This window comes from Escherichia sp. E14V7, assembly GCF_004212225.1.
GTDB lineage: Bacteria > Pseudomonadota > Gammaproteobacteria > Enterobacterales > Enterobacteriaceae > Escherichia.
In genome coordinates, this window is the sequence record NZ_RHJJ01000015.1 from 53,306 (window position 1) to 109,915 (window position 56,610).

Sequence of the window (56,610 nt, forward strand, 5' to 3'; positions counted from 1 at the left end):
CAACGGTCTATACTTAAGAAATGCCTGGCTGACATGACGTGTCGGCAGCAACATATAAGCAACGGTTGCGAGGATAGATGATGAAAACCGCAAAAGAGTACAGCGATACCGCAAAACGTGAGGTCAGCGTCGATGTCGATGCCCTGCTGGCGGCGATCAATGAAATTAGCGAAAGCGAAGTTCATCGCAGCCAGAACGATTCAGAACACGTCAGCGTCGATGGCCGTGAATATCATACATGGCGTGAATTAGCCGATGCCTTTGAACTTGATATTCATGACTTTAGCGTCTCTGAAGTGAATCGCTAAATGCGTGATAAAAAAATCCCGGCCCTTGTTGGGGTCGGGATCAAACTTGCTTAAGCAAGAAGCACTTAAAAAATTCGTTACACCAGGAAATCTGATGCGTTCATCACCTTATCCGCAATTTTTTAGGCTGACAAGAAAATATTCTTGATATGAATGATTAACGTCACTAATGAATGGAAGTGTGATCCGCGTCACCCCCTGGAGGCTCTGGCGTTCACGTGATCGCTCCCAAAAAACGATTTTTTATAATTCGTGCTGTTTTAAGAAATATCCGGCAAAGGGAGTACTGCGCGATCATGCTTTCAATTCATCAACCGCTGCTGATTTTCACCGATCTTGATGGCACCCTGTTGGACAGTCATAGCTATGACTGGCAACCTGCCGCCTCCTGGTTAATCCGCCTGCGGGAAGCGGAGATCCCCGTGATCCTGTGTAGTAGTAAAACCTCGGCTGAAATGCTGTACCTGCAAAAGATGTTAGGTCTGCAAGGGTTGTCACTCATTGCGGAGAACGGCGCGGTGATCCAACTGGATCAACAATGGCAGGATTTGGCCGGCTTTCCGCGCATCATCTCGGGGATTGCTCATAGTGAAATCAGCCTGGTATTAAATACGCTGCGTGAGAAAGAACACTTCAAATTCACCACCTTTGATGACGTCGATGATACAACCATCGCTGAATGGACTGGCTTAAGCCGCAGCCAGGCCGCACTGACGCAGTTGCATGAGGCTTCGGTCACGCTTATCTGGCGCGACAGTGACGAGCGGATGGCACAATTTACCGCTCGCCTGAATGAACTGGGCTTGCAGTTTGTGCAAGGTGCGCGTTTCTGGCATGTGCTGGATGTCTCAGCCGGGAAAGATCAGGCAGCCAACTGGATCATTGCGGCATATCAGCAATCGCGTGGAAAACGTCCGACCACGCTTGGCTTAGGCGACGGCCCAAATGACGCACCATTACTGGAAGTGATGGATTATGCGGTGATCGTAAAAGGGCTAAACCGGGAAGGCGTGCATTTGCAAAATGAGGATCCGGCCCGTGTCTTGCGGACACAGCGAGAAGGACCGGAAGGCTGGCGCGAAGGACTGGATCACTTTTTCACGGCCAGTTAAGGGCTATCGCTGGCGCAAACCTGATTGCGCCCCGCTTGTTTTGCAAGATACAACCGTCGGTCGGCCAGAGACTGTAATTGTTCAAAATCATAATCGCCGGTTTCCTCACTGCTACTCACCCCCAGCGAAGCACTGATGCGTAGGGTCGTGCTCTTGGCGATCAACATCTCTTTTTCATTCAGCTTCAGGCGAATACGTTCGGCCACTTCCGTTGCCTGCGCCAGGTTAGCGCCAGGCAGAATCACACAAAACTCCTCGCCGCCCACGCGGCCGGCAACGTCCTGTGAACGCAATGAACGACTGATTAATCCGGCAGCATGCGACAGCACACGATCGCCTGCCTGATGACCAAAGCGGTCATTAATCGCTTTAAAATGGTCAAGGTCGACCTGGATGACAGAAAACGGATGTTTGTGTATCTGACACAACTCTGCAAGCGGACGCGCTTTTTCGAACAATGCGCCACGGTTATACAAGCGCGTTAAGGTGTCATGCCACGCCTGCCACTGCAACGAGCTTTGCAGGACAAACATATTGCTGACCATCTGGCGAATCACATACCAGGAGATAAGTAACATCGTCGTAAAAAGCGCCCACAGAAGGGTTAACGCAATGCTGATGCTGCCGAAATCACCACGCACACCTTCACTGAGCGAATGAATGCGCACCAATGCGCCGTCAAAATGGTCCAGTCGCTCCCAGCTAACATAGCGACTGCTCATCCTGATGCCACCGCGCGTATCGTGTTCCATAGCCTGCGCCAGAGATGCCAGCTCTCGAGGATCAAAGAGATCCTCCGCCAAGTGTTCCGGGTTAGAGGAAGTTAATAATTTCAGTTTACTGTCGTAGAGCTGATATTCGCCATCCAGGTTTTTATCAATAGCGTTTTTTAGAAATTGCTGCATTGAGCGCACAGGGATACTCATCCCCAACACGCCATACCAGTAATTATTACTGTCGACCGGCACGCTTACGGTGACCTGCGGTTCAGTAACATTGTTATGGTCATGCTGAGAGGTAAACCAACGTACGCCACGTTGACGATTTTCTCGTTCTGATTGGCCGATAAACCAGGGTTGTGTGACAAATTCGTAGTAACGCGTAGGGATATTTCGGGTAAACAACGTCGGCTGCGTCGAAACGTAGAATCCGGCGCGCGAGACATACATCGCCTGTTCAACCATCGAAGAAGAGTTGTGCGCCAGTCGCAGTAAGTAGCCGACTTCCAGTGCGGCGGTAATTTCATTGTCGAGTAATTCATTTTCGCGAGAAAGCTGATTTCCCTCGCTCACTAACGCATCCGAGACACCGTTTACTGACAGAGTGCGTCGTCTGTTGAGTTCGATTTGCCAGGCGTGCTCGTCGCGATGTTGTTCAAACTCGATAACAGCGTTTCGCATAGAGGTGAAATCCAGCGGCGCAACAAGGGCTTCACGCATTCCATTACGCAAAAAAATCAGTTTATCGACGTTATATTGCAATTGCTTATCGAGCGCGTTGGCAACGTTTTCCAGATGATTACGCTGGCTTGAGATATAGGCGTCTTCCAGCACCACGACTTCACGCCAGGTGAGCAAAGTGGAGAAGATCAACACCACGATAAAACACAGATTAACGACATGACCTGGCCCCAGGCGGCGCGCGAGTTTTTTTAGCCAGCTCTGGTTTTCCATTTTTGTCTCGTGCTGCACCCTGACGACTCCCAACCTGCTTTTTAATGATTCTGGCATAACCTGGCGATAGCGTACCGCCAAACAACGATAATTTTATAATGTTGGCATGATACGAGGCATCAGGCCTTCGATATTGACGCTGGCAGGACTGCCGGATGCGGCGTGAACGCCTTATCCGGCATACTTTTGATTCTATCGCCAGATATCGATTATTTGTATAACCCAGGCATGATAAGACGCGACAGCGTCGCATCAGGCATTCCATGCAGACGCTGGTACAACTGCCGGATGCGGCGTGAACGCCACATCCGACCTGGTGTTAATTGCACACTTTCAAACTTCTTCCGACGAACAACTCCTCTCCCCCGGAACAAGCTCGGTTTCATGAAAAGCTTCCCGCTTGACCCCATAACCGTCATACCACCGGCACTCAACCATACCGCTGGAATACCCGGTGACAATCATCCGCGGGCCGCCCTCTTTTACCGTGACTTCCTCACTAACCATAAAGCTCATACTCGCCTCCTTTTTTCGAGTGAAACTTGTTCACCTTAGTCGAGGATGGCGAATTTTGCATAACAGCCAGTGTGAATTTTAATGTGCCTGGCCGCGCATTTTCGCTACCACTTTCACTCCCAGCACCACGATGCCACCGATGATAAATCCAAGAATCAGATTTAAAACAGTCGGTAATATCATCGCCACCAGCGCGTTCTGCTGTCCGGCAAAATGTTCAATGGCATGATGCAGCGGCGCGATGCCATGCACCACAATGCCGCCACCCACCAGGAACATCGCCAGCGTGCCGACAACCGATAATGCTTTCATCAGCCAGGGCGCGATAATCAACAGCCCCTTACCCAATGCCTGCATCAACGTACTGGACTTTTCTGCCAGCCAGTAGCCCAGGTCATCAATCTTAACGATAATCCCCACCAGGCCATACACGCCAATCGTTACCACCAGAGCTATCCCTGAGAGCACCAGCACCTGATTAATCAGCGGCGCTTCCGCCACAATGCCCAGCGTTATGGCGACAATTTCCGCAGACAAAATAAAATCGGTGCGAATGGCCCCTTTTATTTTGTCCTTTTCAAACTTGAGCGGGTCTTGCTCCGCCAGTTTTTCCAGACGCTGCTGACTCTGCGCCGGATCCTCTTTGTGTTTACGCGCCTCCAGCATATGTAGCACTTTCTCTACCCCTTCAAAGCAGAGAAACGCACCACCAATCATCAACAGTGGCGTAATTGCCCACGGGATAAATGCACTGATGATCAGCGCCAGCGGCACCAGAATCACTTTGTTGATTAGCGATCCCTTCGCCACGCCCCAGACCACAGGAAGTTCCCGGTTGGCACGCACACCTGAAACTTGTTGCGCATTAAGCGACAAGTCATCCCCTAATACACCGGCGGTTTTCTTCGCCGCCAGCTTGCCCATCACGGAGATATCGTCCAGCAAAGTGGCGATATCATCGAGCAACGTCAATAAACTACTCCCGGCCAAAAGCATTCCCTCTCATTTTTATCGTTGACGCGCTAAGTATGAAGCAAAATCGGCTTGCCTGATACTTGCTTCACAGGTCAACATTTTTTTAACAATCAAGCTCAATTATATCTCTCGCCAGCAGAATGATTTTCACGTTTACTATGAAGCACCTTTTTATTTCCACCGTGAGGGATTATGCGTTTCCGCCAGTTGTTACCGCTTTTTGGCGCGCTGTTTGCGTTGTATATCATTTGGGGCTCGACCTATTTTGTCATTCGGATTGGCGTTGAAAGCTGGCCACCGTTAATGATGGCGGGGGTGCGATTTTTGGCAGCAGGTATTTTATTGATGGCGTTTTTACTGCTGCGTGGGCACAAATTGCCGCCGCTACGTCCCCTGCTCAACGCCGCGCTTATTGGCCTGTTACTGCTGGCTGTCGGTAACGGTATGGTGACGGTTGCCGAACATCAAAACGTCCCTTCCGGCATTGCCGCCGTGGTGGTGGCAACGGTGCCACTCTTTACTCTTTGCTTCAGCCGCCTGTTTGGCATTAAAACGCGCAAACTGGAATGGGTGGGTATCGCCATTGGGCTTGCCGGGATCATCATGCTCAATAGTGGCGGTAATTTAAGCGGTAACCCGTGGGGTGCAATGCTGATTTTAATCGGCTCAATTAGCTGGGCGTTTGGGTCGGTTTATGGCTCGCGCATTACCTTACCGGTAGGGATGATGGCAGGTGCCATTGAGATGCTGGCGGCAGGCGTAGTGTTAATGATTGCGTCGATGATTGCGGGTGAAAAACTGACAGCAGTCCCTTCGCTTTCTGGTTTCCTTGCAGTCGGCTATCTGACGCTGTTTGGCTCGATTATCGCCATCAACGCTTATATGTATTTAATCCGCAATGTCAGTCCGGCTCTGGCCACCAGCTACGCCTATGTTAATCCCGTGGTCGCGGTATTGCTGGGTACGGGTCTGGGCGGCGAAACGCTGTCGAAGATTGAATGGCTGGCGCTAGGAGTGATTGTTTTCGCCGTGGTGCTGGTCACGTTGGGGAAATATCTCTTCCCGGCAAAACCCGTTGTCGCTCCCGTCATTCAGGATGCATCAAGCGAGTAAATGAATCCCCAGAGTGTCGATCTGCGCGCTGGCGCCCTCGCCGCAGATCCACTCTTCCAGACGCTCGGTAAGTGCCGCGTCCGTTAATTTCTCCCGCCCGCGTAACGCACATTCCCAGACAATCAACACGCGCCAGCCGAGTTCCTGCAAACGACTGATATCGCGCCGATCGCGCTCGACATTTTTACCTATCTTCTCCAGCCAAAAATCTGTTCGCGAGGCGGGGACTTTAAACAGATAACAATGGTGATGGTGCCAGAAGCAACCGTGGGCAAATATCACACAGCGAAATTCATCAAGGACAAAATCCGGACGTCCGGGAAGATTGGCCTCCTGAACACGAAACGCCAGCCCCTGCTCAGTTAACAGGCTGGCGAGACGTTTCTCGATTGCCGTATCGCGCGTGGAAATCGCGCGCATATTTTTGCTACGCGTGGCCTTATCGTGAACATCGGCCATGTTGTGTTTCTCGCTGACGCAACGCCACCGCTTGTCTGATTTTTGGCTCGAGCAGTTTTGCCACCGCGGCAAAGACCGGTACTACCACCGAATTACCGAACTGACGATAGGCTTGCGTATCAGAAACCGGTATACGGAATTTCGCTTCTCCCGGCGCTTCAAAGCCCATCAGACGCGCGCATTCGCGAGGCGTTAATCTTCGTGGGCGATGTTGCTGATTCTGCGGATCGTCAAAGTCTTTCTCACCTGTCGCCATATCCCAGCCGCGATCGATTAAGATTTCCGCGCCGTCTTTATAATAACGGGCAGAAAGCGTGCGCGTGACACTTTGCGGATTGTTCGGATAAACCATCCCATAACCAAAGCCGTTACCGCGCGCCTGATGCTTTTTCGCATAGCGATAGAGATACTTCCATAGCACCGGCGTCAGGATATATTTCGCTTCGACCATCGGGTCCAGCAACTGCGCCAGCGTCACTCGCTGCACCGGGAAACAATCGCTAATGTCACGCAGGGTGAAATCTTCTTTCAGATTAAGGTCGCGACGAAAGCCCACCAGCACGATGCGCTCACGGTGCTGTGGTAGAAAATGTTTGCCATCGATGATTTTCGGATCGTCCGGGCCGTTATCTTCTGCGTCGGCAACGTCATAGCCCAGTTCGTCCAGCGTCTGCATGATGATGCGGAACGTTTTACCCTGGTCGTGGCTTTTCAGGTTCTTAACGTTTTCGAGCACAAAAATCGCCGGACGACGAGCGTCGATAATGCGCACCACATCAAAGAACAGCGTACCCTGGGTATCGCAGGCAAAACCGTGCGCCCGCCCAAGCGAGTTCTTTTTCGATACGCCAGCCAGTGAAAACGGCTGGCAAGGAAAACCGGCCAGTAAAACATCGTGTTCAGGAATGTGCTGACGAATATGTTCCGCCGCCGCGTCATCACTTACACCCTCTTTATGACTCAGGGTGATGTCACGGATATCTTCATTAAAATGATGAGTTGCCGGATCGCAATAATGGTTGGCTTTATAGGTGCGCACCGCATGTTTATTCCATTCACTGGTAAATACGCACTGACCGCCAATTGACTCAAAACCGCGACGGATGCCACCAATCCCGGCAAAGAGATCGATAAAGCGAAACGCATAATGCGGATGATGTGCTGGCGGTTTGGGTAGCAACGTTTGCAGGTGGGCGAACTCATTTCCACTTAAACGGTGCCATACCGAATCATTCGCCAGCGCACGTTTTAAAATCGCCGCGCTCCAGTGGTTCTCACCCACACCATTAAGTTGCGCTACCAGCGTTTTAACATCATAAATTTGCAGCAGTTTCTCCAGCATTGCCTGTGCGGCATTCCCGGTGCTGTATGAATCGGTTACTGAAATATTTTCCTGCATAGATTTAACCGGCCATATGAGATGGCCGACAGGTTAACATAATTACATCGGTTTAGGGCCACGCGCGCAGTCAGCTGACGAAAACGCATCAATCACGTTGTGATCGATACCTTCATTCTCCCCCGCCAGTTCAGCACTAAGTTTGGTCATAAACTCCACCAGAAAACGGGCGTTGTGTTGCGCCAGTTGTTTACCTTTTGTGGTCTGCATCGTTTGCGGTAGTTTTAGCAGCTTGGTCTGAAAATGGTCCAGCGCGTAGCGTTTATCATCGAGCGGCCGATGCTGCGCGAACGGATCTTCGCCATCAAACAGCGCCACACCCAACGCGCCTGAAACCGCAAACACACGCGCCAGGCCAATTGCGCCTAAGGCTTCCAGCCGGTCCGCATCCTGCACGATTTTAGCTTCCGCCGTTAGGGGCGTAATTTGCGCACTGAAACTGTGTGCTGCAATGGCATGACAAACGGCCTCGATTTTCTCCGCTGGAAATTGCGCGAACTCTTCGCATAGCAGGCGACGCGTCTCTTCTGCTGCCAGTATTGAAGATTGCTGTCGTTGCGGATGATTTTTCGCCAGGCTCACGATATCGTGAAAATAACAGGCGGTTAAAATCACCAGCATGTCCACGTCTTCATCTACCGCCAGTTTTTGTGCCGTCGCCCAGACGCGGCGAAAATGACACAGGTCATGGGCCGCGTCCTGATACTGATGATGGCTCTTCAACCAGTTCTCGAATTGTGCCTGCCAGTGTTGTAAGTCCATATGCGCTCCGCTGCCAAAGAGTCGCAACCTTAGCAGTTTTTACTCATAGCGTCTGTTACGTACGGGTCGAGGTCGCGTGTACCAGGCAATGCCGCCTAACAACGCACCGACCATGGCCATAAACAAAAATCCCACTAACGCACCTAACCACTTACCCGCAGTTGAACCTAAATCACTTTCAAATCCAGACACGGGGGCATCGGGGATGCGGCTCATTACCCAGATGTAACGCGCCATTACCCAGACAAAATAACCACACCAGGTATAGAAAGCCCATAAAGCCAGTTTGCCGCCAGGGCTGCGAGAGAGTCTTTCTTCCATTGCTGTCGAACCATACTCCATTTTGAGATAACCCGGAAAATTCAGACTTATACTGTTATGTGATAAAAGTCACATTTTTCCACATCGGTCGAGCCAGTCAAGTCTCATTCATTTTTTGAACAAATATATGAATCTTAACCAGTGACATTATTTGCAGTAAAAACAAGTCGGAAGGCATTTGTTTTTCGTTTGAGCATAATTAATTAATTCATATTTTGAATATATTAACACTGAATGCAATTATACCTTTTTTGTTTTCTGTGTCATGATAACTGCGTTATTAGCCTTTTATCGTCTTGTTTATATTTTTGGGCCGGCATGATGCCGGCTTTTTTTATGCGTTTATTTATGTGCAGTAGATCACACTAAGTCTTTAGCTCAACAACCATTGATGCAACCTATCCTTCCAAAAGAACAATAAATCATTGATATAGAAATATAAAAATGATGAATGCTTATGTCTACAATTCATAATTTTGAATTATATTAAATAGAATAGAAACATTTTGAAATCTTTTAAATACATTTGTTACATGTAATCTTTAAAATAAAATGAACTTCATAGAATAGTATCCAAATGTGCTTTTTTTTGGATAACGGCACTTATTGATATATTCATGAAGATTATAATCACAAGGGAATACATAATGAAAAGAAAAGTTCTGGCAATGCTGGTCCCGGCGTTATTAGTTGCTGGCGCAGCAAATGCGGCTGAAGTCTATAATAAAGATGGTAATAAACTGGATTTATACGGAAAAGTAGCGGGTCTGCACTACTTCTCTGATGACTCTGGCAGTGATGGCGACATGTCATATGCCCGTATCGGTTTCAAAGGTGAAACCCAGATCGCTGACCAGTTCACTGGCTATGGTCAGTGGGAATTTAACATTGGTGCAAACGGCCCGGAAAGTGACAAGGGTAATACCGCAACGCGTCTGGCATTTGCAGGCTTTGGTTTCGGTCAGAACGGCACTTTCGACTATGGTCGTAACTACGGTGTCGTATATGACGTAGAAGCATGGACCGATATGCTGCCAGAATTTGGTGGAGATACCTATGCTGGCGCCGACAACTTCATGAACGGTCGTGCTAACAGCGTTGCAACCTACCGTAACAATGGCTTCTTTGGCCAGGTTGATGGTCTGAACTTTGCTCTGCAATACCAGGGTAATAACGAAAAAAGCGGATTATTTGATCAAGAAGGTTCCGGTAACGGTAATGGCCGTAAATTGGCCAAAGAGAACGGCGATGGTTACGGTATGTCAACTTCCTATGACTTTGACTTCGGTTTAAGTCTGGGTGCTGCATATTCTAACTCTGACCGTACCGATAACCAGGTTCACAAAGGTACTCATAACACTCGTTATGGAGATCGCTTCGATGCAACAGCTGGCGGTGAAACAGCAGAAGCATGGACCGTTGGTGCTAAATACGACGCTAATAACGTTTACTTAGCAGCCATGTATGCTGAAACCCGTAACATGACTGGTTACGGTGATGCTGATGCTATCGCTAACAAAACCCAAAACTTCGAAGTTGTTGCTCAGTATCAGTTCGACTTCGGTCTGCGTCCGTCCATCGCTTACCTGCAATCAAAAGGTAAGGATTTAGGCGGTGTAAATAGTGATAACTTTGACAGCCAGGGTAATCATCATTACACCAACAAAGACCTGGTTAAATATGTTGATATCGGTATGACCTACTATTTCAACAAAAACATGTCCACCTATGTTGATTATAAAATCAACCTGCTGGACAACGGCGACGACTTCTACAAAGAAAACGGCATCGCGACCGACGATATCGTTGCTGTGGGCTTAGTCTACCAGTTCTAATCAGCCAACGCGCCGCGGCTCGTAACTGTAAAACATAATATCGGCCTGAGTTCGTCCCTCATCGAATTCAGGCTTTTTTATATCCCACATCAAATCACCAACAGCGGCACGCTAAACTGCCGTAGCATGTCGATAAACCCTAATTCCTGCGTAGCTCCCAGCACAATAACATCAGCCAGTTGTTGTTCAGCAAGTTCCTTTATCCCTTCCGGAAGAGTGCCGAAATGAACATATGTATGAATAAATCCTTCAGGCAAAACCAGTTGTTCTGCTATATGAGCTAAACGGCACACAGCCTGCCCACGTAGAGCTTCTTTAAAACGATGCATATCAGAAATATACCCACGCTCGAGAACTCTTAAATATTCCGGTATAAAGCCAAGTAAGTGAACATGCCCAGAAGAAACATTGGCGAAAAATTGCGCATGGAAAAACGCTTGCTCTCTATCATCCCGAGAAAAAACATTCACCGGAATAACAATATTTCGGTACATAGGTATTCCCTGAAAAAATTCAATATTAATCAACTGCGCTTGAATGATTAGTGCATATTTTTAATGCTATATTTATGTCATTATCTTTAGAAAAGTTATCGTTGCTGCCCCACTTTAGTCTCCAGCCCATTCCCTCTGGCAAATTGCGCAAAGAGTACATCTGATGACAAGTAATTAATCATATCTGTCATCAGTTAAACCTTAATCTGGATCATCATTCTTTCGCGATAATCTTTCGTGCCAGACAGTTTTACGATTATTTTTTGCTAATAATCTCATTTTCTTAACTTACACTCTCATCGCATGTTCCGGGGAGATTCTTTGCTCCAGCATTTACCTATCTTAAGCAGGCCTCAGGCAAATCACTCGGTTGTCAGCCCCCCCCGGCGCCGCTCTAAGCATCACGTGAGCACAAAAAATCCCCACAATTAAAAATTGTGCTACCAGGGTGTCAATATCATGATTTCTGAAAAATAGACTAAAATAAATTAACACCAGTTCCAACCACTTTACGCAATAAGGAGAAAATTGGCATGACTAATATCCTACACAAGTGCAGCATAGTCATCGCACACTCCCCCTTGCATACCGCTTTCGATATATTGACTCCAATTTCCTATCTGGTTAAAAATAGCAACCAGCTCAGTCGCGAATATAGTGACTAACCTACATAAGTAACAACAAGGAATACACTATGACTGTTCAACAAAGTAAGAATCCGCAAATCGATATGGCTGAAGATAATGCTTTCTTCCCGTCAGAATATTCGTTAGGCCAATATACCAGCCCGATTTCTGATCTTGATGGGGTAGACTATCCAAAACCGTATAGCGGAAAGCAAAAAATCCTGGTAATCGCCGCCGATGAACGCTATTTGCCAACCGATAATGGTAAGCTCTTCTCAACAGGAAACCATCCGATTGAAACGTTGCTGCCGTTATATCATCTGCATGCTGCTGGTTTCGAGTTCGAAGTTGCGACGCTTTCTGGCCTGATGACAAAATTTGAATATTGGGCTATGCCGCGGAAAGATGAAAAAATTATGCCATTCTTTGAGCAGCACAAATCTCTGTTCCGCAATCCGAAAAAATTGGCAGATGTTGTCGCCAGCCTCAACGCAGACAGCGAATATGCAGCAATCTTTGTTCCTGGCGGTCACGGTGCTCTCATTGGTTTACCAGAAAGCAAAGACGTGGCTGCCGCTCTGCAGTGGGCAATCGAAAATGACCGTTTTGTTATCTCCCTTTGCCACGGTCCAGCAGCCTTTCTGGCGCTTCGACACGGCGATAACCCATTAAATGGTTATTCAATTTGCGCATTCCCTGACGCTGCAGACAAACAAACGCCAGAGATTGGCTACATGCCGGGTCATCTGACCTGGTACTTTGGTGAAGAACTGAAGAAAATGGGCATGAACATCGTCAATGATGATATTACCGGCCGGGTACACAAAGATCGTAAACTTTTAACCGGTGACAGTCCTTTCGCAGCAAATGCGTTAGGCAAACTGGCAGCACAGGAGATGCTGGCCGCATACGTAGGTTAATCGGCTGACACTTACTGTGGAATAAAAGTGGGGGTCACTCTCCCCCACTTAACAAACATGAAAACGACCACCTCCAATTGCTGACGTTTTAACGCTTCCCTTCACTTTACGCCCCTCAGACTGAAGAATGCGACACAAGCTGTTTTTAAACAGAATGATAATTCTCGAAAATGATTAACACATAAACCATAAATATATAGTATATTCCACGTTATTATTTATCGATTTTAGAAATCAATCATTTCTGATAAACTTCACCACGTTTTAACCAGAATGGAAGCGAGGTTGGAAATGTCATTTGTATCATTTTTCAGACGTATTGCATTTGCGTATTATGATTATCGCTGCAAAGATACTAATATTGCAAAAAGTGAATTTGTAGTTATTCACATCCCCGATCAAATTGGGGATGCAATGGCTATTTATCCAATAATCCGATCGCTTGAAATGCATAAAATAAAACACTTATTGATTGTCACATCAACAATTAATAAATCTGTTTTTGATGCACTTCATCTGGAACAAACAAAATTAACATTGGTCAGTATGACAATGCAGGATCATGCCAGTATTAAAGAAATAAAAAAATTAGCAAAAAACATCAATGAACAATATGGAACTCCTGATCTTTGTATTGAAGCAATGCGCAAGAAAAACCTGAAGACGATGCTATTTATTAGTCACTTACGAGCCAATGCAAATTTACAGGTTGTGGGTTTAACGATGAAATGTTATTCACCGATATGTAAGTCAGCGTCGAAAATGGATCAGTCACTACGCGCCCCAGTACCGCTGACCTGGGCCTTCATGATGCGAGAAGTAGGATTTCCGGCGCCCCCGCCCAGATTTGAATTGCCCCTCAGCGAAATAGTGCTAAACGAAGTACGTTGTGAGATGCATTCATTAGGTTCATATATTGCTCTTAATTTAGAAGGTAGCGTGCAAGCGAGAACATTTTCACTAACAATGGCACAAAAAATCATCGGGATGATTAAAATACAATCAGACATGCCAATTGTCATTGTTCATGGTCCGAAAGGTTCGGAAACAGCCCTGGAACTAACCCGGCATTTTGATAACGTTTATCATTTGTCGTTATCACCTTCAATAATGCGGTCTGCAGCAATCATAAGAGATGCCTTCCTTGCAATAACGCCAGACACATCTATTTTACACATGGCAAGTGCTTATAATGTTCCTGTCATCGCCGTGTATGCTGATTATAAGACTCGCTGGCCTGCCATGGCCGATATTTCAGAGACGATTGTGGTAGGAAAGGCTATTGATCATCTAAATTTGGATGAATTCAGCAATACGCTGAAAAGGATTATCGCGAAAATTTCAGTCACAGCGTAATGAAAGCTCTAACAAAAATTCAAACACTAAAGCACGTTTGCAGAAAAGCAAAAAGCCTGCTCGAAAGCAGGCTTTTTTGAATTTGGCTCCTCTGACTGGACTCGAACCAGTGACATACGGATTAACAGTCCGCCGTTCTACCGACTGAACTACAGAGGAATCGTGAGAACGAGGCGAATATTACTTAGCAGCGCAGCGAGTGTCAACACTAAAATTCGCAAGCCATTTCAATCGGTTAATTAAGCAACAAAATTTATATTTAATGAACATTTGGTACTGGATAGGTGTCTCGCCCACTGGCATTTCGTAGCCGTTGTAATGGATCCTGCTTATAAAATTGGCAGAAACGTTGCCACAGCGAGGGGAAGCGTGGCGCAAAAAGTTCCGGCGCACTAAAAAAGTATTCGGAAAGCACGGCAAAACATTCTGCAGGGTCACTGGCAGCATAAGCATCGATGCTGGAGGCATTTTCGCCCACTAACTCAATTTCTTCCTGAATGTTATCCATCGCCGCATGAAGATCGTGTTCCCATCCTGCGACCTCACGTAAAGAAATAAAGGGAACCCCACTGGCGCGATCGCCATTTCGCGTATCCAGTTTATGTGCAACTTCGTGGATAATCAGATTAAAGCCCGAGGCATCGAAAGAATCTTGTATATCGAGCCAGTTCAGCACGATTGGGCCTTGCTGCCAGCTTTGTCCTGATTGAACGATACGTTGATTATGTACCAGTCCTATATCGTCTTCCCATTCATCGTCCACCACAAATGGCGCAGGGTAAATTAGCACTTCATGAAAACCATCCAGCCATTCCAGTCCAAGCTCCAGAACAGGCAAGCAGAAAAGTAAGGCGATGCGACTACTTTTCAATGCATCAAGTTCAAATCCTTGTAGCGGGACCAGTCTTTTTTGCTGTAAAAAACGTTCGGCAAGAGTGACTAGTTTGCTTTGCTCCTGCTCTGTCAGACATGTCAAAAGAGGTATCGCCAGAGCTTCCTTCCATGGCAGCGTATCTTCATGATCTGTTTCTTGTACTTTCCAGGGCCACTTAATCATCGTTTTGCTCGCAAACTCGTCACTTGAACAAAATTGCACGGACAGGGACTGTTAAAATGCCAAATTTCCTGGCATCATGGCAACCATCTGAACGGAGAGATGCCGGAGCGGCTGAACGGACCGGTCTCGAAAACCGGAGTAGGGGCAACTCTACCGGGGGTTCAAATCCCCCTCTCTCCGCCAATCATTCAAGCAATTAGCTCGCCTGGTGTCAGTGACACAAATCCCATTAGGAAAATTCAAAAAAACCCATCAGAGAAAAATAGCATCAGCCGAGCATGCGTTGCGGCTTTAGCGTTCACATTTTTCTGTTCAACGCGGTTGTAATATGTAACTGCCCCCTCCCGGCCCTTCATCCTCAGTTCCTGGCATAAAAACATTTGCAGATGCTTTCTGTCGCGTTAGTCTCATAAGGTTCGTTTATAGATCGACGGCAATGTGAGTTACCTTTTCCATACTAATTATAAAAAGACAGTACAAACAGGATCACTATGGACTCCACGCTCATCTCCACGCGTCCCGATGAAGGAACGCTTTCGTTAAGTCGCGCCCGACGCGCTGCATTAGGCAGTTTCGCGGGTGCCGTCGTCGACTGGTATGATTTTTTACTCTATGGCATTACCGCCGCATTGGTGTTTAATCGCGAGTTTTTCCCGCAGGTAAGCCCGGCAATGGGAACGCTCGCTGCATTTGCTACCTTTGGTGTCGGTTTCCTTTTTCGTCCGCTCGGTGGCGTCATTTTCGGCCATTTCGGCGACCGACTGGGGCGTAAGCGCATGTTGATGCTTACCGTCTGGATGATGGGCATCGCCACAGCATTGATCGGCATTCTCCCTTCGTTCTCAACTATTGGCTGGTGGGCACCAATTTTACTGGTGATGCTGCGAGCTATTCAGGGATTTGCTGTTGGCGGCGAATGGGGAGGCGCTGCGTTGCTGTCCGTTGAGAGCGCGCCCAAAAACAAAAAAGCCTTTTACAGTAGCGGCGTACAAGTTGGTTACGGTGTAGGGTTACTCCTTTCAACCGGACTGGTGTCACTGATCAGTATGATGACAACTGACGAGCAATTTTTGAGCTGGGGTTGGCGCATTCCTTTCCTGTTTAGCATCGTACTGGTGCTGGGTGCATTGTGGGTGCGCAATGGCATGGAGGAGTCCGCTGAATTTGAACAACAGCAGCATAATCAAGCGGTAGTGCAAAAACGCATCCCGGTTATCGAAGCTCTGTTACGACATCCCGGTGCTTTCCTTAAGATTATTGCGCTGCGACTGTGCGAGTTGCTAACAATGTATATCGTTACCGCCTTTGCACTTAACTATTCGACCCAGAATATGGGGCTGCCGCGCGAATTGTTCCTCAATATTGGTTTGCTGGTGGGTGGATTAAGCTGCCTGACAATTCCCTGTTTTGCCTGGCTTGCCGATCGTTTTGGTCGCCGTAGGGTTTATATCACCGGCGCAATAATCGGTACGTTAAGCGCATTTCCTTTTTTTATAGCGCTTGAGGCACAGTCCATTTTCTGGATCGTTTTCTTCTCCATTATGCTGGCGAACATTGCGCATGACATGGTGGTTTGCGTGCAACAGCCGATGTTCACCGAGATGTTTGGTGCCAGTTATCGCTACAGCGGCGCTGGCGTCGGATATCAGGTTGCCAGCGTGGTAGGCGGTGGATTTACACCTTTTATTGCTGCTGCTCTGATTACTTATTTTGCTGGAGACTGGCATAGCGTCGCCATTTATTTGCTGGCTGGCTGCCTGATTTCCGCAATAACCGCTTTGTTGATGAAAGACAATCAACGCGCCTGAGGCTGTGGCGAAGATCGTCCGATCTTCGCCTTACACTTTTGTTTCACATTCCTGTGACATACTATCGGAAAAGCGGTAATTGTATGGAACAGGAGACACACATGAATAATAAGGGCTCCGGTCTGACCCCAGCTCAGGCACTGGATAAACTTGACGCGCTATATGAAAAATCTGTAGTCGCTTTACGCAACGCCATTGGCAAATATATTAAAAGTGGCGAACTGCCTGATGAAAACGCCCGAAAACACGGTCTTTTTGTCTATCCATCGCTGACCGTGACCTGGGACGGTAGCGCAACAAACCCTCCCAAAACACGCGCGTTTGGTCGTTTTACTCACGCTGGCAGCTACACGACCACCATCACCCGCCCTGCCCTCTTTCGTTCATATCTTAATGAACAATTAACTCTGCTGTACCAGGATTATGGTGCACATATTTCCGTGCAACCGTCAGAGCATGAAATTCCTTATCCCTATGTCATCGACGGCTCAGAGCTGACGCTTGATCGCTCAATGAGCGCCGGATTAACTCGTTATTTCCCGACAACCGAACTGGCACAAATTGGCGATGAAACGGCAGACGGCATTTATCATCCAACGGAATTCTCCCCGCTATCGCATTTTGATGCACGCCGGGTAGATTTTTCCCTCGCACGGTTACGCCATTATACGGGTACGCCAGTTGAACATTTTCAGCCGTTCGTCTTGTTTACCAACTACACACGTTATGTGGATGAATTCGTACGTTGGGGGTGCAGCCAGATCCTTGATCCTCATAGCCCCTACATTGCCCTTTCTTGTGCTGGCGGGAACTGGATCACCGCTGAAACCGAAGCACCGGAAGAAGCAATTTCCGACCTCGCATGGAAAAAACACCAGATGCCCGCATGGCATTTAATCACTACCGATGGTCAGGGTATTACTCTGGTTAATATTGGCGTGGGGCCGTCAAATGCCAAAACTATCTGCGATCATCTGGCGGTGCTGCGCCCGGATGTCTGGTTGATGATTGGTCACTGCGGAGGATTACGTGAAAGCCAGGCTATTGGAGATTACGTACTTGCGCATGCTTATTTACGCGATGACCACGTTCTTGATGCGGTTCTGCCCCCCGATATTCCTATTCCGAGCATTGCTGAAGTACAACGTGCACTTTATGACGCCACCAAACTCGTCAGCGGCAGGCCGGGTGAGGAAGTTAAACAGCGGCTACGCACTGGAACTGTAGTAACCACTGATGACAGGAACTGGGAGCTACGCTACTCAGCTTCTGCACTGCGTTTTAATTTAAGTCGGGCCGTGGCAATTGATATGGAAAGTGCCACCATTGCAGCACAAGGATATCGTTTCCGCGTGCCATACGGGACACTACTGTGTGTTTCAGATAAACCGTTGCATGGTGAGATTAAACTTCCCGGTCAGGCTAACCGTTTTTATGAAGGCGCAATTTCCGAGCACCTGCAAATTGGCATTCGGGCGATAGACTTGCTGCGCGCAGAAGGCGACCGACTGCATTCGCGTAAACTGCGGACCTTTAATGAACCACCGTTCCGATAATGAGTTCAGATCCTTTGCGTCAGGAAAAGATGTGAAGGATTTGATTAAGTAACAAAGCAAAAAGCCCGCTATAAAAGCGGGCTTTTCAGAAATTTGGCTCCTCTGACTGGACTCGAACCAGTGACATACGGATTAACAGTCCGCCGTTCTACCGACTGAACTACAGAGGAATCGCGAGAACGGGGCGAATATTAACGATGCCCATCCACAATGTCAAAGCCTGTTTTTTAATTTTGAATTCGTTTGCTGAAATAATCTGCGCTTTGTCGTTTATTCCGACACACCTGGCTTTTTTTCATACTATTCATGCTCAGAACGAGGGTATTTCCATAGCCATCGCCCTGTCACCATTCGCCAGTAAAACAGCACAGCCCGCACGGCCCAGTCGGCAAACATCCCCATCCAGACGCCAACCACACCCCAGCCAAGCATGATTCCCAACATATAACCGACTACTACCCGGCATCCCCACATGCTCAGCATAGAAACCCACATGGCGTAGCGAGCATCTCGGGCACCTTTAAAACCAGCAGGTAGTACCCAAGAGGCGGACCAAATCGGCATAAATAAAGCATTCAACCAAATCAGAATCACAACGACATGTTTAACCTGCGGATCCTGGGTATAAAACGACGCCATAATCCCGGCAAAGGGGGCTGTTAACCAGGCTATTGCCGTTAACCCAATAGTGGACAGCCAAAACACATGCCTCAATTGAATTTCTGCTTGCGCTCTTTGCCCTACCCCCAACCTTCGACCCGTAATGATTGTAGAAGCAGAACCAAGTGCACTTCCTGGTAAATTGATAAGAGCCGCAATCGAAAAAGCGATAAAATTCCCGGCGATAACACTCGTCCCCATCCCGGCAACGAACATTTGTGTTAATAACCGGCCACTGGTAAATAATACGGATTCCACACTTGCCGGAATACCAATCCCCATTACTTCCCAGATAATGCTGAAATTCAATGGTTTAAAATAGCTCTTTAACGAGATCCGTAACGCAGGATTAAAACCAATCGCCAGAACCCACAAAATGGCGACTGCGCCAATATAACGGGAAATAGTTAATCCCAGTCCTGCCCCGACAAACCCTAACCCCTGCCAGGAGAAAAGACCGTAAATCAATATGCCGCTAATGATGATATTAAGGATATTCAAACTACCATTTATAAGAAGCGGTATTTTCGTATTCCCTGCGCCGCGAAGTGCTCCGCTGCCAATCAAGGTGATTGCCGCCGCAGGATAACTGATGACTGTCAGCTCCAGATAAGTCAGCGCCAGTGCTTTTACCTCCGGTGTGGCCTCACCTGCAACAAAATCGATAATTTGCTCACCAAAATGATGAATAAGCGCTGCCAACAGTACGGCAAACAATGTCATGATCACTAATGACTGCCGTGTCGCTACCCTCGCTCGCCGTCGATCACGCTTACCGAGACTAAATGCCACAACGACTGTAGTACCAAGGTCGATAGCTGCAAAAAAAGCCATAATGACCATATTAAAACTGTCCGCCAACCCAACGCCTGCCATCGCATCTTTTCCCAGCCAACTGACCAGAAACGTGCTCAGTACGCCCATCAACAGGACACAGGCATTCTCCATAAAGATAGGAACAGCAAGCGGGGTTATCTCACGCCAGAACAACACCTTGTAGCTCTTACGTTTTGCGTGCCAGCGAGTGCCATGAACAATCTGGCGTAAAGCTGAGGAGATATTCAAAACTGACCTTAATTGCAGAAAGTGAAACCACATTTCAAATAATGAGGGAGAATCAGCAAAGCTGCAAAGATTTTCGCCAGCAAATTGTCTGCAAATGCAACAAACTGTTGATAGAAACGGCAAACGGTTGAGAAATTTAAAAATCAGGTTTGACAAAAGATTTTTCGCCGTTAAGATGTGCCTCAACAGCGATTCCTCTGTAGTTCAGTCGGTAGAACGGCGGACTGTTAATCCGTATGTCACTGGTTCGAGTCCAGTCAGAGGAGCCAAATTTCTGAAAAGCCCGCTTTATAGCGGGCTTTTTGCTATATCTGATAATCAATTTCCTCTTCACTATTTTCCATCACCTGTCGCTTAATATCCTCAACCGACAGTCCTGCATTGCACAGTTCCAGAAAACGCCAGACATAGTTACGCTGTAATTGTCCTCGTTTTAGTCCCAACCAGACGGTATTAGCATCGAAAAGATGGCGCGTTTCCAGACGAATTAAATTCTCTTCCTCTCGTTCGCCACTGGATTGTTCTGCTACTAATCCAATCCCCAGGCCAAGGGCTACGTAGGTTTTGATAACATCAGAATCCTGTGCACTCAATACAATATCTGCCAACAAACCTTTGCGGGCAAATGCGTCATCAATCCGCGAGCGACCAGTAATCCCCTGTCGGTAAGTGATCAACGGCCACTTCGCTATTGATTCCAGCGTCAATGGCGTAATTTTTGTTAAGGGATGATTATCTGGAACGAGCAAACTATGATGCCAACGAAACCATGGGAAGGCGACGAGTTGCGGATCATTGCTCAGACGCTCACTGGCGATGCCAATATCGGCCCCGCCATTTTGCAGCAACGTCGCAATTTCCTGTGGTGTTCCCTGGATAAGCTCAAGCCGCACTTCCGGGAAAAGTTCGCGAAAGGCTTTAATGACCTTTGGCAAGCTGTAGCGTGCCTGAGTATGCGTCGTTGCGATAGTGAGAACGCCAGATGTATCGTTGGTAAAGAGATCGGCAAGTCGACGAACATTACTGGCTTCATTCAGAATGCGTTCTGCAATTACCAGCAATGCTTTGCCCGGTTCAGTCATACCAAGCAGTCGTTTGCCCCGACGAACGAATATTTCTATACCAAGCTCATCCTCCAGCTCTCGAATATGACGGCTGACACCTGACTGTGAGGTAAAAAGCATATTCGCAACCTCTGTCAGGTTGTAATCCTGACGTGCAGCCTCGCGGATTATCTTTAGTTGTTGGAAATTCACGGTAAACTCCGGGCAGATCAGACATTCCGCTATTGTTAAAGTCTAACGCCCGGCATAACAAATAATAAAAACCCGCATCTTATTCCATCCAGATATAACGTTTAGCTAACCAATTGCCATTGTCTTTTTTCCATGACTGGAGGACTGATCACTGACAATAAAAGCTCTTTCACTGCTTGTGCCTGTGGCGACAGTTTTGCTCTGGCTGGTAAATTTAATGACAAGGAGAGACTCATTGACGGTGTGGTAATACGTGACATCCATCCGTTAACTGCGTCACATAACGAGCGCGCGGCTGATTCGGGTAACACTGCAACCCCCATGCCGCTGGCAATCGCTGCGGTAAGCGTGGCGATAGACTCAATTTCACCGATGACTTTTGCCGTGAGTCGCCGTAAAGAAAAAGCCTCATCAACGCGGAGTCTTACGGCACTGTAATCGCCGGGAAGAAAGAGATTCATTTGTGCTATAGCATTAACATCAACGCTTTGCCCTGGAAAATCCTGAGTTCCGACAAGAAAAAGATCTTCTTTTAACAAAGCCTGGCTGGATACGCCTGCCACAGGGGAATGCTCGTAAATTACCGCCATATCAAGCTGGCTATTTATAAGTTTATCGTTAAGAACAGCGCCGCTGTTTTCATGTAGATAGATAATCACTTCCGGAAATTCGGCACGTACCGCCTGTAATAAGGGCATGGTGATAGACGACGCGGCGGTTCCTGGCGCAAAGCCAATTGAGACTTGACCCGATAATGTCTGACCTACGTTATGAACTGCCAGTTGGGCCTGTTCACACTGACGTAAAATTGCCCGCGCATGGGTATAGAGAATTTTTCCGGCGTCTGTTGGAGTAACGCCACGTTTAGTGCGAATCAAAAGTTGTTGATCCAGCTCGCCTTCCAGTGTGGCGACCTGCTGACTGAGCGCAGGCTGCGCGATATGCAACACTTCAGCAGCCTGGGTCAGGCTACCAATGTCTACAATTTTTACGAAGTATTTCAGGCGTCTGAAGTTCATGTTGCCTCCGGTTTTTAAGAATCGGCCCAAGTGCCGGTATTACTCACAACCAGATTGCAAGATGCTTGCCAGTTTAAGTTTGGCGCTAATGCGAAAGCTAATCACGTGTCAAATAAGAGATTATGAATGTTTTGTCCTTTCATCCAGGTCACAGAACGAGCGTTCATTGCCCCATAAAAGGATGGCATGCACTACAATGGAACATTACAAAAAAGCTTGAATGTTCATCGCTTTGTTGAAATTGCCAGCAAACGAACAAAAAAATGCATTTCCCCCTTTGACATCGCGGAACGCTGCCATTAATATGCGCCCCGTTCACACGATTCCTCTGTAGTTCAGTCGGTAGAACGGCGGACTGTTAATCCGTATGTCACTGGTTCGAGTCCAGTCAGAGGAGCCAAATTCAAAAAAAACCTGCTTTCGAGCAGGTTTTTTGCTTTCTACGTAACAACTATTTTAAAACATCTGCCTGGAACCAGAATTAACTTGCACAGGCATTCCCGATCGACGTTGCAACGCAGCATTTGCCCGATTTACATCAACCTCTTGTCCATTGATAAATGCCTGCAATGAAGGCGTTACCGGCAATGGCACTTTTCTGTCGGACTCATATTCCGCCCGATTGCGCGATAACGGTTCATGAACTTCCAGCCACTTTGAGCCATCCAGTTCCGTTGTGTATTTCACCGGCTGATCGATAATTTGCACGCGCGTCCCGACTGGAACATTATCGAACAAATACTTTATGTCATCATTGCGCAGACGAATACAGCCCTGACTCACCCGCAAGCCAATGCCAAAATTGGCATTAGTTCCGTGGATGGCATAAAGCCGACCAATATAGATGGCATAAAGCCCCATAGGATTATCGGGCCCCGCAGGGACAAATGCTGGCAGGCTCTCCCCTCGTTTTGCATATTCACGGCGAGTATTAGGGGTTGGTGTCCAGGTTGGTGCTTCTTGTTTACGTTCAACGGCAGTCACCCAATTGCGCGGCGTTTCACGCCCGGCCTGACCAATGCCGATAGGAAACACTTCCACAGTATTACTGTCCGGCGGGTAGTAATAAAGACGCATCTCAGCGACGTTAACCACAATCCCTTTACGAACAGTGGCGGGCAAAATCAGTTGCTGCGGAATGGTGAGTTGCGAGCCAGACTTCGGCAAGAAAACATCAGCACCCGGATTCGCTTCCAGCATATTACTCAGACCTTGCCCGTACTGTGCAGCAAAGGTTTCCAGCGGCTGGGTATTGTGATCAGGAACCGTTATTGTCAGTGGTTGCCCTACTAAACGGCTACCCTCTGGAGGGAGTGGATAAGTTACCGCCAGACTATTATGGCTGGCAAAAAGCAGAACAAATGAACAAAGAATATTTACACGACGCATCATGTCCCTTTCCTAAGTCGCGAAAGCTATCCGATAAGTATAGCTTTTATCTGACTTTTCGTTTTTAACTGTTTAATTCAGAAGTCGTCTTCCCCGGTAGAACAATATTACTGGCGGCAAGTTCACCCATGTTGCTGTATATCGCGCAGGCGGCTTCGATGATGGGCATCGCCAGCGCTGCGCCACTCCCCTCACCTAAACGCATTTCCATATTGAGATAAGGCTCCAGCCCCAAATGTGACAGCGCTATACGCGCCCCTTTTTCTGCCGACAGGTGAGAAGGAATGAGATACGGTTTGATTGCAGGACATATCCGGCAGGCGGCAAGTGCAGCGGCGTAAGAAAGAAATCCATCCAGCAACACGGGTAAACCGCAGGAAGCGGCACCTAACATTACGCCAGCCATTCCGACCAAATCAAACCCACCGACTTTGGCCAGCACATCAATACCATCCTGTGGATTCGGTTGATTCAATGTTATTGCCCGACGAACAACATCAACTTTATGAGCCAGTTTATCTGTCGGCAGGTTTGCGCCAATACCGACTACTTCTTCAGGATCGCGTCCAGTAATCGCACTGACTATCGCCGCTGCCGGTGTGGTATTTGCCACCCCCAGTTCACCCACACCAAACAGCGTGACGCCATTTCTCGCTAACTCGCGCGTATATTGTATGACGTCCAGAAGTAACGCTTCAGCCTGACAGGGGCTCATTGCCGGACCCGAGGCAATATTACCGCTACCTCGTGCGACACGCATGTTAATAAGCCCAGGGATAGGCTCAACGGTATCAATCCCAACATCAATCACGTGAACTTTAGCGCCCGCTTGTGCTGCCAGCACACACACACCAGTTGTTCCACGTGTCATATTTTCAGCCTGGATGGCTGTCACTGCTTTCGGAGAAATAGCGACACCTTCATCCCAGACGCCGTGATCGGCACACATAACCAGCACTGCTTTTTGGCCCACATGAGGCACACCATTCAGTCCCGGCATTCCTGCCAGTTGTACGGCAAGCGCCTCCAGTCTTCCCAGACTACCGACAGGTTTGAGTAACCCGTCAATATACCGTTGGGTACGCGACATAGCGGCAGGATCGATGGCAGGGATCGTATTCAATAATTCGGCGAGTGTTTGCATGTAACGTCTCCTCGGTAATCAGTCTTATAGCAGTGCCAGCAGGAAGACCAGTTCACCAAGTTCTATGGCTGCTCCCAGCGTATCGCCGGTTTGCCCGCCCAGAGTCCGTTTGAGAACCTGACCGAGGACGAAAATCGCCACCATCGTCACCACCATAGCAGCCACACCATGCATACCTGGCAATAATACGGCAGCAAAAATAGCGGCTAAACCGAGTGTGACGCAGGTTTGTCGCCCGTCAATTTTGCCAATGAACACATTACCAAGCCCTTCTTCCCGGGCATAACAATGACGATACATCAACAATGCTGCAGTCCCACGGCTAACCGCACATGCTGCCGCCAGCGATGCAAGGATCGGTTCGCCACGCAGTGCCAACTCGCTTAGCACCAGAATCTTTGCCAGAACCACAAAAATCAGCGCCAGACCACCGTGAGTACCCAAACGGCTATCACGCATGATTTCCAACATGCGATCGCGGCTACGTGCAGAAAATACGCCATCACAGGTATCTGCGAGGCCGTCCAGGTGGAATCCCCCTGTCATCAGCGCCAGCACCAGCACGCTAAACAGTGCCGCCAGCGGTATGCCACACCATGTCTGCAACGCCATGAAGACCAGTCCACTAATGGCGCCAAGCAATAAACCAATTAAGGGAAAAGTAATGATACCGCGAGAATAATGCTCGAAATCCAGCCCCTGGGACCAACGACGCGGTACAGGCAGACGCGTAATAAAAGAGAGCATCGCCCAAAATAATTTACTCATTTGATTTTTACTCCAATACCCGAAACCACCAGCCATACTTCATCTGCCGCAGCGGCCAACTGCTGATTTACCCGCCCGGCAATATCACGAAAATGTCGCGCCAGACGATTCTCCGGCACAATCCCCATGCCCACTTCATTGGTCACTAATACGACCTTTGCAGTACAACGTTGACAGGCGGCAATCAACGATTGAATCTCACCATTAATCGCCTGCTCCATCGCGTCATAATCCCATTTTTCAGGATCTTTATTGCCGCCATATTCAAACAAAAGATTAGTCACCATTGTTGTAATGCATTCCAGCAACACGGCAGCCTGCGGATTAATGTCTGCGTTAATTAACTCATCAAGATTTTGCCAGCGTTCCACCGTGTGCCAGTGCGCCGGGCGACCTTGCCGATGGTGTTCAATCCGTGCGGCCATCTCATCATCAAAAATTTGCGAAGTAGCGATATACAGGACCTGTGGAGTGTCCCCAATAAGCGCCTCGGCGTGCCGGCTCTTCCCGCTCCGTGCGCCCCCCGTCACCAAAATCATCATACGGACTCCCGGTTCAATTGTATGATGGTATTCATTGACCAGAGCAATGGATATTCCACTGTTACTGACCGTAATAACATTTCTTCGATTAATACTGCGCGTATTAAAAATAAAAATCCAGCATTCTCAATCCATTACGAATGAGGGAGGCTTTGTGAAATAGCCCAATTTCCCTGCGTTAACGACCGACAAAATGTGTCATTAGCAACGGCTTCTCTGAATTGACACATTTCATTCAGATAATGGATTAACGCTACAGCCCCACCAGCCGTACCATTCAGCAAACGAGCATTGTACTCTGCTATTAAGATTACCGTCACGCCATCAGGCAGAGGGAGCCTTTCTGGGATGAGTGTCCCGCTTTCAGCAATCAATAACAGCACTGAATAATCGCTATACGCATCTGATAATGATTGTTCTGGCCCACCGTTAAAAGGCAGGAAACCTTGCTGCCAATCCTCACCGACAAAACAGGTAATAGGCAACATTTCAGCCAGATGTTTAGCGAGTTCAATATCGCCAGATGAGAGGCAAAAAAGAGCTATCGATTCAGGTTTTATCGTTTTCATGACCACCACCCTCCGCTTAGTTTCCTGTAATAACGGTCAGGTTGATATGCCACAAAAAAAGATTGCCACACCACAAGTGCAGCCCTGGTGCCTGTCGACACGACGATGAATGAAATAAATGCTGCCGCCATCCCCTGATCCTTTCAGGGTGGTAGGGGTATAAAGACGCGCCAGTGCTCAACCGGGCGCTTCCAGACAACCCACTTCCCACCGAAGTTGTTGGTATTAACTGACAGGCTGGTCTTCTGGCTTAGCGTCATCCTCCCCCGACCTTCCCGATCTCACGATCAGTGGCATTTTCGGGGTTGTCAGCATTACAGCAGCGGGGGCTGCGAGGGATTTCCACCCTCTTCCCAGGCACAAATGTGCCAAACATGTCAGCGTATGTTATGAGCCGATTTCAATTTTCCCATAACACGTAAATGAATTATTACTGCCAGAGTATATTTAACCATCCCTCATTTTTTACATTGAATTTATGCCGTTTCCGCAGCCGTATTTTCGCTAATTTGCTGACGGTAAACCTGTGGCGTTACCTGATAGGTCTGTCGAAAAACTTTGCAAAAATAACTGGTTTGAGAGAAGCCTAAATTACGCGCAATGCTGGCGATGCTCCAGTCACTATGGCACAGCAACTCACGGGCGCTGGCCATGCGTTGTTGGTTTACCCATGCATTAAAACCAATTCCATGATATTTCTTAAACAATTTACTGAAATAATAAGGGCTTAGATAAACATGCGAAGCAACATCCTCCAGGCGTAAATCGTCTGATAAATGCGCATCAATATAGCGCAATGCTTTTTTCATTTTATTATCGTGGGGATTAGACGCACGGGTCTGACGAACTGAATCCGAATGAGGTTTATTCTCTTTAATAACGACAAAATTGAGTTGCTTTTTGAGGCAATTTTCCACAATCAATTTCAACAAATCAGCAGAGGCCATAACTCGCGAGTAATCCATCTCCGGGACTTTGCGAAATTCATTAAGTAATTCGGGATCTGCTTGCCAACGATCATCGACATTCAGAATATCGATCAAATCGACATCACCATTACGCAGGCGGACTTGTCCACACAACACAAAGCCGACTAAATGCCCGGCAATCACCAAAGGAATAGAGAAATCGGTTAATCCTGCATGGCAACGGTAAATACAAGGTTGATCGGATTTAGAAGCTTCCAGGCCTCCACAACGATCGCTCATGCGGCAGCGAGTGCTAAGCTGTGGATGTTGCCGCATCATCTGACAAAACGGGGTGAAGTTAAAAAGTTCGGAAATTTCATCACCGTGGATATTGACCACGACAACCGCAAGGCTGGTCGCCTGCGCAAAATCCTGCGCGATTTTATTAATGAGTTCTGAATTAAGTGTCGCCGCAGAAATCATGATAAAACCTCCCAGTTAATTTATTGTTATTGTAAAAACAATTGTTTTACATTTAATCTTCACATCATCCCTGATGATTTACTGACGAGAAGCACAAAGGACAATAACAAAAGCCTCCATGAAGCGGGAGACTTTTTAATAAGTTCGGAAAGCAGATCACAAACAGTAAAAAAATAAACGTTTATAACCGCCAGGTTATTTCGCTATTCGCGGATATCTTTAGGCGTAACACTATTGACAGGTAAATTTTGTGCAATGAGAAAGCGATAAATCGCCGCGCCAACGCAGGCACCAATGACCGGGGCAATAATGGGTACAATGAAATAAGGAATATTGCGTCCGCCAGTCATCGCTATTTCTCCCCAACCCGCAAGCCAGGTGAACATTTTTGGCCCAAAATCACGCGCTGGATTCATGGCAAAACCGGTTAATGGTCCAGTAGAAGCACCAATAACAGCAACCAGAATACCAATCAGTAAAGGTGCAAGAGGCCCCTTCGGTACACCGTTGCCGTCATCGGTCAACGCCATAATCAATCCCATCAACATAGACGTGATGACTATTTCAACCAGCGCCGCCTGCCATACATTTATTGCCGCTGCCGGGTAAGTACTGAAGATACTGGCGAGTTGTAAACTTTCTGCACTTCCACGAACCATATTGTGGGCAGATTCAAAATCGGTAAACAAATTGCTATATAAAAAATACGCCAGAACCGCACCACCAAAGGCACCCGCTAATTGTGCCATACAAAATGGCAGCACTTTACGGCCAGGAAAAGCGGCGAACAACCATAGAGCAATCGTAACCGCTGGGTTGAGATGAGCGCCGGAAATTCCTGCCGTAAGATAAACAGCAAGTGAAATACCTAACCCCCAAATAATACAAATTTCCCACAGCCCCAGACTTGCCCCAGCAAGTTTGAGGGCACACAAACAACCAATGCCAAAAAAGAGGAACAGTCCGGTGCCCAAAAACTCGGCAACGCATTGCGCCTTGAGTGAATCATTCATAGTGACACCTTCTTTGCGGAGTTTGTTTCTTCATCAGCCAACAGAATTGCTGATTGTTGTGTATATCGAGGGCAACTATAAAAATTGCTCTGCAAAAAATATTGCCAACATTCATGACAGACTCGTGGAAAAATCGTGCTGACATAGCAAATTATTGTCATTGCAGAAGCATCCAACACAGCGTTAATCAGTGTTGAAAGTAATAATTACTGCCAAACTTTCACAATAAAAAATTGTCATCATGATATAATAAAATTTAAACAAATATCACAATTCCCTTCCGCGAACCAAACCCAACGAAATTTTATCCGCAATTACCCCCCTCAGCCAACGCAATTAATTCACATTGAAACATCCACAAAACAACCAATAAATTAATAACATATAGTTTATAAAAGCAATTTTATAATATTTGCCCTCTATTTATTTTTCTCATTGGCCGATTAAGTCAGCCATTCTTTTTCCTCGCTTTTTTTTATAGTCATATCGTCAAAAAATCCAGGCGAGGTCTTTATGCAACAAGAAGCGTTAGGAATGGTAGAAACCAAAGGCTTAACTGCCGCCATAGAGGCCGCAGACGCCATGGTGAAGTCGGCAAATGTATTGCTGGTTGGCTACGAAAAAATAGGTTCCGGGCTGGTGACCGTCATCGTTCGTGGTGATGTCGGGGCTGTAAAAGCGGCAACAGACGCAGGTGCCGCCGCCGCGCGTAACGTCGGTGAAGTAAAAGCCGTACACGTTATTCCCCGCCCACATACCGATGTCGAAAAAATCTTACCAAAGGGAATTAACCCATGAGCAGCAATGAACTGGTCGAACAGATCATGGCGCAGGTCATCGCTCGCGTAGCGACGCCAGAGCATGAGGTTCTCCCGGAAACCACTCATCAAACACGAGAGACGGCTATGGCAGAAAAAAGCTGCACGTTAACGGAATTTGTTGGCACCGCTATTGGCGACACTGTAGGTCTGGTCATTGCGAACGTTGATAGCGCCCTGTTGGACGCGATGAAACTTGAAAAACGCTATCGCTCCATTGGCATTCTGGGTGCACGTATTGGCGCAGGTCCACACATTATGGCCGCTGATGAAGCGGTAAAAGCTACGAACACTGAAGTTATTAGCATTGAACTTCCTCGCGATACCAAAGGCGGTGCCGGACACGGCTCATTGATCCTCTTAGGTGGCAACGATGTTTCCGACGTGAAACGCGGTATTGAAGTTGCCCTGAAAGAACTCGATCGGACCTTTGGTGATGTCTATGCCAACGAAGCCGGACATCTTGAACTGCAATACACCGCCCGCGCCAGCTATGCACTGGAAAAAGCGTTTGGCGCACCTCTGGGTCGCGCTTGCGGCGTTATTGTCGGCGCTCCGGCCGCTGTGGGTGTTCTGATGGCCGATACCGCGCTGAAGTCCGCCAATGTGGACGTGGTGGCATACAGCTCGCCTTCTCATGGCACCAGCTACAGCAATGAAGTCATTCTGATTATCTCAGGTGACTCCGGCGCAGTCCGTCAGGCGGTCATCTCCGCACGCGAAATCGGTAAAACCGTACTTTCGACTCTCGGCGATACACCGAAAAACGATCGCCCTTCCTACATCTGAATTCCCTGAGGCAGATTCATGAGATCGAAAAGATTTGAAGCACTGGCAAAACGCCCGGTCAACCAGGACGGTTTCGTTAAAGAGTGGATTGAAGAAGGCTTCATTGCGATGGAAAGCCCGAACGATCCAAAACCGTCAATCAAAATTGTTAACGGCGTTGTCACCGAGCTGGATGGAAAACCCGCCAGCCAGTTTGACCTGATCGACCACTTTATCGCCCGTTACGGCATCAATCTCGCGCGCGCCGAAGAAGTCATCGCGATGGATTCGGTCAAACTTGCCAATATGCTGTGCGATCCAAATGTCAAACGTAGCGATATCGTTCCCCTTACCACAGCAATGACGCCCGCCAAAATCGTCGAAGTGGTTTCGCAGATGAACGTGGTAGAGATGATGATGGCGATGCAGAAAATGCGCGCCCGTCGAACACCATCACAACAGGCTCACGTCACCAACGTCAAAGATAACCCGGTACAAATTGCCGCCGACGCAGCTGAAGGCGCATGGCGCGGGTTTGATGAACAGGAAACCACCGTTGCCGTTGCTCGCTATGCGCCGTTCAACGCCATCGCTCTGCTGGTAGGTTCACAGGTAGGGCGCCCGGGCGTTTTGACCCAGTGTTCACTGGAAGAAGCCACCGAACTGAAACTCGGTATGTTAGGCCACACCTGTTACGCCGAAACAATTTCTGTCTATGGTACAGAACCTGTTTTCACCGATGGCGATGACACCCCGTGGTCAAAAGGATTTCTCGCGTCATCTTATGCTTCTCGCGGCTTAAAAATGCGCTTTACTTCCGGCTCCGGCTCTGAAGTACAGATGGGTTACGCGGAAGGCAAATCAATGCTTTATCTCGAGGCTCGTTGCATTTACATCACCAAAGCCGCAGGCGTACAGGGGCTGCAGAATGGTTCCGTAAGCTGCATCGGTGTTCCATCAGCTGTGCCGTCAGGCATCCGCGCAGTGCTGGCGGAAAACTTAATTTGCTCATCGCTGGATCTGGAATGTGCCTCCAGTAATGACCAGACCTTTACCCACTCAGATATGCGCCGTACCGCGCGTTTTCTGATGCAGTTCCTGCCGGGTACTGACTTTATCTCTTCCGGTTTTTCCGCTGTGCCGAACTACGACAACATGTTTGCCGGTTCAAACGAAGATGCCGAAGACTTCGATGATTACAACGTCATTCAGCGTGACCTGAAGGTTGATGGCGGTCTGCGACCGGTGCGCGAAGAAGATGTTGTCGCCATCCGCAATAAAGCTGCACGCGCTTTACAGGCTGTCTTTGCCGGTATGGGATTACCCCCTATTACCGATGAAGAAGTCGAAGCGGCGACCTATGCCCACGGCTCGAAAGATATGCCAGAACGCAACATCGTAGAAGACATTAAGTTCGCCCAGGAAATTATCAATAAAAACCGTAACAGCCTGGAAGTAGTGAAAGCCCTGGCGCAAGGTGGGTTTACCGATGTCGCCCAGGACATGCTCAACATGCAAAAAGCGAAACTGACCGGCGATTATCTCCATACCTCAGCCATTATCGTCGATGACGGACAAGTGCTCTCTGCGGTCAATGACGTCAATGATTACGCCGGACCGGCTACGGGTTATCGCCTACAAGGGAAACGCTGGGAAGAGATCAAAAATATTCCCGGTGCACTTGATCCCAACGAAATTGACTAAGGGTGAGAAATGGAAATTAACGAAAAATTACTACGTCAGGTAATCGAAGACGTGTTGGCAGAAATGCAAACCAGCGACAAGTCCGTTTCATTTCGCGCACCTGTCTCCGCAACTGCCACTTCTGCACCGGATGCCGGGAGTTTTTTGACCGAAATAGGCGAAGCCCAACAAGGCACTCAGCAGGATGAAGTCATTATTGCTGTAGGCCCGGCATTTGGCCTGGCGCAGACCGTCAATATTATCGGCATTCCGCATAAAAACATCTTGCGCGAAGTGATTGCCGGTATCGAAGAAGAAGGCATTAAAGCCCGTGTGATTCGCTGCTTTAAATCGTCTGATGTCGCATTCGTGGCGGTCGAAGGCGATCGCCTTAGTGGTTCCGGCATTGCTATTGGTATTCAGTCAAAAGGCACCACGGTTATCCACCAGCAGGGGCTTCCCCCTTTGTCTAACCTGGAACTTTTCCCGCAAGCGCCTTTGTTGACGCTGGAAACTTATCGCCAAATTGGTAAAAACGCCGCGCGTTATGCGAAGCGTGAGTCTCCACAACCAGTTCCGACCCTCAACGATCAAATGGCGCGGCCTAAATACCAGGCCAAATCAGCCATTTTACATATCAAAGAGACGAAGTACGTGGTCACTGGCAAAAAACCGCAAGAACTGCGCGTGACGTTTTAACAAAGGAAACCTTCATGAATACCGATGCAATTGAGTCGATGGTCAGGGACGTGTTGAACCGCATGAACAGTCTACAGGATGCAGCTCCTGTTTCTGCGGCACCCAACGCGTCAATACAGAGCGCCAAAGTGACGGATTATCCACTGGCAAATAAACACCCAGAATGGGTTAAAACGGCGACCAATAAAACGCTCGACGATTTCACTCTGGAGAATGTCCTCAGCGATAAAGTCACCGCCCAGGATATGCGTATAACCCCTGAAACATTGCGTATTCAGGCCGCGATTGCCAGAGATGCGGGTCGTGATCGCCTGGCGATGAATTTTGAACGCGCTGCCGAGCTTACCTCAGTGCCGGACGATCGCATCCTCGAAATCTACAATGCGTTACGCCCTTATCGTTCGACAAAGCAAGAACTCATTGCCATTGCTGACGATCTTGAACGTCGTTATCAGGCCAAAATTTGCGCTGCATTTGTCCGCGAAGCCGCCGAACTCTATGTCGAGCGTAAGAAACTGAAAGGCGACGATTAAGGACGAACTATGCGATATATAGCAGGCATTGATATCGGCAATTCAACCACAGAAGTTGCACTGGCGACGCTCAGTACGTCTGGAGAATTGTCGTTCGTGAGCAGCGCCCTTGCGGAAACCACCGGAATCAAAGGTACGTTGCGTAACGTCCATGGTATTCAGGAGGCGCTCGCACAGGCAACGAAAAAAGTCGGCATCAATGTCAGCGATATTTCGCTTATTCGTATCAACGAAGCAACTCCTGTCATTGGCGATGTGGCGATGGAAACCATTACGGAAACCATCATTACCGAATCAACCATGATTGGTCACAACCCAAAAACTCCGGGCGGAGTGGGACTGGGCGTGGGGCTCACCATCACTCCACAAGAGTTGTTAACACGCCCGGCGGATACACCGTACATTCTGGTCGTGTCATCGGCATTTGATTTTGCCGATATCGCGACCATGATAAACGCCTCCGTGCGTGCCGGATATCAACTGACTGGCGTTATTCTGCAACGTGATGATGGCGTGCTGGTCAGTAACCGCCTGGAAATCCCTTTACCCATTGTTGATGAAGTCCTCTACATCGATCGTATTCCGCTCGGCATGCTGGCCGCGATTGAAGTCGCCGTTCCCGGGAAGGTTATCGAAACCCTGTCTAATCCGTATGGGATTGCCACTGTTTTCGCCCTCAATGCTGAAGAGACTAAAAATATCGTTCCTGTTGCACGAGCACTCATAGGTAACCGTTCTGCAGTAGTGGTGAAAACACCTTCTGGCGACGTTAAAGCCCGTTCGATACCCGCCGGAAACATCGAGCTGCTTTCTGCCGGACGTACAATACGAGTTGATGTTGCTGCTGGTGCCGATGCCATTATGAAAGCGGTCGGCGAGTGCTCAAAACTGGAAAACGTAACGGGAGAACCGGGCACCAACATCGGCGGTATGCTGGAACATGTTCGCCAGACTATGGCGGAACTGACCAATAAACCCAGCCACGAAATTTTTATTCAGGATTTACTGGCGATAGATACCTCTGTTCCCGTCAGCGTAACCGGTGGGCTGGCTGGTGAATTTTCACTAGAACAGGCTGTGGGTATCGCTTCAATGGTGAAATCCGACCGACTGCAAATGGCGATGATCGCCAGTGAAATTAAGCAAAAACTGCATGTTGATGTTCAGGTCGGAGGCGCTGAAGCAGAAGCTGCAATTCAGGGAGCCTTGACTACCCCTGGAACCACACGCCCTCTGGCAATTCTGGACTTAGGCGCAGGTTCTACCGATGCCTCCATCATCAATCAGAAAGGGGAAATGATAGCTACTCACCTTGCGGGAGCGGGCGACATGGTGACGATGATTATTGCCAGGGAACTGGGCTTAAATGATCGTTATCTGGCAGAAGAAATCAAAAAATACCCGTTGGCAAAAGTAGAAAGCCTGTTCCATTTACGCCATGAAGACGGCAGCGTTCAGTTCTTCCCTACTCTGCTGTCCCCTCATGTATTTGCCCGCGTTTGTGTGGTGAAACCTGACGAACTGGTGCCTATTCCCGGTGATTTGACGCTGGAAAAAGTACGCGCTATCCGTCGTAGTGCGAAAGAGCGTGTCTTCGTAACCAATGCCCTGCGCGCGCTACGTCAGGTAAGCCCTGCTGGAAATATTCGCGACATTCCGTTCGTCGTTCTGGTGGGCGGTTCTTCCCTGGATTTCGAAGTACCGCAGTTAGTCACCGATGCATTGGCGCATTATCGATTGGTCGCCGGACGGGGGAATATCCGTGGTAGTGAAGGCCCGCGCAATGCGGTAGCTACCGGGCTACTGATTTCCTGGCACAGGGAGTTGGCTCATGGAAAGTAAAGAACATACGCCCGCTATTGTCGTTACGGAAATAGGTGACTGTATCAGTACATGGAATGAGGTGCTTCTTGGCATTGAAGAGGAAGGTATCCCCTTTCGCATTCAACATATCCCGTCAGGTGAAGTCATCGATAGCGCCTGGCAGGCTGCTCGTCAGTCCCCCCTGTTGGTTGGCATAGCCTGCGACCGGGAAAAGCTGATTGTGCATTACAAAAACTTACCGGCATCAGCGCCACTGTTTACGCTGATGTATCAACAAGATAACCATGCCCGGCGCAGCATCGGCAATAACGCTGCCCGCCTGGTAAAAGGGATTCCCTTCAGGGAATGCCACTCATAATCCACAGGAGAAACGCTGTATGAACAACGCACTAGGACTGGTTGAAACAAAAGGGTTAGTTGGCGCAATTGAAGCCGCAGATGCCATGGTTAAATCCGCCAACGTGCAACTGGTTGGCTATGAAAAGATTGGTTCGGGTCTGATTACAGTGATGGTCCGTGGCGATGTTGGCGCAGTAAAAGCCGCCGTTGATGCAGGAAGCGCCGCCGCAAGCGCCGTTGGCGAAGTGAAATCCTGCCATGTCATCCCGCGGCCACACAGCGATGTTGAGGCCATTTTACCTAAATCTGCATAACCCCATTCGCTAAGGAGCACAGCGTGAAGCAATCACTGGGATTACTTGAAGTCAGTGGTCTGGCACTCGCCATCAGTTGCGCAGATGCTATGGCAAAAGCCGCGTCCATCACGCTGATTGGCCTTGAGAAGACCAATGGCTCAGGCTGGACGCTCATTAAAATCACCGGTGACGTCGCCTCGGTTAATGCGGCGATCGCGACGGGTGCCAGTTTCGCCGAACAGCGAAATGGCCTCGTCGCACACAAAGTGATTGCCCGCCCGGGTGAGGGAATACTGCCCCGCCCAACAGAAGCAATGAATATGACGGTGGCAGTAAGCGAAACGCCAGCAACAGTCGCCCCCCCAGAGATTATCAGCTGTAATTTGTGTCTTGATCCCGCGTGTCAACGGCAAAAAGGTGAGCCACGTTCACTTTGTCTGCACTCTGATAAGCGAGGGGAGTAGCAATGGATAAACAAACCTTGCAGGAGACTGTTAGCCAGGTTCTGGATGAAATGCGCGAGCGCCCTATCCCTCTGGGCGTTTCCAGTCGCCATATTCATCTTTCAACGGCGGATTATGTGCGCCTTTTTCCTGAACAACCGATCAGCGAGAAAAAGTCATTACTGCAACCTGGTCAATTCGCTGCTGAACAGGTTGTTACGCTAGTGGGACCAAAAGGCAAATTACACAACGTTCGCTTGTTAGGGCCACTACGTAACTCAAGCCAGGTGGAGATTTCCCGGACTGACGCCAGAACATTAGGGATCACCGCCCCGCTACGTATGTCTGGCGATCTCAGCGGCACACCGGGGATTCGTCTGATAAGCCCGTTTGCAGAGCTGGAAATCGCTTCTGGCGTTATTGTCGCACAACGGCACATTCATATGTCTTCGCTTGATGCCCTGATTTATGGCGTTACACATGGCGATAAAGTGGCGGTCGCCATTGAAGGTGATGAACGACGACTGATATTCGATAACGTTGCTGTTCGCGTCTCACCTGATATGCGCCTTGAAATGCATATTGATACCGACGAGGCCAACGCCGCAGGCGCTGATAATCCTGACGTTTTTGCCACGCTGGTGTCGGTGCCATGAATAACAAACTGACGCAACACATTGTTGAAGAAGTGATTTTTCGCCTGAAACAACGTGCGGGGAAAACACTCGCGCTGACGGTTTCGCAACTGCGAGAAGCCAGCGTTAACGAGATAGTTCATCAGTATGCTTCGTTACAAATTCGATTCGTCGATTTACCGTTGCTGCGACAACTTGCGGAGAACGAAACGTCAGATCGAGCGGTAATCCACATTCACGAGGCGTTAGCCTGGGGAATACACATTCAATTGTCGTTGCAGAGTCATTTCCTGAACGCCATCAAATTGAAGCATCTCGCCCATCTACCGCTAACCTGGTGCGACGAACAAGGACAACCGATCTACCTTCATCGTGGTCAACTTTTAAGTTATGCCGACGTAGTGCAGTTATGCGCAGGGATAGTGGTGTTGCAACGGAAATGTTGTGTGACCGCACTTGCGCGTGAAGCGGCAATGACCCGAAACATTCAGTTAATCAGGCAGGAGTAACCCATGCATCTGGCTCGAGTCACTGGCGCGGTGGTATCCACGCAAAAATCACCTTCCCTGGTCGGGAAAAAACTGCTGCTGGTTCGCCGGGTCAGTGCTGACGGCGAACTGCCTCTCACGCCATTAACCGGTGACGAAGTTGCCGTTGATTCAGTCGGTGCAGGCGTCGGTGAGTTGGTACTCCTCAGCAGCGGATCCAGCGCCAGACATGTTTTTAGCGGCCCCAACGAAGCCATCGACCTGGCAGTGGTCGGCATTGTCGATACGATTTCGCGCTAAGGAGTTGAAAGATGGCGATTTATACCCGCACAGGTGATTCAGGAAGTACGTCTCTATTTACCGGACAACGCGTGAGTAAAACTCATCTACGCGTCGAAGCCTACGGCACACTGGATGAACTGAACGCGACACTCAGTCTGTGTTATTGCGCCACCGCCATCGAAAGCCATCGCATATTACTGGAAGCCATTCAGCAACAGATATTTTGGTTTAGCGCCGAACTCGCCAGTGAAAGCGAACAGCCATCAGCGCAGCCGCGTTACATCAGTACGGAAGAAATTGCCGCACTTGAAAAAGCGATCGATAGCGCAATGAGCGCTGTTCCTCCAGTTCACTGCTTCATTCTGCCTGGACGTTGTGAAGCCGCGAGCCGCATGCATTTCGCGCGCACGGTAGCCCGGCGGGCTGAAAGACGCCTGGTTGAACTGACAACGGAATCCAGCGTCCGCCATGTTTTATTGCACTATATCAACCGACTTTCCGATTGCCTGTATGCCCTCGCCCGCGTGGAAGACAACGTTGCTCATCAGAACCTGATGATTCAGGAAATCACAAAACGTTATCACGAAGCCAACCACACTTCAGCATTGAAGGAACGCACGATGTCGCTCACTTTTCAGGATATTCATCAGCTCATTCGTAGCGCGGCAATGCGTGCGGATGAACTGCATATTCCCGTTGTTATCAGCATTGTCGATGCCAACGGAACAGAAAGTGTTACCTGGCGGATGCCTGATGCACTGCTGGTTAGCAGTGAACTGGCACCGAAAAAAGCCTGGACCGCCGTGGCGATGAAAACGGCAACACACAAGCTTACGGATACCGTGCAACCGGGGGCGCCACTTTACGGGCTAGAAAGCCATATGCAAGGCAAAGTCGTCACTTTTGGTGGCGGCTTCCCCCTCTGGCGTGACGGAATATTGCTTGGAGGGCTTGGTATTAGTGGTGGTAGCGTTGAACAAGACATGGATATTGCCCAAAGCGCAATGACGGCAATTAGCGTGGGAGAAAACCAATGAATAACTCTGAATTAGAAACACTGATCCGCAATATTCTGCGCGAGCAGCTAGTCCCCACGACATCACAAACGCAAAAAAACGGTATTTTCCAGACTGTCGATGAAGCTATCGGCGCTGCACACCAGGCCTTTTTGCGTTTTCAACAATGTCCGATTAAGACTCGCAGCGCCATTATTAGCACCATTCGCGAAGAATTAACGCCCCGTCTTACAGAACTGGCGGAAGAGAGCGCTAACGAAACGGGAATGGGAAATAAAGAAGATAAGTACTTAAAAAACAAAGCGGCGCTCGATAACACACCTGGAATTGAAGATTTAACCACCACCGCACTGACCGGTGATGGTGGCATGGTTTTGTTTGAATACTCCCCGTTTGGAGTTATTGGCTCGGTCACGCCAAGTACCAATCCCACGGAAACCATCATTAACAACAGCATCAGCATGCTGGCAGCTGGTAATAGCGTCTACTTCAGTCCACACCCGGGAGCCCAAAATGTCTCGCTGAAATTGATCGCCATAATCGAAGACATCGCGTTTCGCTGTAGTGGCATTCATAACCTGATCGTTACTGTATCTGAACCGACCTTTGCCGCAACCGAACAGATGATGGTGCACCCTAAAATCAGCGTTCTGGCGATTACCGGCGGTCCGGGTATCGTCGCCATGGGAATGAAAAGTGGCAAGAAAGTGATTGGTGCCGGTGCGGGTAATCCCCCCTGCATCGTCGATGAAACGGCAGATATTGTGAAAGCTGCCGAAGACATCATTAACGGAGCCTCGTTTGATTACAACCTGCCGTGTATCGCTGAAAAAAGCCTAATCGTCGTGACCTCAGTGGCAGATTATTTAATTCAGCAGATGCAAAGTTTTGGCGCCCTTCTTCTTAACCATGAACAAACTGAAAAATTGCGTGCTGTTTGCCTGCCAGACGGCGTCGCCAACAAAAAACTGGTCGGCAAAAGTCCATCAGCCTTGCTGGAAGCCGCAGGCCTCCCTTTGCCAGCAAAAGCGCCCCGCTTGCTGATTGCTGTTGTTGACGCCCATGATAGCTGGGTTACCAGCGAACAACTCATGCCAATGCTGCCCATTGTGAAGGTCAACGATTTTGATAGCGCCCTCACACTTGCGCTGAATGTAGAAGACAGTTTGCATCACACCGCAATCATGCACTCGCAGAACATCTCACGGCTCAACCTTGCCGCGCGCGTTATGCAAACTTCAATCTTTGTCAAAAACGGTCCTTCCTGGGCGGGTATTGGCGTCGGCGGCGAAGGCTTTACGACCTTCACCATTGCTACACCGACCGGAGAAGGGACAACGTCAGCCCGGACTTTTGCCCGCTCACGACGCTGTGTGTTAACCAGCGGCTTTTCCATTCGCTAGAGAAACGGAAATGAATACTTTTTCACTGCAGACGCGTTTATACAGCGGACCGGGAAGTCTCAAAGTACTTAGCCGTTTCACGAATAAGCACATCTGGATTATTTGCGACGCCTTTCTGGCGCGATCGCCGTTGATTGATACCTTGCGCCTGGCGCTACCCGACAGCAATCGCCTCAGTATTTTTAGCGAAATAACGCCCGATCCAACTATCCAGACAGTGGTAAAAGGCATCACTCAGATGCAAACTTTACGCCCGGATGTGGTTATCGGTTTTGGCGGCGGCTCTGCACTGGATGCCGCAAAAGCGATTGTCTGGTTTAGTCGCCAGTGTGCTATCGAAATTGAAACCTGCGTAGCCATCCCCACCACCAGCGGCACTGGTTCAGAAGTGACCAGCGCCTGTGTCATCAGCGATCCTGAGAAGGGAATTAAATATCCCCTTTTCGATGATGCACTTTATCCGGATATCGCAGTCCTCGACCCCTCGCTGGTCGTCAGTGTGCCACCCGCGATAACGGCCAATACCGGAATGGATGTTTTAACCCATGCGCTTGAAGCCTATGTTTCTCCCCGCGCCAGTGACTTCACAGATGCAATGGTCGAAAAATCCATGCAAATTGTTTTTCGTTACCTGCCCACTGCAGTGAAGAAAGGCGATTGTCTTGCCACCCGCGGTAAAATGCATAATGCCTCTACACTTGCAGGAATTGCCTTTAGTCAGGCCGGACTGGGATTAAATCATGCGATTGCCCATCAACTCGGTGGGCAGTTTCATTTGCCCCACGGTCTGGCGAATGCGCTCCTGCTGACGTCAGTTATTCGTTTTAATGCTGGCGATCCTCGCGCCGTCAAACGCTACGCCCGGCTGGCTAAAACGTGTCATTTATGCCCGGACAATGCCAATGACACCGCAAGCCTGAATGCACTCATTCAACATATTGAACAGCTCAAAAAAGCGTGTTCAATACCGACTCTCGCCAATGCTCTGAAAGAAAAAAGAGCAGAATGGTCATCACGTATTCCCGATATGGTTCAGGCGGCGCTGGCGGATGCAACATTGCGTACTAACCCACGTGTGGCTGATGCCAATGCTATTGCAGAACTGCTTGAGGAGTTGTTATGAACGTCGAGTTAACCTCCTGCGACGGTCAGACGATCCGCGAGCGAGTACAAGCAGCAGGCGTCGTAGGTGCTGGTGGGGCTGGCTTTCCGACACATATCAAGCTACAAGCACGTGTTGATACGTTCCTGGTGAATGCGGCGGAATGCGAACCGATGCTGAAAGTGGACCAGCAGTTAATGGCGCAGCAAGCCAGTCGCCTGCTTCGCGGTGTTCACTACGCGATGAAAGCCACCGGGGCCAGTAGCGGAATCATCGCGCTGAAAGAAAAGTATCAACTGGCAATAAACGCACTCACGCCACTGTTACCACCTGATATCCGCCTGCATATTTTGCCCGACGTTTACCCCGCAGGAGACGAAGTGCTGACCATCTGGATGGCAACTGGTCGCCGCGTTCCACCCGCTGCGTTACCCGTTAGCGTCGGCGTAGTCGTCAATAACGTCCAGACTGTGCTGAATATTGCCAGAGCCGTTGAGCAGCAGTATCCGGTAACGCGCCGCACGCTAACCGTTAATGGTGCAGTTGCTAAACCCGTAACGGTGACCGTTCCCATAGGGATGTCTTTACGCGAAGTACTGGCGCTGGCGGGAGGCGCAACGGTAGATAATCCTGGTTTTATCAATGGCGGTCCGATGATGGGGAGTTTGATCACATCGCTCGATACGCCAGTCAGCAAAACCACTGGCGGCTTGCTGGTTTTACCCAACTCTCATTCACTGATCCAACGTCGAATGCAGGATGACCGCAGCGTACTTGCCGTCGCGAAAACCGTTTGTGAACAATGCCGCTTATGCACCGATCTCTGCCCACGTCATTTAATCGGTCACGAACTGTCACCGCATTTGTTAGTACGTGCGGTTAACTACCAACAGCTCGCTACGCCGCAACTGTTACTGACAGCGCTCACCTGTTCGGAGTGCAACGTCTGCGCCAGCGTTGCCTGCCCGGTAGGTATTTCACCCATGCGCATAAACCGCCTGCTTAAGCAGGAATTACGCGCCAAAAATCTCCGCTACGAAGGTGCCTTAAATCCTGAGGATGCCATGGCAAATTATCGCCTGATTCCAGTAAAACGGCTGGTAACCAGATTGGGCTTAACCCCGTGGTATCAGGACGCGCCATTGTCTGAACACGTACCACAACCCGAAAAAGTGACGCTATTGTTACGCCAGCACATCGGTGCCAGCGCAATTCCATGTGTACAAAAAGGCGATTGCGTCGTTCGTGGGCAATGCGTGGGGCAAATTCCACACGGCACATTAGGTGCCCCTGTTCATGCCAGTATTGATGGCATGGTCAGCGATGTGACAGAAAACGCGATTACGCTTGTGAGAGGTTAACCATGTCAAAAGCGGTAGGTATTTTAGAACTTAGTAGTATCGCGAAAGGGATGGAAACCGGCGATGCCATGCTGAAAAGCGCCAACGTTGAATTACTGGTCAGCAAAACGCTTTGCCCCGGTAAATTTCTGCTGATGCTCGGCGGCGATGTCGGTGCGGTACAGCAGGCCATCAACAGCGGCGCTTCCCTTGCAGATGAAATGCTGGTCGACAGTCTGGTCCTTCCTAATATTCATCCCACTATCCTGCCCGCAATCAGCGGTCTGAACCATGTTGACCAGCGACGGGCTGTCGGTGTAGTCGAAACCTGGAGTGTAGCGGCCTGCATTGACGCTGCCGATTGTGCAGTGAAAGCGGCAAACGTCACGCTCGTACGGGTACATATGGCCTTTGGTATTGGCGGTAAATGCTACATGGTAGTGGCAGGCGATATTTCTGATGTTAATAACGCGGTATCTGTCGCCAGCGAGCGAGCGGGGGAAAAAGGTTTGTTGGTCTATCGCTCAGTAATTGCCCGTCCGCATGAAGCCATGTGGCGTCAGATGGTGGAGGGATAATGTCACCTCAGCACACGACTGAACGAATGATTCAGGAATATGTCCCCGGTAAACAGGTCACGCTGGCACATGTTATTGCAAATCCTGGAAAGGATCTGTTTAAAAAATTAGGCTTACCGGACACCGTTTCCGCTATTGGCATTCTGACGATTACCCCCAGCGAAGCATCTATCATCGCGTGCGATATCGCCACAAAGTCAGGCGCTGTAGAGATTGGTTTTCTTGATCGTTTTACCGGCGCGGTAGTTCTGACTGGCGATGTTTCTGCTATCGAATATGCACTTAGCCAGGTTACCCGAACGCTGGGCGAAATGATGCGCTTTACCGCCTGCCCCATTACCCGGACCTGACTCGATGCAACGTATGATGCTCATCGGACCCAGCCAGTGCGGAAAAACGTCACTCACGCAATGCCTGCGCGGGGAAGACATTCAGTATCAGAAAACGCAGGCTATCGTCTGGTCACCGGCCACCATTGACACTCCCGGGGAATACCTCGAAAACCGCAGTCTTTACAGTGCGCTGCTGGTCAGCGCCTGTGAAGCAGACATTATCGCGCTGGTGCTTAATGCGGACGCACCGTGGTCACCTTTTTCGCCAGGCTTTACCACGTCAATGAATCGCCCGGTCATTGGGGTAGTCACCAAAGTGGATTTAGCCAGTGAAGAACAGATATCTTTGGTGAAATGCTGGCTACGGGAAGCTGGAGCACGAAAGGTGTTAGTGACCAGTGCGGTAAATAACATCGGGGTTGCAGAACTTCTTGCCTTGTTGCATACAGAAGAAGGCAGTCGTTAAGCCAGAAATTTCAATATGTTATGAGATGGGAATGATGACTTACGACACGGAGAAAAGAATCAATGAACAATGAGGATTGCCCGGCAATCCTCATTGAATAAAGTAGAAATTACTTCGCTTCGCCGTTTTTCATTTCGCCCATAGCTTTCAGCTTTTTGGAGATATCGCGGCGTTCTTTGGAGAGCTCAGCATTTTTGATGATGTAATCATCAACACGATCTTCATAGTCGCCTTTCATGCTGGCGATGATGCCCTGAATTGCTTCAACGCTCATACCAGGTTTGATGTAGTCGCTCAGGTTGTCGAGCAGCAGGACACGTTTCTGGTTGTCACGGATCTTTTTCTCAACGTCCTGGATTTCACGTTGCAGTTTGTTCTTACGGCGGAACAGACGAACAAATTCCAGCACGTCCTGGAATGAAGGCTTGGTAGTTTCCATTTTTATACCCCTGATAATGTGAGAGTCGGATTCGTTTAAGCAACCGCTATTCGTTAGGGCCAACATTACTCATAGCTGCCGCAGATGACAATGCTTTTATCCCTATTCACTATCATACCCTTTATCCTTGCTGAATCGAAGCAGCAACAATTTGATTCTGAAGGTCGGAATTTATTTGCGCAAAGCCCGACAAATCAGATTTGACAGCAACTCCAGTTGATGCGCCGTTTCCATGTTTAGCCATACATAGCCATAAATCGGCGTCTCAACGACTTTCAGATCATGATGATTAGCGAGCAACTGGCGCAACTCTTCCACAGCATCGTTCAGTTTTTCTGTATTAGCAAAAACCGGCTGTGGATTACCTTCGTACAGGGCATGAACAAGAGTCAGCACTATTTGCTGCATCATTTGCTGTGTGTCGCGCAGTTTTTGCGCATTCAGTAGCACGAAATGACTGGGCCTCGTGGCCCAGTAAGCATTGATTTGCAGCTCCAGCATACAAACCAGATTACGGTTAATCGTCTGGATACCTTCATATATCGATTTTGGAATACGGGTTTCTTTGCTGGCGGGTGCAATCAGCCCACGCATTTTCACGGCATCGGTCAGGAGTTTTTGTAGATGGCTTTCCAGACGTGGGCGTTCGAGTAAGTTTGGTGAGAATGCTGATTGATAGACCCGATTATATTCGGTCAGACTTTTCGCCAGTTGAATGCGCCAGTGGATGAACGCCCGTTGTGGCCAGATACCGGTAAACAACATTGCCAGTAAAGAGCCGAGGATCACATCGCCGCTTCGCCATAATGCCGTATCAATTTCACCTGTCGGGGAACCAACAACAATCGCCAGCGTCACACCAATCAATAAGCCTTGATAAGGTTTCTTGCCCAGTGCCAACCAGCCGCAAAGGAACATGGCTGCTGCACACCAGATTAACATCAACGGTAAAGAGATTAACTCCAGTTGCAGAGCGATAAGACCTAAAATCGACCCCAACACCGTACCGCCAATACGTTCAAAGGCGCGAGGGACGACGTTACCCCAAAACGAGATAGGCCCCATGATCACTACCATAGTGACCAGCGGCCAGGTGCTTTCCGGGATGGTAAACAGGCGAATGATGAGAAAAGTCAGCAGGAATGCTAGCGCGACGCGAGTACCATGCACGATACGGTAATGACGGTACACACGAATTTCAAACGGACTAAGGCACTTATCAGCTCGCACGCTGGAACTCCGTTAAATAAGGATAAAGTTAACTCAGAACGATTACTGCGGCCAGACACTAAACCAGGTGTCCAGCCGACTTACAACAAGTAATCAGGAACATTCCCGAAGGGATTATCAGAAGTCTGAAGGCCAATTTTACCCTTTTACATGACGAAAAACAGCGAAGCAATCAGGTTAACACCCTGTTGTTGCACCAGCATTAACCCATTTTCGGCTGCACTGCGACATACATTTCAATATCCCAATAGCCGTCTTCCGCTCCGTTATTAAGATAAACTTCGAAACAGGGCTTAGGTGACATCTGATAAGCACTGTCTTGCAAGAGAGTATTAAAAAACTGATACCATGGCGTAGAAAAATCATCGCCTTCTACGCGGGCAACGGCAACCGCATATTGCCCACCGGAGATTTCCGTCAGGATCACGCCTTCACTGTTTTCCGGTAGAGTGAAGTTGTTCTCCAGGGAAACCACCGTGTCACAACGTAACTTTTCGGCAGGTGTTTCATCTGGGTTATCGTAATAGACGGCGATCCATTCCTTAGGCACAACTTTTTTGTTGTCTACCCACATCATCAACTGCTCAAAACCTTTCTTCACCGTTTGTTCCCACGGGCCAACGAGATGGAAACCTGCAACGGTACGTTTATCTTCCTGCTTAATCTCGTAGTTCATGACGCCTCCACATACACTGTTTTTTTGTACAGTGTATTTTGCAATGTAAATACCACAAGGAATGAGTGTTGATTATGCGAGCAGACTCGCACTCCTGCCAGTCGGCGCTAAATAAAGGTCAGGATTTATGGTGGAAATAATCGCTCAACCTGGAAAACATACCGCCTTCACCGACAGACTCCAGGGTAACCAATGGCCAATGCGCAACCAATTTATCGCGGTCGTACAGTTCAATTTCCCCTACTCGCTTGTGAGCAGCAACTGGCGCAGTTAGTTCTTTACCATCAAGGGTATATTTTGCTTTGATATTTGGGATTTCCGCTTTCGGCAGCACCATCCAGAATTCTTGTTCCGTTCCCAGTGCGATGTTTTCTTTATCACCATACCAGATGCGTTCCGTACCGACCTTTTTCCCACGGTGCAAAATTTGCACCGTAGTAAAGTTTTGCTGCCCCCAACGCAGTAATTTTCTAGCCTCTTCTTCGCGAGCTTTTGCGCTGTCGGCCCCCATTACCACTGCAATGAGACGGCGTTGCCCATCCACAGCCGAAGCAATGAGATTAAACCCGGCCCCGGATGTATGCCCGGTTTTCAGGCCGTCAACGTTCATGGTTTTATCCCACAATAGCCCGTTTCGGTTTTGCTGGGTGATTCCGTTCCAGGTAAGGTTTTTTTCGCTGTACATGTGGTAAAACTCAGGTTCGCCGTGGATGATGGCGCGAGAAAGCACAGCTAAATCATAGGCTGAGCTATGCTGGCCCGGCGCATCCAGACCGTGAACCGTTTCAAAATGGGTATCCTGTAAATGCAACTTTTCAGCGTAATTGTTCATCATTGTGACGAACTGCCGTTGCCCCCCGGCAATATAATCCGCAAGCGCCACACAGGCGTCATTGCCGGAATCCACAATTAATCCACGGCTTAAATCACGTACCGAAACACGATCGCCCTCTTTCAAAAACATCAGTGAAGAGCCGACAAAAACAGGATTATCTTTCGCCCACGCATCGCGTCCCACAGTGACAATATCGTCTGGTGTTATGCGATGGCTATCGATAGCGCGATCGACGACATAGCCCGTCATTAGCTTAGTCAGGCTGGCAGGGTTACGTTGTTGGTGCTCATTACCCGCCGTGAGGATCTGTCCGGTTGTGTAATCCATCAAAACCCATGATCCCGCATGAATCTCCGGAGGTTGGGGTGAAAAGGGAATATTTTCCGCCGCAAAACCAGACGATAAATTAAAAACGAACAAAGAAGCAGCAATAATAAGACGGCGTTTCAACAGCAAATCCTCAGGTGTTTCCAATAGCTGTTCTTTTTACGGAAATCCTGATGAACTGGCTGGAATAAAGTGCAAGAAAATGTGACATTTATCTCATTTTAATCTGACATTATCTGTTTCCACACGCAGCCAAAATATCGCTCTAAAGCTGATTAGCACGGTGATATTTGATACTCTGGCATACAACAGAAATAACGGATTTAACCTAACGATGAATGACGGTAAGCAACAATCTACCTTTTTGTTTCATGATTACGAAACCTTTGGCACGCACCCCGCGTTAGATCGCCCTGCGCAGTTTGCCGCCATTCGCACTGATAGCGAATTCAATATTATCGGCGAACCTGAAGTCTTTTACTGTAAGCCTGCGGACGATTATTTACCCCAGCCAGGGGCGGTGTTAATCACCGGAATCACGCCACAGGAAGCGCGTGCAAAAGGGGAAAACGAAGCTGCCTTTGCCGCCCGTATTCACTCGCTTTTTACCGTACCGAAGACCTGTATTCTTGGTTACAACAATGTGCGTTTTGACGACGAAGTGACGCGCAATATCTTTTATCGTAATTTTTACGATCCCTATGCCTGGAGTTGGCAGCATGATAACTCTCGCTGGGATCTGCTTGACGTGATGCGTGCCTGTTATGCCCTGCGACCGGAGGGGATTAACTGGCCTGAAAATGAAGATGGTTTACCGAGCTTTCGACTTGAACATTTAACCAAAGCTAATGGTATTGAACATAGCAACGCCCACGATGCGATGGCCGATGTGTACGCCACTATTGCGATGGCGAAGTTGGTGAAAACACGTCAACCACGCCTGTTTGATTATCTCTTTACCCATCGTAATAAGCACAAACTGACGGCGTTGATTGATGTGCCGCAGATGAAACCGCTGGTACATGTTTCCGGTATGTTTGGCGCATGGCGCGGCAATACCAGCTGGGTGGCGCCACTGGCGTGGCATCCTGAAAATCGCAATGCCGTGATTATGGTGGATTTGGCGGGAGATATCTCGCCACTCCTGGAGCTGGACAGCGACACGCTGCGCGAGCGTCTGTACACCGCAAAGGCCGATCTGGGCGATAACGCCGCAATCCCGGTTAAACTGGTGCATATCAATAAATGCCCGGTGCTGGCGCAGGCGAATACGCTGCGCCCGGAAGATGCCGACCGACTGGGAATTAATCGTCAGCATTGTCTCGATAACCTGAAAATTCTGCGTGATAACCCGCAAGTCCGCGAAAAAGTAGTGGCGATATTTGCTGAAGCCGAACCATTTACACCTTCAGATAACGTCGATGCACAGCTCTATAATGGCTTTTTCAGTGACGCCGATCGCGCAGCAATGAAAATTGTCCTGGAAACCGAGCCGCGTAATTTACCGGCACTGGATATCACCTTTGTCGATAAACGTATTGAGAAACTGTTGTTCAATTATCGGGCGCGTAACTTCCCGGGGACGCTGGATTACGCCGAGCAGCAACGCTGGCTGGAGCACCGCCGTCAGGTCTTCACAGCAGAATTTTTGCAAGGTTATGCTGATGAATTGCAGATGCTGGCACAACAATATGCCGATGACAAAGAGAAAGTAGCGCTGTTAAAAGCGCTTTGGCAGTACGCGGAAGAGATCGTCTGAAACAAAAAAGCCGGAGTTTATATCTCTCCGGCTTTTTTAGATTTACCGGATGATTATGTCATCCGGCTTGTAAGATTATGCAACGTCTTCGTACTGCGGAACCGGGTTGCGGAAGCTCTTAGTCACGCAAGCCAGGTAAATCAGACCGATAGCCGCCCAGATCAGCCCCAGAACCATTGAGCTTTCTTCCAGGTTAACCCACAGCGCACCTACAGTCAGCGCACCACACATCGGCAGGAACAGATACTGGAAGTGATCTTTCAGCGTCTTGTTACGCTTCTCACGGATCCAGAACTGCGAGATAACCGACAGGTTAACGAAGGTGAACGCCACCAGCGCACCAAAGTTAATCAGCGCCGTTGCCATTACCAGGTCAAAGTTGATTGCCAGCAGAGCAATCGCGCCAACCAGGATAATATTCATCGCCGGAGTACGCCATTTCGGGTGTACATAACCGAAGAAGCTTTTCGGGAACACGCCGTCACGACCCATTACGTACATCAGACGGGCTACGCCTGCGTGCGCCGCCATACCGGACGCCAGTACGGTAATGGTGGAGAAGATCAGCGCGCCAACCTGGAACGCTTTGCCCGCAACGTACAGCATGATTTCAGGCTGTGATGCATCCGGATCTTTAAAGCGAGAGATATCCGGGAAGTACAGTTGCAGGAAGTAAGTTGCAAAGATGAAGATCATGCCGCCAATCAGCGCGGTCAGGAAAATCGCACGCGGGATCACGCGCTCTGCATCTTTGGTTTCTTCCGACAAGTTGCTGATACCGTCAAAGCCGGTAAAGGAGAAGCACAGAATCGTCGCACCGGTAATCATCGGGATAACATGCGCATCGCCAGACCAGAACGGACGCGTGCTCGCCAGCGTACCAGCGCCTTCACCTTCAAATACGCCATAAACAACCATGCCCAGAATCACCGCGATCAGCACTACCTGCAACACCACGATTACGGTGTTGAAGTTCGCTACGGATTTCAGACTACGCAGGTTAAAGGCGGTCATAAAGGCCACCAGCGCCACCACAAACATCCACGATGGGATAGAAGGCACCAGAGCTTCAAAATAGATTTTCGCCAGCAGAATGTTGATCATCGGCGCGAACAGATAGTCGAGCAGAGAAGACCAACCCACCATAAAGCCAACCGTCGGGCTAATGGATTTCTGGGCGTAAGTGTATGCAGAGCCAGCAGAAGGATAGCGGCGAACCAGCTTCCCGTAGCTCAGAGCCGTAAACAGGATCGCAATCAATGCGAACGCATAGGCTGTCGGCACGTGACCATCCGTGAGGCCTGAAACGATACCAAATGTATCAAACAGCGTCATCGGCTGCATATAGGCAAGACCCATCATTACAACCGGAACTAACGTAAGCGTTTTACGCAATTCCACGCGAGAGGTGTTTGGAGTAACGTTATGCGACATGGTCATTCTCCTTTACGGTGATAACCGTCGCGTAAGCAAAAAATTGCCCCATTTTTTTGGATTCCTCAGCGACAACAACTGTCGATTTTTAGTAAATATCTATCCGGTACGAAGCCCGGCCTCTTGGTATGAATGATTGGTTTGAAGCAAAAAATAACCGACGCGGATGAAACGTCGGTTTTTAGTCATTTTTTGACAGCGGCGCATTGTGCCTAAATGGGGGGTAAATGACAAGAGAATGAGAGGCTTGTCATATAATTTTTTATTTAAATGGCTGATTTTCCGTCATCATATTTTGCATAAACACCAGCAATAGCACTATTTGCTAAAATCTCATCACGCCACCACGCACTGGCAAGCCCTGCGGTTTGTTCATTCCATCCAATCCATACGGGTTCAAAGAGGGATTGCGCAACCACTTTCTTCTCAATTAACGCACCACTATCGAGAAAACGTTGCGCCAGATAGCGCGGTAAATAACCGCAACCAAGACCGCTGATTTGTAATTCCAGTTTGGTTTTAAAATCAAATACGGTAATGGCCTCTTGTTCGTCGAGAAGTTGTGATGCCGTAGATGCACCTGCCTGCGCAGTATCACCCACGATAATCGCCCGATAGCGTTTAATGATACGGCGATTTAACGGTTCCTCTTCAAGAGCTAACGGATGATGAGGCGCAATCGCGAAAACTTGCTCCAGATCGCCCAACCGCGAGAAACCATATTCGCTGGAAGAGGGTGGTTCATGCATCGCGCCAACAATAATATCGGCCCTGCCCTGGGTCAGGGCCTCCCAGGAACCGCCCAGAACGCCATTGATAAACTTCAGACGCGTGACGTTGTGATGTTGATAAAAGGCTTCAATAAGTGGCGCAAGCAGTGAAAAGGGAAAGGTATCATCAACACCAATCACCAGTTCGTTTTCCCAGCCTTCATGGAGTTTGATCGCTTGTTTTTCCAGCTCATGGACAGTGTGGAGAACTTCCCGCCCCTTCTCTAATAACATCTTTCCGGTACGGGTAAATTTAGCGCGGTGACCGCTACGATCAAGCAATTGAATATTAAGGTCGCTTTCCAGCTTGTGAACGGTGTAACTCAGAGCGGACGGCGTCTTATAGAGTTTGGCCGACGCCGCCGCAAAACTGCCCTCTTTTTCTAAGGCATCGAGGATCATCAACACATCCAGCAGTGGTTTCATACACGCCCCCTTGCAGTGTATGCGGCGTCCTGCTGGCGTGATGGTTTACTCCAGCGGCATTACCAGCGGATCGGGATACTGGTATTCAAATCCCAGTTCATTACAGATCCGACTACCATCAATAATTTTACCTTTGCCGCTGTCCAGACTATTTCTGAACTGCGGAGGCTCCAGCCCCAGTAAACGGGCCATCTGCGGATAGAAAACATTGCGCGCAGGGTGAGCTGGCGCACATATATTATAGATGTGTCCGCCTTTAGGTGCCTGTAACAACAGAGTGATAGCGCCAATAACATCTTCCAGGTGAACTAAATTCACACCATGTTCACCGTCCGGCGCGGTTTTTCCAGCAAAGAAGCGTCCTGGATGACGCCCTGGCCCGACCAGCCCCGCAAGACGCAAAATATCAACCGAAGTACCGGGTAAATTGTGCAGCCAATCTTCCAGCTCTTTTAACACTCGTCCACTATGGGTCAGTGGATTACGCGGAGTGTTTTCTTTCACCGTGCCTTGTGCGTCGCCATAGACAGACGTTGAGCTGGTAAAAATAATGCGGGGAATACGATGAGCCAGCGCGCTATCCACCAGCTCCTGCACTGCTTGTAAATAGAACTCATCGCCGGGGCCGCTGCGGCGTGCCGGAAGCGTAATCACCAGCGCATCGGCATCCATCAGGGCATCCAGATCGTCAGAGTCGCAAACTAAATCGGGCTCCATGCGAAGCAGATAGCTATCAATGCCACTCATTTGGGCCGCTTCTACACCATCTTGTGTAGTTTTACTCCCGGTGACTTGCCAGCCTCTCGCTGAAAGTGACATCGCCAGCGGCATGCCTAACCACCCTAACCCGACAATTGCGACCTTTTTCATCCGTTTTCTCCTGATACACCTTAGATCTATAAGGCTACGCCAGCGTATCAAAACTGACAATTCATTCTATGAATGAATCGAAACTGTTAGCAAATATAGAATTATACAATTGTCTGATGCGCTCCGCTTATCAGGCCTACAAAAACATCAATATATTGAATTTACGCAACATTTGTTGGCCGGATAAGGCGTTCACGCCGCATCCGGCATGAACAAAGCCCGCTTTAGTTACAGAACACAATGTTCTTGAGGGTTTTAAAGACATGTTTTCACGATTACTTTTTTAAAGTACTCACTCTTAGCCCTCCTCCTTTCCCCGCTCATTCATTAAACAAATCCCTCGCCACAAAATATATAAAAAAGCCCTTGCTTTCTAACGTGAAAGTGGTTTAGGTTAAAAGACATCAGTTGAATAAACATTCACAGAGACTTTTATGACACGCGTTCAATTTAAACACCACCATCATCACCATCACCCTGACTAGTCTTTCAGGCGATGTGTGCTGGAAGACATTCAGATCTTCCAGTGGTGCATGAACGCATGAGAAAGCCCCCGGAAGATCACCTTCCGGGGGCTTTTTTATTGCGCGGTTGATAACGGTTCAGACAGGTTTAAAGAGGAATAACAAAATGACAGACAACACTCGTTTACGCATAGCTATGCAGAAATCCGGCCGTTTAAGCGATGACTCACGCGAATTACTGGCGCGCTGTGGCATTAAAATTAATCTTCACACCCAGCGCCTGATCGCGATGGCAGAAAACATGCCGATTGATATTCTGCGCGTGCGTGACGACGACATTCCCGGTCTGGTAATGGACGGCGTGGTAGATCTTGGGATTATCGGCGAAAACGTGCTGGAAGAAGAACTGCTTAACCGCCGCGCCCAGGGTGAAGATCCGCGCTACTTTACCCTGCGTCGACTGGATTTCGGCGGCTGCCGCCTTTCGCTGGCAACGCCGGTTGATGAAGCCTGGGATGGCCCGCTCTCCTTAAACGGTAAACGTATCGCCACCTCTTATCCTCACCTGCTCAAGCGTTATCTCGACCAGAAAGGCATCTCTTTTAAATCCTGCTTACTAAACGGTTCTGTTGAAGTCGCCCCGCGCGCCGGACTGGCGGATGCGATTTGCGATCTGGTTTCCACCGGTGCCACGCTGGAAGCTAACGGCCTGCGCGAAGTCGAAGTTATCTACCGCTCGAAAGCCTGCCTGATCCAGCGCGATGGCGAAATGGAAGAATCCAAACAGCAACTGATCGACAAACTGCTGACCCGTATTCAGGGGGTGATCCAGGCACGCGAATCAAAATACATCATGATGCACGCACCGACCGAACGTCTGGATGAAGTCATCGCCCTGCTGCCAGGTGCCGAACGCCCAACCATTCTGCCGCTGGCGGGTGATCAACAACGCGTAGCGATGCACATGGTCAGCAGCGAAACCCTGTTCTGGGAAACGATGGAAAAACTGAAAGCGCTGGGTGCCAGTTCAATCCTGGTCCTGCCGATTGAGAAGATGATGGAGTGATCGCCATGAGCTTTAACACAATCATTGACTGGAATAGCTGTACTGCGGAGCAACAACACCAGCTGTTAATGCGCCCGGCGATCTCCGCTTCTGAAAGCATTACCCGCACTGTTAACGATATTCTCGATAACGTGAAAGCACGCGGCGATGACGCCCTGCGGGAATACAGCGCGAAGTTTGATAAAACCACGGTTACCGCGTTGAAGGTGTCTGCTGAGGAGATCGCCGCCGCCAGCGAACGCCTGAGCGACGAGCTAAAACAGGCGATGGCGGTGGCAGTAAAGAATATTGAAACCTTCCACACTGCGCAAAAACTGCCGCCGGTAGATGTAGAAACGCAGCCAGGCGTGCGTTGCCAGCAGGTCACGCGTCCGGTGGCTTCGGTGGGTTTATATATTCCTGGCGGCTCCGCCCCGCTCTTCTCAACGGTATTAATGCTGGCGACTCCGGCGCGTATTGCGGGCTGTAAAAAAGTGGTGCTGTGCTCACCGCCGCCGATTGCCGATGAGATCCTTTACGCGGCGCAGCTGTGTGGCGTAAAGGACGTGTTTAACGTCGGCGGCGCACAGGCCATTGCCGCACTGGCGTTTGGTACTGAATCTGTGCCGAAAGTGGACAAGATCTTCGGGCCTGGCAACGCCTTTGTCACCGAAGCAAAACGTCAGGTAAGCCAGCGTCTGGACGGTGCGGCGATCGATATGCCCGCAGGCCCGTCGGAAGTGCTGGTCATTGCCGACAGCGGCGCTACGCCGGATTTCGTGGCATCTGATTTGCTCTCCCAGGCTGAACACGGCCCGGACTCACAGGTGATTTTACTGACGCCCGATGCTGATATGGCGCGTCGCGTTGCCGAAGCTGTCGAACGCCAGCTGGCAGAACTGCCGAGAGCTGAAACCGCACGTCAGGCACTGAGCGCCAGCCGCCTGATCGTGACCAACGATTTAGCGCAGTGCGTAGAGATCTCCAACCAGTACGGCCCGGAGCACCTGATCATTCAGACCCGCAACGCCCGCGAACTGGTCGATAGCATCACCAGCGCCGGTTCGGTATTTCTTGGTGACTGGTCACCGGAATCGGCAGGTGATTACGCCTCCGGCACCAACCACGTGCTGCCGACTTACGGTTACACCGCCACCTGTTCCAGCCTCGGGCTGGCGGATTTCCAGAAGCGCATGACCGTGCAGGAACTGTCGAAAGAAGGGTTCTCCGCGCTGGCTGCAACCATTGAAACACTGGCCGCCGCCGAGCGCCTGACCGCCCACAAAAATGCCGTTACTTTGCGTGTTAACGCCCTTAAGGAGCAAGCATGAGCACCGTGACTATTACCGATTTAGCGCGTGAAAACGTCCGCAACCTGACGCCGTATCAGTCAGCGCGTCGTCTGGGCGGTAACGGCGATGTCTGGCTGAACGCCAACGAATATCCCACAGCCGTGGAGTTTCAGCTCACTCAGCAAACGCTCAACCGCTATCCGGAATGTCAGCCGAAAGCGGTGATTGAAAATTACGCGCAATATGCAGGCGTAAAGCCGGAGCAGGTGCTGGTCAGCCGTGGCGCGGACGAAGGTATTGAACTACTGATTCGCGCTTTTTGCGAACCAGGTAGAGACGCCATCCTCTACTGCCCGCCAACGTACGGCATGTACAGCGTCAGCGCCGAAACCATTGGCGTCGAGTGCCGCACAGTGCCAACGCTGGACAACTGGCAACTGGACTTTCAGGGCATTTCCGACAAGCTAGACGGCGTAAAAGTGGTTTATGTTTGCAGCCCCAATAACCCGACCGGGCAACTGATCAACCCGCAGGATTTTCGCACCCTGCTGGAGTTAACCCGCGGTAAGGCGATTGTGGTTGCCGATGAAGCTTATATCGAGTTTTGCCCGCAGGCATCGTTAGCTGGCTGGCTGGCGGAATATCCGCACCTGGCTATTTTGCGCACACTGTCGAAAGCTTTTGCTCTGGCGGGGCTTCGTTGCGGATTTACGCTGGCAAACGAAGAAGTCATCAACCTGCTGATGAAAGTGATCGCCCCCTACCCGCTCTCGACGCCGGTTGCCGACATTGCGGCCCAGGCGTTAAGCCCGCAGGGAATCGTCGCTATGCGCGAACGAGTGACGCAAATTATTGCAGAACGCGAATACCTGATTGCCGCACTGAAAGAGAT

The 56,610-nt window shown here is 49.2% G+C and carries 59 protein-coding genes, 5 tRNA genes, 1 riboswitch and 1 other annotated feature (1 of these 66 running past the window's edge); of the genes, 35 read left to right on the top strand and 29 right to left on the bottom strand.

Translation table 11 applies throughout. The annotated features are described in order from the left end of the window. Positions 1-80: 80 nt before the first annotated feature. Together yodD and D9741_RS17670 are read left to right on the top strand one after the other, a co-directional pair. Entirely contained in the window at positions 81-308 is a 228-nt protein-coding gene (gene yodD, locus D9741_RS17665) for a peroxide/acid resistance protein YodD (protein WP_000844800.1), read from the top strand. Between the two features lie 296 nt (positions 309-604). Next, positions 605-1,420, top strand: a complete 816-nt coding sequence (locus D9741_RS17670) for a mannosyl-3-phosphoglycerate phosphatase-related protein (RefSeq protein ID WP_130216459.1) — start codon at positions 605-607, stop codon at positions 1,418-1,420. Here D9741_RS17670 and dgcQ read toward each other — a convergent pair. The 3 genes from dgcQ to D9741_RS17685 all read right to left on the bottom strand — a co-directional run bounded on the left by dgcQ (position 1,417) and on the right by D9741_RS17685 (position 4,605). Next, positions 1,417-3,111, bottom strand: coding sequence for a cellulose biosynthesis regulator diguanylate cyclase DgcQ (gene dgcQ / locus D9741_RS17675; protein WP_130216457.1), 1,695 nt, complete (start codon positions 3,109-3,111; stop codon positions 1,417-1,419). The genes D9741_RS17670 and dgcQ overlap by 4 nt on opposite strands. 315 nt (positions 3,112-3,426) lie before the next feature. Next, positions 3,427-3,609, bottom strand: a complete 183-nt coding sequence (locus tag D9741_RS17680) for a DUF2158 domain-containing protein (protein ID WP_130216455.1) — start codon at positions 3,607-3,609, stop codon at positions 3,427-3,429. Positions 3,610-3,687: 78 nt separating this feature from the next. Then, the gene (locus D9741_RS17685) at positions 3,688-4,605 is read right to left on the bottom strand and encodes a DUF808 domain-containing protein (RefSeq protein ID WP_130216453.1); all 918 of its coding nucleotides are present in this window, start codon (positions 4,603-4,605) and stop codon (positions 3,688-3,690) included. A 171-nt stretch (positions 4,606-4,776) separates the two neighbouring features. Between D9741_RS17685 and yedA the strand changes: the two genes are divergently transcribed. After that, entirely contained in the window at positions 4,777-5,697 is a 921-nt protein-coding gene (yedA, locus tag D9741_RS17690) for a drug/metabolite exporter YedA (protein ID WP_130216451.1), read from the top strand. Here the strand turns inward: yedA and D9741_RS17695 are convergent. From D9741_RS17695 to drpB, 4 genes are read right to left on the bottom strand one after another with little or no spacing between them, the layout of a single operon-like run. After that, positions 5,686-6,156, bottom strand: a complete 471-nt coding sequence (locus tag D9741_RS17695; RefSeq protein ID WP_130216449.1) for a very short patch repair endonuclease — start codon at positions 6,154-6,156, stop codon at positions 5,686-5,688. The genes yedA and D9741_RS17695 overlap by 12 nt on opposite strands. Next, entirely contained in the window at positions 6,137-7,555 is a 1,419-nt protein-coding gene (dcm, locus tag D9741_RS17700) for a DNA-cytosine methyltransferase (protein ID WP_130216447.1), read from the bottom strand. The genes D9741_RS17695 and dcm overlap by 20 nt, the downstream gene beginning before the upstream one ends. A 42-nt stretch (positions 7,556-7,597) precedes the next feature. Continuing rightward, positions 7,598-8,317 (bottom strand): phosphohydrolase, encoded by a 720-nt coding sequence (locus D9741_RS17705; protein WP_130216445.1) that lies wholly within the window; start codon positions 8,315-8,317, stop codon positions 7,598-7,600. Positions 8,318-8,356: 39 nt separating this feature from the next. Then, entirely contained in the window at positions 8,357-8,638 is a 282-nt protein-coding gene (gene drpB / locus D9741_RS17710; RefSeq protein ID WP_254446237.1) for a cell division protein DrpB, read from the bottom strand. A gap of 647 nt (positions 8,639-9,285) precedes the next feature. Here drpB and ompC point away from each other — a divergent pair. Beyond that, entirely contained in the window at positions 9,286-10,473 is a 1,188-nt protein-coding gene (gene ompC / locus D9741_RS17715; RefSeq protein ID WP_130216441.1) for a porin OmpC, read from the top strand. An 89-nt stretch (positions 10,474-10,562) separates the two neighbouring features. On the opposite strand, the gene D9741_RS17720 is transcribed toward ompC, so the two are convergent. Continuing rightward, positions 10,563-10,967 carry a universal stress protein gene (locus D9741_RS17720; protein ID WP_130216439.1) on the bottom strand — a complete coding sequence of 135 codons (405 nt, stop codon included), beginning with the start codon at positions 10,965-10,967 and terminating at the stop codon, positions 10,563-10,565. A 694-nt stretch (positions 10,968-11,661) separates the two neighbouring features. Here D9741_RS17720 and hchA point away from each other — a divergent pair. Beyond that, entirely contained in the window at positions 11,662-12,513 is an 852-nt protein-coding gene (gene hchA, locus D9741_RS17725) for a glyoxalase III HchA (protein ID WP_130216437.1), read from the top strand. A 291-nt stretch (positions 12,514-12,804) separates the two neighbouring features. Further along, positions 12,805-13,869 (top strand): glycosyltransferase family 9 protein, encoded by a 1,065-nt coding sequence (locus D9741_RS17730; protein ID WP_130216538.1) that lies wholly within the window; start codon positions 12,805-12,807, stop codon positions 13,867-13,869. Positions 13,870-13,952: 83 nt separating this feature from the next. On the opposite strand, the gene D9741_RS17735 is transcribed toward D9741_RS17730, so the two are convergent. Beyond that, a tRNA-Asn gene (locus D9741_RS17735) sits at positions 13,953-14,028 on the bottom strand. A gap of 100 nt (positions 14,029-14,128) precedes the next feature. Then, positions 14,129-14,926, bottom strand: coding sequence for a DgsA anti-repressor MtfA (gene mtfA / locus D9741_RS17740; protein ID WP_130216435.1), 798 nt, complete (start codon positions 14,924-14,926; stop codon positions 14,129-14,131). Between the two features lie 93 nt (positions 14,927-15,019). Between mtfA and D9741_RS17745 the strand changes: the two genes are divergently transcribed. The 3 genes from D9741_RS17745 to amn all read left to right on the top strand — a co-directional run bounded on the left by D9741_RS17745 (position 15,020) and on the right by amn (position 18,290). Beyond that, positions 15,020-15,109 (top strand) — tRNA-Ser (locus D9741_RS17745). Positions 15,110-15,417: 308 nt separating this feature from the next. Beyond that, on the top strand, positions 15,418-16,734 hold the full coding sequence (gene shiA, locus D9741_RS17750) for a shikimate transporter (protein WP_130216433.1): 1,317 nt from the start codon (positions 15,418-15,420) through the stop codon (positions 16,732-16,734). A 101-nt stretch (positions 16,735-16,835) separates the two neighbouring features. Next, positions 16,836-18,290, top strand: a complete 1,455-nt coding sequence (gene amn, locus D9741_RS17755; RefSeq protein ID WP_130208633.1) for an AMP nucleosidase — start codon at positions 16,836-16,838, stop codon at positions 18,288-18,290. 94 nt (positions 18,291-18,384) lie between these two features. On the opposite strand, the gene D9741_RS17760 is transcribed toward amn, so the two are convergent. After that, a tRNA-Asn gene (locus D9741_RS17760) sits at positions 18,385-18,460 on the bottom strand. 130 nt (positions 18,461-18,590) lie between these two features. Next, the gene (gene yeeO / locus D9741_RS17765) at positions 18,591-20,048 is read right to left on the bottom strand and encodes a toxic metabolite efflux MATE transporter YeeO (RefSeq protein ID WP_346461986.1); all 1,458 of its coding nucleotides are present in this window, start codon (positions 20,046-20,048) and stop codon (positions 18,591-18,593) included. A gap of 160 nt (positions 20,049-20,208) precedes the next feature. Between yeeO and D9741_RS17770 the strand changes: the two genes are divergently transcribed. Beyond that, positions 20,209-20,284 (top strand) — tRNA-Asn (locus D9741_RS17770). A gap of 36 nt (positions 20,285-20,320) precedes the next feature. Here D9741_RS17770 and cbl read toward each other — a convergent pair. After that, on the bottom strand, positions 20,321-21,271 hold the full coding sequence (gene cbl / locus D9741_RS17775) for an HTH-type transcriptional regulator Cbl (protein WP_130216429.1): 951 nt from the start codon (positions 21,269-21,271) through the stop codon (positions 20,321-20,323). Between the two features lie 101 nt (positions 21,272-21,372). Beyond that, a complete protein-coding gene (nac, locus tag D9741_RS17780) occupies positions 21,373-22,290 on the bottom strand; it encodes a nitrogen assimilation transcriptional regulator NAC (RefSeq protein ID WP_130216427.1) in 918 nt (305 codons plus the stop codon). A 324-nt stretch (positions 22,291-22,614) separates the two neighbouring features. Here nac and D9741_RS17785 point away from each other — a divergent pair. Continuing rightward, a tRNA-Asn gene (locus tag D9741_RS17785) sits at positions 22,615-22,690 on the top strand. A 56-nt stretch (positions 22,691-22,746) separates the two neighbouring features. Here the strand turns inward: D9741_RS17785 and ldtA are convergent. The 7 genes from ldtA to pduF form a co-directional block, all read right to left on the bottom strand. Beyond that, on the bottom strand, positions 22,747-23,682 hold the full coding sequence (gene ldtA, locus D9741_RS17790) for a L,D-transpeptidase (RefSeq protein WP_130216425.1): 936 nt from the start codon (positions 23,680-23,682) through the stop codon (positions 22,747-22,749). 61 nt (positions 23,683-23,743) lie between these two features. Then, a complete protein-coding gene (gene cobT, locus D9741_RS17795; protein WP_130216423.1) occupies positions 23,744-24,823 on the bottom strand; it encodes a nicotinate-nucleotide--dimethylbenzimidazole phosphoribosyltransferase in 1,080 nt (359 codons plus the stop codon). A 24-nt stretch (positions 24,824-24,847) separates the two neighbouring features. Next, entirely contained in the window at positions 24,848-25,591 is a 744-nt protein-coding gene (gene cobS, locus D9741_RS17800) for an adenosylcobinamide-GDP ribazoletransferase (protein WP_130216421.1), read from the bottom strand. Then, positions 25,588-26,133: a bifunctional adenosylcobinamide kinase/adenosylcobinamide-phosphate guanylyltransferase gene (cobU, locus tag D9741_RS17805; RefSeq protein WP_130216419.1), complete on the bottom strand. Its 546-nt coding sequence runs from the start codon at positions 26,131-26,133 to the stop codon at positions 25,588-25,590. The genes cobS and cobU overlap by 4 nt, the downstream gene beginning before the upstream one ends. Before the next feature lie 134 nt (positions 26,134-26,267). After that, complete coding sequence (locus D9741_RS17810) at positions 26,268-26,702, bottom strand: cobalamin biosynthesis protein (protein ID WP_130216417.1); 435 nt, start codon at positions 26,700-26,702, stop codon at positions 26,268-26,270. Between the two features lie 217 nt (positions 26,703-26,919). After that, a riboswitch (cobalamin riboswitch) is annotated at positions 26,920-27,095 on the bottom strand. Positions 27,096-27,178: 83 nt separating this feature from the next. Beyond that, the gene (gene pocR / locus D9741_RS17815) at positions 27,179-28,093 is read right to left on the bottom strand and encodes a regulatory protein PocR (protein WP_130216415.1); all 915 of its coding nucleotides are present in this window, start codon (positions 28,091-28,093) and stop codon (positions 27,179-27,181) included. Positions 28,094-28,296: 203 nt separating this feature from the next. Then, positions 28,297-29,106 (bottom strand): propanediol diffusion facilitator PduF, encoded by an 810-nt coding sequence (pduF, locus tag D9741_RS17820; protein WP_130216413.1) that lies wholly within the window; start codon positions 29,104-29,106, stop codon positions 28,297-28,299. Between the two features lie 513 nt (positions 29,107-29,619). Between pduF and pduA the strand changes: the two genes are divergently transcribed. The 19 genes from pduA to D9741_RS17915 are packed head-to-tail and all read left to right on the top strand — an operon-like array spanning position 29,620 to position 44,151. Then, a complete protein-coding gene (gene pduA / locus D9741_RS17825) occupies positions 29,620-29,904 on the top strand; it encodes a propanediol utilization microcompartment protein PduA (RefSeq protein WP_001183614.1) in 285 nt (94 codons plus the stop codon). Next, complete coding sequence (gene pduB, locus D9741_RS17830) at positions 29,901-30,713, top strand: propanediol utilization microcompartment protein PduB (RefSeq protein ID WP_130216411.1); 813 nt, start codon at positions 29,901-29,903, stop codon at positions 30,711-30,713. Before pduA ends, pduB begins: the two co-directional genes overlap by 4 nt. Before the next feature lie 18 nt (positions 30,714-30,731). Next, a complete protein-coding gene (gene pduC / locus D9741_RS17835) occupies positions 30,732-32,396 on the top strand; it encodes a propanediol dehydratase large subunit PduC (RefSeq protein WP_130216409.1) in 1,665 nt (554 codons plus the stop codon). 9 nt (positions 32,397-32,405) lie between these two features. Further along, positions 32,406-33,074 carry a propanediol/glycerol family dehydratase medium subunit gene (locus tag D9741_RS17840; protein WP_064529396.1) on the top strand — a complete coding sequence of 223 codons (669 nt, stop codon included), beginning with the start codon at positions 32,406-32,408 and terminating at the stop codon, positions 33,072-33,074. A 14-nt stretch (positions 33,075-33,088) separates the two neighbouring features. Further along, entirely contained in the window at positions 33,089-33,607 is a 519-nt protein-coding gene (gene pduE, locus D9741_RS17845) for a propanediol dehydratase small subunit PduE (RefSeq protein WP_085458842.1), read from the top strand. 9 nt (positions 33,608-33,616) lie between these two features. Beyond that, positions 33,617-35,449: a diol dehydratase reactivase subunit alpha gene (locus tag D9741_RS17850; protein WP_130216407.1), complete on the top strand. Its 1,833-nt coding sequence runs from the start codon at positions 33,617-33,619 to the stop codon at positions 35,447-35,449. Continuing rightward, entirely contained in the window at positions 35,439-35,789 is a 351-nt protein-coding gene (locus D9741_RS17855) for a glycerol dehydratase reactivase beta/small subunit family protein (RefSeq protein WP_000444000.1), read from the top strand. The genes D9741_RS17850 and D9741_RS17855 overlap by 11 nt, the downstream gene beginning before the upstream one ends. A 19-nt stretch (positions 35,790-35,808) precedes the next feature. Then, positions 35,809-36,084, top strand: a complete 276-nt coding sequence (gene pduJ, locus D9741_RS17860; protein ID WP_001057752.1) for a propanediol utilization microcompartment protein PduJ — start codon at positions 35,809-35,811, stop codon at positions 36,082-36,084. Then, a complete protein-coding gene (locus D9741_RS17865; protein WP_130216405.1) occupies positions 36,081-36,530 on the top strand; it encodes a BMC domain-containing protein in 450 nt (149 codons plus the stop codon). Before pduJ ends, D9741_RS17865 begins: the two co-directional genes overlap by 4 nt. A 2-nt stretch (positions 36,531-36,532) precedes the next feature. Continuing rightward, positions 36,533-37,165 (top strand): phosphate propanoyltransferase, encoded by a 633-nt coding sequence (locus D9741_RS17870; protein ID WP_130216403.1) that lies wholly within the window; start codon positions 36,533-36,535, stop codon positions 37,163-37,165. Next, entirely contained in the window at positions 37,162-37,653 is a 492-nt protein-coding gene (gene pduM / locus D9741_RS17875; protein WP_130216401.1) for a microcompartment protein PduM, read from the top strand. Before D9741_RS17870 ends, pduM begins: the two co-directional genes overlap by 4 nt. Before the next feature lie 3 nt (positions 37,654-37,656). Beyond that, a complete protein-coding gene (locus D9741_RS17880; RefSeq protein WP_130208669.1) occupies positions 37,657-37,932 on the top strand; it encodes a EutN/CcmL family microcompartment protein in 276 nt (91 codons plus the stop codon). Positions 37,933-37,943: 11 nt separating this feature from the next. Further along, a complete protein-coding gene (gene pduO, locus D9741_RS17885) occupies positions 37,944-38,951 on the top strand; it encodes a two-domain cob(I)yrinic acid a,c-diamide adenosyltransferase PduO (protein WP_130216399.1) in 1,008 nt (335 codons plus the stop codon). Continuing rightward, positions 38,948-40,333, top strand: coding sequence for a CoA-acylating propionaldehyde dehydrogenase PduP (gene pduP, locus D9741_RS17890; protein ID WP_130216397.1), 1,386 nt, complete (start codon positions 38,948-38,950; stop codon positions 40,331-40,333). Before pduO ends, pduP begins: the two co-directional genes overlap by 4 nt. 10 nt (positions 40,334-40,343) lie before the next feature. Beyond that, positions 40,344-41,456, top strand: a complete 1,113-nt coding sequence (locus D9741_RS17895) for a 1-propanol dehydrogenase PduQ (RefSeq protein WP_130216395.1) — start codon at positions 40,344-40,346, stop codon at positions 41,454-41,456. After that, positions 41,453-42,796: a 4Fe-4S dicluster domain-containing protein gene (locus D9741_RS17900; RefSeq protein ID WP_130216393.1), complete on the top strand. Its 1,344-nt coding sequence runs from the start codon at positions 41,453-41,455 to the stop codon at positions 42,794-42,796. Before D9741_RS17895 ends, D9741_RS17900 begins: the two co-directional genes overlap by 4 nt. A gap of 2 nt (positions 42,797-42,798) precedes the next feature. Beyond that, positions 42,799-43,353: a propanediol utilization microcompartment protein PduT gene (pduT, locus tag D9741_RS17905; RefSeq protein ID WP_130216391.1), complete on the top strand. Its 555-nt coding sequence runs from the start codon at positions 42,799-42,801 to the stop codon at positions 43,351-43,353. Beyond that, complete coding sequence (gene pduU, locus D9741_RS17910; protein WP_130216389.1) at positions 43,353-43,703, top strand: propanediol utilization microcompartment protein PduU; 351 nt, start codon at positions 43,353-43,355, stop codon at positions 43,701-43,703. The genes pduT and pduU overlap by 1 nt, the downstream gene beginning before the upstream one ends. A gap of 4 nt (positions 43,704-43,707) precedes the next feature. After that, on the top strand, positions 43,708-44,151 hold the full coding sequence (locus D9741_RS17915) for a EutP/PduV family microcompartment system protein (RefSeq protein ID WP_130216387.1): 444 nt from the start codon (positions 43,708-43,710) through the stop codon (positions 44,149-44,151). A gap of 109 nt (positions 44,152-44,260) precedes the next feature. Here the strand turns inward: D9741_RS17915 and D9741_RS17920 are convergent, their stop codons facing one another. The 4 genes from D9741_RS17920 to dacD form a co-directional block, all read right to left on the bottom strand. Further along, positions 44,261-44,590, bottom strand: coding sequence for a DUF496 family protein (locus tag D9741_RS17920; RefSeq protein ID WP_000450409.1), 330 nt, complete (start codon positions 44,588-44,590; stop codon positions 44,261-44,263). Between the two features lie 171 nt (positions 44,591-44,761). Beyond that, complete coding sequence (locus D9741_RS17925) at positions 44,762-45,820, bottom strand: FUSC family protein (RefSeq protein WP_130216385.1); 1,059 nt, start codon at positions 45,818-45,820, stop codon at positions 44,762-44,764. Positions 45,821-46,022: 202 nt separating this feature from the next. Then, entirely contained in the window at positions 46,023-46,496 is a 474-nt protein-coding gene (sbmC, locus tag D9741_RS17930) for a DNA gyrase inhibitor SbmC (protein WP_130216383.1), read from the bottom strand. A 118-nt stretch (positions 46,497-46,614) separates the two neighbouring features. Further along, positions 46,615-47,781, bottom strand: a complete 1,167-nt coding sequence (dacD, locus tag D9741_RS17935) for a serine-type D-Ala-D-Ala carboxypeptidase DacD (protein WP_130216381.1) — start codon at positions 47,779-47,781, stop codon at positions 46,615-46,617. 211 nt (positions 47,782-47,992) lie between these two features. On the opposite strand from dacD, the gene sbcB reads away from it, so the two are divergent. Then, positions 47,993-49,417 carry an exodeoxyribonuclease I gene (gene sbcB, locus D9741_RS17940; protein ID WP_130216379.1) on the top strand — a complete coding sequence of 475 codons (1,425 nt, stop codon included), beginning with the start codon at positions 47,993-47,995 and terminating at the stop codon, positions 49,415-49,417. Positions 49,418-49,492: 75 nt separating this feature from the next. On the opposite strand, the gene plaP is transcribed toward sbcB, so the two are convergent. The 4 genes from plaP to D9741_RS17960 all read right to left on the bottom strand — a co-directional run bounded on the left by plaP (position 49,493) and on the right by D9741_RS17960 (position 52,917). Then, positions 49,493-50,851 (bottom strand): putrescine/proton symporter PlaP, encoded by a 1,359-nt coding sequence (plaP, locus tag D9741_RS17945; RefSeq protein WP_000019197.1) that lies wholly within the window; start codon positions 50,849-50,851, stop codon positions 49,493-49,495. Then, positions 50,841-50,903, bottom strand: coding sequence for a membrane protein YoeI (yoeI, locus tag D9741_RS17950; RefSeq protein WP_010723108.1), 63 nt, complete (start codon positions 50,901-50,903; stop codon positions 50,841-50,843). Before yoeI ends, plaP begins: the two co-directional genes overlap by 11 nt. Before the next feature lie 214 nt (positions 50,904-51,117). Continuing rightward, complete coding sequence (locus D9741_RS17955; protein ID WP_130216377.1) at positions 51,118-52,047, bottom strand: LysR substrate-binding domain-containing protein; 930 nt, start codon at positions 52,045-52,047, stop codon at positions 51,118-51,120. Between the two features lie 45 nt (positions 52,048-52,092). Continuing rightward, on the bottom strand, positions 52,093-52,917 hold the full coding sequence (locus D9741_RS17960) for an SDR family oxidoreductase (protein WP_130216375.1): 825 nt from the start codon (positions 52,915-52,917) through the stop codon (positions 52,093-52,095). Between the two features lie 434 nt (positions 52,918-53,351). On the opposite strand from D9741_RS17960, the gene hisL reads away from it, so the two are divergent. The 4 genes from hisL to hisC all read left to right on the top strand — a co-directional run. Next, complete coding sequence (gene hisL / locus D9741_RS17965) at positions 53,352-53,402, top strand: his operon leader peptide (RefSeq protein WP_001364200.1); 51 nt, start codon at positions 53,352-53,354, stop codon at positions 53,400-53,402. Beyond that, positions 53,378-53,501, top strand: a sequence feature (His leader region). (Overlaps the previous gene by 25 nt.) A 46-nt stretch (positions 53,502-53,547) precedes the next feature. Next, positions 53,548-54,447, top strand: coding sequence for an ATP phosphoribosyltransferase (gene hisG, locus D9741_RS17970; RefSeq protein ID WP_000131782.1), 900 nt, complete (start codon positions 53,548-53,550; stop codon positions 54,445-54,447). Between the two features lie 5 nt (positions 54,448-54,452). Continuing rightward, positions 54,453-55,757: a histidinol dehydrogenase gene (gene hisD, locus D9741_RS17975; protein WP_130216373.1), complete on the top strand. Its 1,305-nt coding sequence runs from the start codon at positions 54,453-54,455 to the stop codon at positions 55,755-55,757. Then, on the top strand, positions 55,754-56,610 hold the 5' portion of the coding sequence (hisC, locus tag D9741_RS17980) for a histidinol-phosphate transaminase (protein ID WP_130216371.1). 214 nt of this gene lie beyond the right edge of the window; only the first 857 of its 1,071 coding nucleotides appear in the window; its start codon is at positions 55,754-55,756; the stop codon falls past the right edge of the window. The genes hisD and hisC overlap by 4 nt, the downstream gene beginning before the upstream one ends.

Bases quoted from the DNA above. Each gene is read 5' to 3' on its own strand.
- yodD (WP_000844800.1), top strand. From the start codon at position 81: ATGAAAACCGCAAAAGAGTACAGCGATACCGCAAAACGTGAGGTCAGC.
- D9741_RS17670 (WP_130216459.1), top strand. From the start codon at position 605: ATGCTTTCAATTCATCAACCGCTGCTGATTTTCACCGATCTTGATGGC.
- D9741_RS17680 (WP_130216455.1), bottom strand. From the start codon at position 3,609: ATGAGCTTTATGGTTAGTGAGGAAGTCACGGTAAAAGAGGGCGGCCCG.
- D9741_RS17685 (WP_130216453.1), bottom strand. From the start codon at position 4,605: ATGCTTTTGGCCGGGAGTAGTTTATTGACGTTGCTCGATGATATCGCC.
- yedA (WP_130216451.1), top strand. From the start codon at position 4,777: ATGCGTTTCCGCCAGTTGTTACCGCTTTTTGGCGCGCTGTTTGCGTTG.
- D9741_RS17695 (WP_130216449.1), bottom strand. From the start codon at position 6,156: ATGGCCGATGTTCACGATAAGGCCACGCGTAGCAAAAATATGCGCGCG.
- dcm (WP_130216447.1), bottom strand. From the start codon at position 7,555: ATGCAGGAAAATATTTCAGTAACCGATTCATACAGCACCGGGAATGCC.
- D9741_RS17705 (WP_130216445.1), bottom strand. From the start codon at position 8,317: ATGGACTTACAACACTGGCAGGCACAATTCGAGAACTGGTTGAAGAGC.
- drpB (WP_254446237.1), bottom strand. From the start codon at position 8,638: ATGGAAGAAAGACTCTCTCGCAGCCCTGGCGGCAAACTGGCTTTATGG.
- ompC (WP_130216441.1), top strand. From the start codon at position 9,286: ATGAAAAGAAAAGTTCTGGCAATGCTGGTCCCGGCGTTATTAGTTGCT.
- D9741_RS17720 (WP_130216439.1), bottom strand. From the start codon at position 10,967: ATGTACCGAAATATTGTTATTCCGGTGAATGTTTTTTCTCGGGATGAT.
- hchA (WP_130216437.1), top strand. From the start codon at position 11,662: ATGACTGTTCAACAAAGTAAGAATCCGCAAATCGATATGGCTGAAGAT.
- D9741_RS17730 (WP_130216538.1), top strand. From the start codon at position 12,805: ATGTCATTTGTATCATTTTTCAGACGTATTGCATTTGCGTATTATGAT.
- mtfA (WP_130216435.1), bottom strand. From the start codon at position 14,926: ATGATTAAGTGGCCCTGGAAAGTACAAGAAACAGATCATGAAGATACG.
- shiA (WP_130216433.1), top strand. From the start codon at position 15,418: ATGGACTCCACGCTCATCTCCACGCGTCCCGATGAAGGAACGCTTTCG.
- amn (WP_130208633.1), top strand. From the start codon at position 16,836: ATGAATAATAAGGGCTCCGGTCTGACCCCAGCTCAGGCACTGGATAAA.
- yeeO (WP_346461986.1), bottom strand. From the start codon at position 20,048: ATGTGGTTTCACTTTCTGCAATTAAGGTCAGTTTTGAATATCTCCTCA.
- nac (WP_130216427.1), bottom strand. From the start codon at position 22,290: ATGAACTTCAGACGCCTGAAATACTTCGTAAAAATTGTAGACATTGGT.
- ldtA (WP_130216425.1), bottom strand. From the start codon at position 23,682: ATGATGCGTCGTGTAAATATTCTTTGTTCATTTGTTCTGCTTTTTGCC.
- cobT (WP_130216423.1), bottom strand. From the start codon at position 24,823: ATGCAAACACTCGCCGAATTATTGAATACGATCCCTGCCATCGATCCT.
- cobS (WP_130216421.1), bottom strand. From the start codon at position 25,591: ATGAGTAAATTATTTTGGGCGATGCTCTCTTTTATTACGCGTCTGCCT.
- cobU (WP_130216419.1), bottom strand. From the start codon at position 26,133: ATGATGATTTTGGTGACGGGGGGCGCACGGAGCGGGAAGAGCCGGCAC.
- D9741_RS17810 (WP_130216417.1), bottom strand. From the start codon at position 26,702: ATGAAAACGATAAAACCTGAATCGATAGCTCTTTTTTGCCTCTCATCT.
- pocR (WP_130216415.1), bottom strand. From the start codon at position 28,093: ATGATTTCTGCGGCGACACTTAATTCAGAACTCATTAATAAAATCGCG.
- pduF (WP_130216413.1), bottom strand. From the start codon at position 29,106: ATGAATGATTCACTCAAGGCGCAATGCGTTGCCGAGTTTTTGGGCACC.
- pduA (WP_001183614.1), top strand. From the start codon at position 29,620: ATGCAACAAGAAGCGTTAGGAATGGTAGAAACCAAAGGCTTAACTGCC.
- pduB (WP_130216411.1), top strand. From the start codon at position 29,901: ATGAGCAGCAATGAACTGGTCGAACAGATCATGGCGCAGGTCATCGCT.
- pduC (WP_130216409.1), top strand. From the start codon at position 30,732: ATGAGATCGAAAAGATTTGAAGCACTGGCAAAACGCCCGGTCAACCAG.
- D9741_RS17840 (WP_064529396.1), top strand. From the start codon at position 32,406: ATGGAAATTAACGAAAAATTACTACGTCAGGTAATCGAAGACGTGTTG.
- pduE (WP_085458842.1), top strand. From the start codon at position 33,089: ATGAATACCGATGCAATTGAGTCGATGGTCAGGGACGTGTTGAACCGC.
- D9741_RS17850 (WP_130216407.1), top strand. From the start codon at position 33,617: ATGCGATATATAGCAGGCATTGATATCGGCAATTCAACCACAGAAGTT.
- D9741_RS17855 (WP_000444000.1), top strand. From the start codon at position 35,439: ATGGAAAGTAAAGAACATACGCCCGCTATTGTCGTTACGGAAATAGGT.
- pduJ (WP_001057752.1), top strand. From the start codon at position 35,809: ATGAACAACGCACTAGGACTGGTTGAAACAAAAGGGTTAGTTGGCGCA.
- D9741_RS17870 (WP_130216403.1), top strand. From the start codon at position 36,533: ATGGATAAACAAACCTTGCAGGAGACTGTTAGCCAGGTTCTGGATGAA.
- pduM (WP_130216401.1), top strand. From the start codon at position 37,162: ATGAATAACAAACTGACGCAACACATTGTTGAAGAAGTGATTTTTCGC.
- D9741_RS17880 (WP_130208669.1), top strand. From the start codon at position 37,657: ATGCATCTGGCTCGAGTCACTGGCGCGGTGGTATCCACGCAAAAATCA.
- pduO (WP_130216399.1), top strand. From the start codon at position 37,944: ATGGCGATTTATACCCGCACAGGTGATTCAGGAAGTACGTCTCTATTT.
- pduP (WP_130216397.1), top strand. From the start codon at position 38,948: ATGAATAACTCTGAATTAGAAACACTGATCCGCAATATTCTGCGCGAG.
- D9741_RS17895 (WP_130216395.1), top strand. From the start codon at position 40,344: ATGAATACTTTTTCACTGCAGACGCGTTTATACAGCGGACCGGGAAGT.
- D9741_RS17900 (WP_130216393.1), top strand. From the start codon at position 41,453: ATGAACGTCGAGTTAACCTCCTGCGACGGTCAGACGATCCGCGAGCGA.
- pduT (WP_130216391.1), top strand. From the start codon at position 42,799: ATGTCAAAAGCGGTAGGTATTTTAGAACTTAGTAGTATCGCGAAAGGG.
- pduU (WP_130216389.1), top strand. From the start codon at position 43,353: ATGTCACCTCAGCACACGACTGAACGAATGATTCAGGAATATGTCCCC.
- D9741_RS17915 (WP_130216387.1), top strand. From the start codon at position 43,708: ATGCAACGTATGATGCTCATCGGACCCAGCCAGTGCGGAAAAACGTCA.
- D9741_RS17920 (WP_000450409.1), bottom strand. From the start codon at position 44,590: ATGGAAACTACCAAGCCTTCATTCCAGGACGTGCTGGAATTTGTTCGT.
- sbmC (WP_130216383.1), bottom strand. From the start codon at position 46,496: ATGAACTACGAGATTAAGCAGGAAGATAAACGTACCGTTGCAGGTTTC.
- sbcB (WP_130216379.1), top strand. From the start codon at position 47,993: ATGAATGACGGTAAGCAACAATCTACCTTTTTGTTTCATGATTACGAA.
- plaP (WP_000019197.1), bottom strand. From the start codon at position 50,851: ATGTCGCATAACGTTACTCCAAACACCTCTCGCGTGGAATTGCGTAAA.
- D9741_RS17955 (WP_130216377.1), bottom strand. From the start codon at position 52,047: ATGAAACCACTGCTGGATGTGTTGATGATCCTCGATGCCTTAGAAAAA.
- D9741_RS17960 (WP_130216375.1), bottom strand. From the start codon at position 52,917: ATGAAAAAGGTCGCAATTGTCGGGTTAGGGTGGTTAGGCATGCCGCTG.
- hisG (WP_000131782.1), top strand. From the start codon at position 53,548: ATGACAGACAACACTCGTTTACGCATAGCTATGCAGAAATCCGGCCGT.
- hisD (WP_130216373.1), top strand. From the start codon at position 54,453: ATGAGCTTTAACACAATCATTGACTGGAATAGCTGTACTGCGGAGCAA.